We start from the raw sequence: 57671 nt of genomic DNA on the forward strand, positions 1-57671 counted from the left end.
AGGCTTGAAATTAATTCATGTGCAATTTTCAGAGAACACTCTGAAATCTGGTGATGATGGCGTAGAGGAAACACTCCTTTCCATTCCGAACAGGAAAGTTAAGCTCTACAGCGTCGATGGTACTGCATGGGAGACTGTGTGGGAGAGTAGAACATTGCCAGGTTATTTTTTTATGGGGGTATAGCTCAGTTGGGAGAGCACTTGCCTTGCACGCAAGGGGTCAAGGGTTCGAATCCCTTTACCTCCACCAAAGCTACGAATTATTTCGTAGCTTTTTTTGTTTATAATAAAATTATATATAATTGATAATAAAAATATATAATGTTATTATTTCTATATAGAGTAAAGTTTATAAAAATGGCAAGGTGATTAAAATGGCTTTGTATAGAATAAAACAATTTGTATGGGGATTTACTTCATTATTTAAGGAAGTAGATTATGATTATATAAATAAATTCTTAAATGAGGATGAGATAAAAATATTTAATAAATTAAAGCATAGTGATAAGCATCATTGTATAAGAGTTTGTAAGGATTCAATAAAAATGCAAAAAGATCTAGACCTGGATTTAGATATAGATAAGTTAGGTAAAGCAGCACTTTTACATGATGTTGGTAAAAGTAAAAAGCATTTAAGTTTGATTGAGAAATCTTTAGTTGTATTATTAGATAAAGCAACTAAGGGAAAAATAAAAAGGTATAATAGCATAAAGCAAATAGATATATATTATAATCATCCTAAAATAGGATTAGAAATGCTTAAAAAGTTTGATTATGATAAAGAATTTTTGCAGGTTGTTAGGTATCATCATAATAAAGATAAAATCAAAGATAATGAAATACTTAATATAATAAGTAAATGTGATGATAAAAATTAGTAAAGAGGTGGATTTATGGGGTCTATAGAAAGAAGAGAAGAAATTATGAGAATGCTAGTGGAAAGTAGTAGAGCAATTAAGGGAACTGAGCTTGCTTCTTTATTTAGTGTTACTAGACAGATAATAGTTAAAGACATTGCTATATTAAGGGCTGCTGGTAAGAATATTATAGCTACTCCTGATGGATATATTTATAATAAAGATATTAATAAAGCAAAAGCTATTATTGCTGTTAATCATGATAGTAGTAAGACTATTGAGGAATTAGAAATAGTAGTTAAATATGGTGGAATAATAGAAGATGTTATTATTGATCATCCTCTTTATGGTGAGATAAGGGGTAATTTAATGATAAGAAATTTAAATGATTTATATAATTTTCAAAATGAGTTCAATAGAAAAAATGCAAAACCACTTTCAAATTTAACGAATGGAATTCATCTTCATACAATCGCTGCAGATAGTGATGAAGAAATTGAGGCTATAAAGAGAGAATTATTAGAAAAAGGATTTTTATTGTAGACTATGGGAGGATATGATTTATGGATTATGATATTCTTATATTAGGCGGAGGAATAATAGGTTGCTCAGTTGCTTATGAGCTATCAAAATATAATTTTAATATAGCTCTAATAGAAAGAGATTATGATATAGCAGATGATATATCATTTGTAAATACATCAATAGTATATGATGGATCTGAAACATCAGATGATGTGATGGCAGGACTTGAGTATATAGGAAACTCAATTATGCTTGATACTTGTGAGAAATTTAAGGTTCCATTTAAGAAAATTGGAGCTTTAAGAGTAGTTAGCGATGAAAATGGAGTTAAAAAGCTGGAGGAAATGTATGAGAGGGCAAAAAGAAGAGGTATAGATGGTGTATATTTAATAGATGATAAAGATGTATATGATATTGAACCTAATATAAACCCTAATATAAAAAAAGGCTTATATTCAGAAAACATAGGAATAGTTGCACCTTATGACTTAGCAATTGCCTATGCTGAAGTGGCAGCAGATAATGGTGTTATTTTTAGGTTAGAAGAAGAAGTTTTAAATATACAAAACTTAGCTAAGGGGTTTAGAGTAACAACTAATAAAAATAAGTTTACCTGCAAAGTTGTAATAAATACAATTCCTCATGAGATATATATAAGGAAAAATGGAAAGGTAGAGGATAAAGAATTAGAACGTGAAGAAGAACACTTCAAGAACATGAGTTATTTATTAGTCGATGATAATTATAAAAGTAAATTAAATAAAATCGTAATAGAAACTTTCGATAAAAATACATTCGTGCTAAGCACACCAACAACTACAACAGGTTCATTAATAGGTATAAAGAGCACCGAAAAAACTAGCTTAGAGGACAACTTAATATATGCTAATAGTTTATTGAATAATTTAGAAAAAAATAATATAAATAATTTGTTTAGAGAAAGTTATAATAAGGATTCTATGTTAATAGATGATAGCGAAATAGATAAGGGATATATAAGAGTTACAGGTACTCATTATGGAAAGATTACAATAGCACCAGCAATTGCTAAAATGCTTTGTGATACAATTGCTAATAATTTAAATTGCACATTAAAAAAGAACTTCATAGATAAAAGAAGGGAAGTTTATAAGTTTAGAGAGCTTGGTAAAAAAGAAGCTAATGAAATTATTTCACTAGATAATAGATATGGGAAGATTATATGTATATGCAATAATATATCAGAAGGTGAAATAGTAGATTGTATAAGAAGGCCATTAGGTGCAAGAACTGTAGAAGGTGTTAAAAGAAGAACTGGATCAGGATTTGGAAGTTGTCATGGGTCTTATTGCTATGAAAAGATTGTAAATATACTTGCAAGGGAATTAGATAAAAAAATTACTGATATAGTTGATGATTCTAAAGATTCTAAGGTAATTTCAAGTAGAATAAAGGAGTTTGGAGATGTCTAGCTTAGAAAATAAAAGTGATAATAAAGATATATTTACATCAATAGTTAGAGTAAAGGGAAATGATAAGTATAGAGTTGTTCCAGTTAAATCTAATAAAGAAGTAGATAAGGAAATTTGGATTGAGCTATCCAAGGTGTTAGCCAGAATATATGTTAGTGTTCCAATTGAATCAGGAGATTTAATATGTAAAAATATACTTAATACTGGAATTGATATTGTTTGTACAAGAGACATATGTGATGAATAATTAGAATATAAAGGTAGAATAATATATATAAATAACTTAGTAAAATATTGACATATATATTTTTTTATAATATATTAAAAATAATGAAATAAAACTGTTGAAAAGGCTAGTAATAACAATATTTATTTTAAGAGAGTCGATGGATGGTGTAAATCGATAGTAAAATGTTATGAATCCACCTTGGAGGGACTGTGATGAGCAGTACGGATTAAACCGTTAAATTTATTTAAGAGAGTAGCATATTTTTGCTATTAATTAGGGTGGCAACGCGGAACCTTTCGTCCCTTATTTGGGGGAAAGGTTCTTTTTTATTGAAAAAAATTAATAGATATAAATTATTAGGAGGTATACATAATGTTAGATTTAAAATTTGTAAGAGAAAATCCAGAGGTAGTTAAGAAAAATATAAAAAATAAGTTTCAAGATAGTAAACTTCCACTAGTAGATGAGGTAATAGAATTAGATAAAAAGCTTAGAGAAGCTAAACAACAAGCTGAGTCTTTAAGAGCTGATAGAAATAAATTCTCAAAGCAAATTGGTGCTTTAATGGCTCAAGGTAAAAGAGAAGAAGCAGAAGAAATGAAAAAGAAGGTAACTGAAAATTCAGAGCGTCTATCTGAGTTAGAAGTTAAGGAAGCTGAATTATCTGATAGAGTTAATAATATAATGATGACTCTACCAAATATAATTCATCCAAGTGTTCCAATTGGAAAAGATGATAGCGAAAATGTAGAAGTTGAACGTTTTGGAGAACCAAGAGTTCCAGAATTTGAAGTTCCATATCATACAGATATAATGGAAAAGTTAAGTGGATTAGATTTAGATAGCGCTAGAAAGGTAGCAGGAAGTGGATTCTATTATTTAATGGGTAATATTGCAAGGCTTCACTCAGCAATAATTTCATATGCTAGAGATTTTATGATAGATCGTGGATTTACTTATTGTATTCCTCCATACATGATTCGTAGTGAAGTTGTAACAGGTGTTATGAGCTTTGCTGAAATGGATGCTATGATGTATAAAATTGAAGGTGAGGATTTATATCTAATTGGAACAAGTGAACATTCTATGATAGGTAAGTATATCGATACTATACTACCTGAAGATTCATTACCACATACTTTAACAAGTTATTCTCCTTGCTTTAGAAAAGAAAAGGGAGCTCATGGAATAGAAGAAAGAGGAGTATATAGAATTCATCAATTTGAAAAACAAGAGATGATAGTTGTATGTAAACCGGAGGAAAGTATGGATTGGTATGAAAAATTATGGGTAAATACTGTAGATTTATTCCGTTCTTTAGATATACCAGTTAGAACTTTAGAATGTTGTTCAGGAGATTTAGCAGATCTTAAAGTTAAGTCAGTAGACGTTGAAGCTTGGTCACCAAGACAAAAGAAATATTTTGAAGTAGGAAGTTGTTCAAATTTAGGAGATGCACAAGCTCGTCGTTTAAAGATTCGTGTAAATTCTAAAGATGGAAAATATTTTGCTCATACATTGAACAATACAGTTGTTGCACCACCAAGAATGTTAATAGCATTTTTAGAAAACAACTTAAATGAGGATGGTTCAGTAAATATTCCAACTGCGCTTCAACCTTACATGGGAAATATGAAAGTAATTAAGTAGTTTTAATTTTAAAGACTAAATCTGCACTGTTAGATTTAGTCTTCATTTATTATTATAAAGACTAAATTAAGTTATAATAGAATATATTATCTTTTTATAATATATTTAAGCTTTATAAATTTAGAGAATAAATAAATTGCTATTAGGCTATTTATAGTGATTTTAGTAGATAATTAAGGGATAAAAGTTTATTTTTTATTAGATTTATTATTTAGTTTAAAAATATATAAATTTATAATTGACAACAAGGAAAGTCATTGCTATAATAATATTTGTCGTCAGACGAAGTATGGAGAGATGGTCGAGCTGGCTTAAGGCACCGGTCTTGAAAACCGGCGTACCTTTGCGGGTACCGTGGGTTCAAATCCCACTCTCTCCGCCAAAAATGCATCTAAGTTTTCTTAGATGCATTTTAAAATTTAATATATGCAACATTCAAATATGATATTGTTTTATAATTATTTACTATAAATAAAAATAATAAAAAATTTAAAATAATAATTGACAATATGTAGAGTGGTTGTTATAATAATACTTGTCGCAAGACGGAATATGGAGAGATGGTCGAGCTGGCTTAAGGCACCGGTCTTGAAAACCGGCGTACCTTTGCGGGTACCGTGGGTTCAAATCCCACTCTCTCCGCCATAAAACTTCAATAGAAGGCACATGGAGAAATACTCAAGTGGCTGAAGAGGCGCCCCTGCTAAGGGCGTAGGTCGGGCAACTGGCGCCCGGGTTCAAATCCCGGTTTCTCCGCCAAAGCATCTAACAAAGGTTAGGTGCTTTTTTTATTTCTATAAAAATGTAAAGTTATTAAACTTTAAAAAAGGATTTGCATAATATTTTTAGTTAAATAATAATTGGAACTCAGATTTATTTTATAATATATTTTATATGTAAAATATATTATAATTTTGTTAAGTACTTTTTAGGGGAATATAAGATGAAAGTTACAATTAAAGATGTAAATAGGGAAGCAAATGTTGCAACATCAACAGTTTCTAGGGTATTGTCTAATATCCATAAAATAAGTAATAAAACAAAAGAAAAAGTAAATTAGGCAATAAAGAAGTTAAATTATACTCCAAATATAATTGTAAGGGGACTTGCGAATAATAGAACAAGAATTCTAGCAGTAATACTTCAAAAGGAAGCTTAGGATATACTTTCAAGTGCATTTTTTCTTCAGGCGATGAAGGGATAGATTAAAAGGTTATAAGCAAGCATTAATTGATAATGGAATAGAAATAAAAGGTAGTTTAACATATGAAGTAGAAGAATTTACACAGATTAATGGAATTTATGCAACGAAACTAATTATAAATAAATTAGAGGAAAAAAATAATAATAAGAATTCATATATAATAGAGACTAAGCTAATAGAAAGAGAGTCAATAAGAAAGGTTTAATTTGAAAAGTATGTGCAATCTATTGCTCATACTTTAAGTAACAAATGAAAATAAACATAATTTTAAATAATTAGAAATTTTGAAAAAAATCAGCAATCAAATTATTGTAAACAATTTCCGAAGGTGATATACTATGTCTATCATAATAAGGAAATAAAATTGAATTTATATCTAGGGGGATTGAAATGGAAAAGAAATATGTAGTTGGTGTTGATTTAGGTGGAACTAAGATATATACTGCTCTAGTTGACTTAGAAGGTTCAATAGTAAGAGAAATTACTGTAAAAACAGAGGCTCACAAGGGTGAAAGTATAGTTTTAGAAAAATTATTAAAAACAATAGATGACGTATTAGAGGGAATCAATATAAATGAAGTTAAAGCAATAGGGATAGGGTCTCCAGGACCATTAGATGTAGAAAAAGGATTAATAGTATATACTCCTAATTTACCATTTAAGAATTTTAATATAGTTCAACCTATTAAAGATAGATATAAATTAGATACTTACTTAGATAATGATGCAAATGTAGCAACATTAAGTGAATTTATGTTTGGAGCAGGTAAAGGAAGCAAGAATATGGTTTTCATTACTGTAAGCACAGGAATAGGTGGAGGAGCCATAATAAATGGAGGGCTATTCAGAGGTAGTACATCAAATGCACTAGAAGTTGGACATACTACTGTTATGAAAGGTGGTCCCTAGATGCGGATGTGGTAACACAGGGTGTGCAGAGGCTGTTGCATCAGGAACTGCCATAATGAAAAGAGCAAAAGAGGCAGTGGAAAGCAAGGTAGAAACTGCATTAAAGAGCTATAATCAAGTAACAGCTAAGGAAGTATTTTTAGAGGCGGAAAAAGGAGATAAGGTTTCACAAGATATATTAAATGATGCGTTATCTTACTTAGGAATAACTGTTGCGAATCTAGCAAATACATTTGATCCTGATAAGATTGTTATTGGTGGTGGCGTAAGTGAAGCTGGAAGAATTGTATTTGATAAAATAGAAAATGAAATGGAAAGAAGATGTCTAAAGACAATTTATAATAACTGCAAAGTTGAAAAAGCTGTATTAGGCGGTAAAGCTGGAGTTTTAGGTGCGGCAGCATTAGCTATTTTAGAAGGCCAATAGAATGATGTGTATAAAAGTATCTGTGTACGTATTTTAAAATCTCTAAGGCAAGCAATTGCGAAATTAAAATAGCAATCACATAAATTATATAACTATTGAATAAATTGGATTTATTATATAAAGGTTATATAAATTACATTTAGTTAAGTTGAATAAAATATTTAGCAGAAGTAATAAAAGAAAGTCAATATGACGTTATAGAACTTCAAGAGGTAAGTGGAATTATAGAAAAAAGCATAGTTAGAGAAAAGACTTTTGTAAAAGTATAAAAATAATTAAAGCTGCTATAACTATAGATAATAAAAAGATTAGATATAATATTTACTAATACAAATGTTAATGTAAAAAAATCAAATGTAATATTTAATGATATATTTAAAAGTATTATTTCTGATCATTATGGAGTAGAAGTAGATATAGATATTATGGATTAGAAGAAAAGAGCTCAATATTAAAAATTGAGTTCTTTTTTAATTGTTCTCTTTTTTGCTTTTATAAATAGTTTTATAATTAAAGTGTACAAAAACTAAAAATATGGTATAAACTTTACTTAGGGAGATGGCAGTATGATATATGGAGAAAATATATATTTAAGAGATCCAGTAAGAGAAGATATAGATATTTTATATGACACTTGTGCAGATAAGGATGTACTTAAGTATAATGGTTTATCTACAGGGATTATGACTAAGGAATATATAAGAAGTCAGTTTCATCACTTTACAAAGCCAAATAAAAAGGAATTAGTTATAGTAACAAAAGACAGTAATCTAATAGGATATGTTTATTATAAAGAAAATAGTTATACAAGAGATGTATATTCAATCGGTATAACTATTGGCAAAGGATACTGGGGGAACGGCTATGGTAAAGATTCAATAAGAACATTATGTAACTATTTGTTTAATAATAGAAAGGCTCATAAGGTAGAATTAGAAGTTGTAAAGGAAAATGTTAGAGCTATAAATTGTTATAAGAAATGTGGTTTTAAAGAAGAAGGAATAAGAAGAAGTAAATATTATATTTGTGGTAAATATTTAGATACTATAGTTATGGGGGTACTTAGAGAAGAATTTATTTAATACAAAGGGGAATAATTTAAGATAAAGTACTTTTAGGAGTGTGTTTATGGGAATAAGATTTATATTTGGAAGGGCAGGTACAGGAAAAAGTAGATTTTGCCTTGAACAAATAAAAAGAAAAATAGAAAATTATGATAATCAAAATAAACTAGTTTTAATAGTTCCTGAGCAATATACTTTTGATACAGAAAAGAAATTTCTTGATATAGTAACAGAAAAGGGGTTATTAAGAGGAGAAGTATTAAGCTTTAAGAGAATGGCTCATAAAGTATCAGAAGAATGTGGTGGACGAACAGAACTTAGAATAAGTGATTCAGGAAGAAATATGCTTATTTATAAGCTATTAAAAGATAAAGGCGAAGAATTACAATACTTTAATAGAATGGCTAAACAACAAGGATTCTCATCAATAGTATCCAAAATAATAACAGAATTTAAAAAATATAATATTTCCGGGGAAATATTAAGTTCAAAGGAAGAAGAAATAAATGATGAAGAACTTAAGAAAAAAATGAGTGACTTAAAATTGATTTTTAATAACTTTAATGATGTTCTTCATAAAAAATTTATTGACTCTGATGATGAGTTAACCTTTTTAGCTAAAAGATTAAAAGATTGCAATATTTATGATGATGCAGAAATATGGATAGATGAATTTACTACTTTTACACCTCAACAATTAGAGGTTATAAAAGTGCTTGCCAAGAAAGCAAAGGTTGTAAATATAACTTTATGTAGTGATTCTTTAAGTAGAGGCGCTGATATAGATTATACAGATATATTTGATGCTATAAAAAATACTGAGAACTCCATATTAAGAATTATGAAAGAAGGAAATATATCATACTTAGAACCAATTGATTTAAATAAGAGACATTCATATAGGTTTTTAAATAGTGAAGATTTACAGCATTTAGAACGCCATTTCTTTACATATCCATTTAAAGAGTATAAAGGAAAAGCTAATAATGTAAGAATATATAAGGCAAATAATAGTTATGATGAAGTTGAAGTTGTAGCCAAAGATATCTTAAGAATGGTCAGAGATAATGATTATAGATTTAAGGATATAGCTGTAGTATGTAGAAATATAGGTGAGTATGAGAAAATATCTACAGTTATTTTTAACGAATATAATATTCCATTTTTCATAGATAAAAAAAGAGAGATACTTAATAATCCATTAGTTGTAGTTATCATTTCATCTTTAGAAATATTAGCAAACAATTGGTCTTATGAAAGCGTATTTAAATACTTAAAGAGCGGATTAGTAAATGTTGAGAGAGATTATATTGATATATTAGAAAATTATATATTAGCTAATGGAATAAAGGGATATAAGTGGACTAAAGATCTTTATGATAAGGATAATATTCCTGAAGAGGAAAATAAAATTATTGAGATTATGGAAGAAATACGATCTCCTTTAATGAAGCTACATAATAAAATAAAGGGAAAGAATAAAGTAAGAGATTTTGCAACAAATCTATATGAATTTTTAAATGAACTAAATGTATTTAAAACGCTAGAAGTATGGTTAGAAGAGTTTAATTCATTAGGACTTCAGGATAAGATAAAGGAATATATACAAGTTCCTGAGATGGTAATAGAAATTTTAGATCAAGTTGTAGAAGTTTTAGGAGATGAAGTTTTAGATATAAAGGAATTTACTAAAATACTTATATCAGGATTTGAGGAAAAAGAGATAGGTGTAATTCCCATGTCCTTGGATCAAGTAAATATAGGAGATATATCAAGAGTTAAAGGTAGAGAAGTAAAAGCTTTATATTTAATAGGAGTAAATGATGGTGTGTTACCAGCTGCAAATAAAGAAGAAGGAATTATAAGTGATAGAGAAAGAGAGTTGTTAAGAAATATAGGAATAAGATTAGCTTCAGATACTAAAAGCAGAGCTTTTGAAGAACAATTTATTGTTTATACAGCATTAACTATTCCTTCAGAATATTTAATGGTAACTTTCCCCATGGCAGATTTTGAAGGTAAGTCACTAAGACCATCTATAATTATTCCAAGGCTTAAAAAGGTTTTGCCAAATGTAGTAGAGGAAAGTGAAATTTATAATATAAGAGATAGAAGAGATAAGTTTAATAAAATAACAGCTCCAACGCCAACATTTAATGAACTTATTTCAGCACTAAGAATGGAATTTGAAAAGGAAAAGGTAGATGAATACTGGGCACAAGCCTTTAAATGGTTTGAAAATAATGATGAGTTTAAAAATAAATCAAATAGAATGTTTAAGGGATTAACATATACTAATTTGGTTGAAAAAATTCCTAGAGAAAAGATAAAGAGATTATATCAATCAGAAAATAAAAAACTTATATTTAATGTATCTAGAATAGAAAAGTATGCTCAATGTCCTTTTTCTTATTATGTGCAATATGGGTTAAAGGCAAGGGATAGAAAAATATATGAATTTTCTGCTCCAGATCTAGGATCATTTATGCACAATGTACTAGATGATTTTACAAATACAGTTAAAAATGAAAAAATAGCATGGTCTGATTTAAATAGAGAAAGATGTAAGGTAATAGTTAATGAACTAGTTGATAAGAGATTAGAGAATGATTCTAACTCAATATTAAATAGTACGAAGAAGTATAAGTACTTTGCAGATAGATTCAAAAGAACTATAACTAAATCTGTTATGGTAATATCAGAACAAATGAGAAAAGGTAAGTTTGAGGTATTTAAGAATGAGTTTGCTTTTGGAGGATTTAGTGATGGGGAGCCAATAAAGATAGATTTACCATCAAATGAAACAGTATATTTAGTTGGAAGAGTAGATAGAATTGATACTTTGGATCTAGATGGAAACACATATATAAAGATAGTTGACTATAAATCAGGAGCTAAAAAGTTCAACTTAACAGAGGTTTATTATGGGCTTCAAATACAATTGTTGGTTTATTTAGATGCTCTTATAAAAAACTCAAAATATATATTGCAAAAGCAAGCAATACCAGGTGCTATATTATATTTTAGAATTGATGATCCAATAATAAAGTCTAAAAAGCAACTTACTGAAGAAGAAATAAAAGATAATATATTAAAAGAATTAAAAATGAGTGGATTGCTTCTTAAAGATATAAATGTTGTTAAGGCTATGGATAACGATATGGATTCATACTCATTAATAATACCAGCCGCAATAAAGAAGGATGGTAATTTTACATCAAGTAGCTCAGTAATAACAGAGGAACAATTTGACACATTAAGAAAGTATGTTAATGATAAGATGTCTGAAATATGTGAGGAAATGTTAAGTGGAGAAATAAAAATAGAGCCTTGTAAAAATAATAACACTGCATATTGTAGTTACTGTGATTACTCATCAATATGTCAGTTTGATACATCAATAGAAAATAATAAGTATAGAGTGGTTTTAAAGAAGAGTAATGATGAAGCGTGGAAATTAATAAAAAATGAAGTAGAGAAGGGAGGTAACAACTAATTATGAGTAATACAAAATGGACAGAGGATCAGCTTAAAGCAATAACTACTAGGGGATGTAACTTACTTGTAGCTGCTGCAGCTGGTTCAGGAAAGACGGCAGTATTAGTAGAAAGAATTATAAGAATAATAACTAATGAAAATAATCCAGTAGATATAGATAGATTATTAGTTGTTACATTCACATCTGCAGCTGCTGCTGAGATGAGAGAAAGAATAGCGGCTGCAATATCAAAGGCTTTAGAAGTAAATCCTAATTCAAAAGTACTTCAAAGGCAATTAACACTTTTAAGTAGAGCTAATATAACTACCATGCACTCATTTTGCTTAGATGTTATAAAAAATTATTATCATGTTATAGATTTAGATCCTACATTTAGAATTTCTGATGAAACAGAAAATACATTATTAAAATTAGAAGTTATAAATGATATGTTTGAAGATTACTATGAAAATGAAGATATATATTTTAGAAATCTAATAGAAGCATATAGTGGATCAAGGGATGATCAAAGGTTAAAAGATATAATACTTGATTTATATAGATTTTCAATGAGCGGACCTTGGCCTGAAAAATGGTTAATTAATAATGCAGAAAGATTTAATATAGAAAGTTTAGATGAATTAAATGAAACTATATGGATAGATATATTAAAGCAAACTATAGGGATTGAAGTAGCTGGATATATTAAAATGTTAAAAAAGGCTATATGTATAATAAAAGATACTGAAGGCTTGGAGCCATATGAAGCAACATTCCTAGATGATTTAGATATGTTTATAAAGGTTGAAGAATCATTAAATTTAGGAATAGAGGAACTATATGCTTCTATTAATAATATAAGCTTTTCTAGGCTGAAATCAGTTAAAAAGGATAAAGTTTCAGATGAAGAAAGCTTAGAAATTGTTAAGAGTATAAGAGATAGTATTAAAAAGAAAACATCAAAATTAATTGAAGATAGTTTTTCAATGACAGTAGAAGATGCTTTAAATGGAATCAAAAATTCATATCCATATATGAAAATGATAAGTCAGTTGACATTAGAGTTTATAAACAGATTTAAAGAGAAGAAGAGAGAAAGAAATCTTCTAGATTTTAATGATTTAGAGCATTTATGTTTAAAAATACTTATAGAAAATGATGAAGAAGACAATATACAACCATCTAGTGTTGCAAAAAGCTTTAGAGAGTATTTTGATGAAGTTTTAGTAGATGAATATCAAGATTCTAATAATGTTCAAGAAGCAATAATAGATTTAGTTTCTAGAAAAAAATTAGAAAATCCAAATGTTTTTATGGTTGGAGATGTTAAGCAAAGTATTTATAGATTTAGGCAAGCAAAGCCTGAGTTATTTTTAGATAAATATAATAAGTATCCACTAGAAGATGGTGATATAAATAGGAAGATACAACTATATAAAAACTTTAGAAGTAGAGAAGAAGTAATTAGTGGAGTAAATTATATATTTAAAGAAGTAATGTCTAAGACAGTAGGTGAGCTTGAATATAATGATGATGAAGCTCTTAATCTTGGAGCTAACTACAAAGAAAATAATGATGAAAACACAATGATAGCAGGACCAATAGAACTTCATATTCTTGATAAGTCAGGAGAGTATATTACTGAAGTAGAAGAATATGATGGTGATGGTTTAGTAGAAGAGGAAGAAGATATTGATTCGATAGGACTAGAAGCAAGAATAGTTGCTAGGAGAATAAAGGAATTATTAAATCCAGATCCTAAAACAGGTAAAGTATTTAAAGTATTAGATAAGGAAACTGGAGAATATAGACCTTTAAAATATAAGGATATAGTTATATTATTAAGAGCAACTAGAAACTGGTCTGAGGTATTTTTAGAAGAGATTGGCTCAGAAGGGATACCTGTTTATGCTGATACAGGAACAGGATATTTTGAAACTATAGAAATAAGAACAACGATGTCTTTATTAAAGGTTATAGATAACCCAATGCAAGATGTTCCTATGATTTCTGTATTAAGATCACCTTTAGTAAGCTTTAGTGCAGAAGAGCTTGGAGATATTAGATTATTAGATAAGGAAAAATATTTCTATGAAATAATAAAAGGTGTTTCTGATGACATATATGAAGTAAATGAAGAACTTAAAAATAAATGTAAAATATTTATAAATAATTTAGGAAAGTGGAGAAATAAATCTATTTACACTCCAATAGATGAATTCATTTGGTATCTTTATATGGATACAGCTTATTATGGTTATGTTGGAGCTATGCCAAATGGTAAGCTAAGACAGGCCAATTTAAAGATATTATTCCAAAGAGCAAAGCAGTTTGAGCAAACTAGTTTTAAGGGGTTATTTAACTTTATTAATTTTATTAATAAGCTTAGAAATTCATCAGGGGATATGGGAAGTGCAAAAATACTTGGTGAAAATGAAGATGTTGTTAGAATAATGAGTATTCATAAAAGTAAGGGGTTAGAGTTTCCGGTAGTATTTACATGTGGTTTTGGTAAGCAATTTAACTTAATGGATTTAAATAAATCTATTTTATATCATGATGACCTTGGATTAGGACCAGATTATGTTGATTTAGAAAGAAGAAACTCTTATAGTACATTAGCTAAAGAAGCAATAAAGAAAAAAATATTATTTGAGACTCTTTCAGAAGAAATGAGAATACTATATGTTGCATTTACAAGGGCAAAAGAAAAACTGATTATTACAGGGGCAACAAGAAACTTAGAAAAATCAATATCAAGATGGGTTTCAGCAGCAGCTTTAGATTATGATATTGTTCCCGAATCAGAAGTATTAAAGGGAAAGAGTTATTTAGATTGGATTGGAATGGCTATATGTAAGCATAGGGATGGAGAAGAGCTCAGAAGATATGTTGGAGCAAATAATAGCTCAATAATTAATGACTTCTCAACATGGAAGACAAAAATGTGGACTAAAAGTTTATTGTCTGTGGAAAAAAATGAAGTAGCTGTGGATGAAAATGAAGAAACAGATTTGTTTATTAATTCAGATGTGAATCATATAGATAAAGAAATTGAAAGAAGATTAAATTATAAATATAAATATGATTTAGCAGGTAAATTGCCTAGTAATGTTTCGGTTTCTGATTTGAAAAGATCTCTTTATAATAACGAAAATGATGATGTTATTACAGTAAATATTTTTAGTGATAAAGAAGTATTAAAACCAAAGTTTTTACAAGAGAAAAAGGGATTATCGGCATCAGAAAGAGGCACTATAGCACACTTTATAATGCAAAAATTAGACTTAAATAAAGTTAATACAAAAGAAGAAATAGAGACTCAAATATACTCTATGAAAGATAAAAATTTACTTACTGAAGAAGAAATAAAAGCTGTACAAAAGATTAGTTTTATAAGTTTCTTTAAGAGTAATTTGGGAAAAAGGCTTTTAGGTGCATTTAATACAGGGAAATTAGTTAAACGAGAATTACCTTTTTATACCGAAATAAGTAGCTTAAATATTGATAGCACTTTAGCAGAAGATGTATATGGAAATGAAAAGGTAAGATTACAAGGGATAATAGACTGTATATTTGAAGAGGAAGATAAAATTGTCTTATTAGACTATAAAACTGATTACGTTGAGCATGGAAAAGAAAATGAAGTTTTAGATAAATATAGAATACAAATTAAATATTATAAAGATGCGGTAGAAAAAATCACAGGGAAAGAAGTGAAGGAATGTTATCTTTATTTATTTGGGTTAAATAAAGAAGAAAAAATGAATTTATAGATTAATTCTCTAAGGAATATAAAAAGTGGATTTAAAATAAATCCACTTTTTATATTATAAGATATATTTTATATGTTTTTAAGTATTTATATTTAGAGTTTAATTTTATTAAAAATTATGTGTTAGTTCAGTAGTTAGCCTTATGAAAAATAAGACTAACTACTATATTAAATATAGAGAGAGTAGTAATCAAGATTAAAAAAAGAGAAAGGTAGCTTTATAAGTTACTTATAAAATCCTTAGATAATGTTAATAATGATTCTTTATTATTTAAATCAGGATTTTCTAAGACCTTATCCAATAAAAAGTTTAAGATATCTCCTATTAGTTTTCCAGGCTTCAAATTAAATGATTTTATTAATGTCTCACCACTTATATTAAGATTCTTAATTTCAAGTGGTTCATTATTATTTATTATTTCTGATACTAGATTATCCATATAATCAACTTTAGCTAAAAATATTTTAGGGTTATCTAGTGAATTAATATCAGCTCTTTGTAAATCAAATAAAAGATGTATATTTTTTTGTCCAATAGTATTTAATAATTTTTTTACTTCAAATTTAGTTGGAAGATGGTTAACATTCAAAACTAAATGATGTTCTATTAATTTACAAACTATATTTATAGTATTATTATCAAATCTTAATTTAGATAATATTTTTCTAGTCATTAATGACCCTTCAATATTATGATTAGGAAAGTAATAGAATCCATTTTCATTACTAGTAAGAGTATTTAATTTCCCCACATCATGGAATAATGCAGATAACCTTAGTAATAAGTTATTATGCGTATTATCAATTACATTAAGAGTATGCTTAAATACATTGTTATTATGATTATTACATTTTGGAGTGAAGTTAACTAAGTTATTTATTTCAGGAAGTATTATACCTAATAGACCAGTGTCCATTAATAAACTCAATCCCTTAGATGGATTATCAGAAATTAATATCTTACAAAGCTCATCTCGTATTCTTTCAAAACTTATATTAGTAATTAATTTATGATTATTCAATATTGCATTACAAGTTTCTTCCTCTATATCGAAGTTTAATTGACAACTAAATCTAACGGCACGGAGCATTCTAAGCGCATCTTCTTTAAATCTTTTATCAGCATCTCCAACACAACGAATAACCTTATTTTTAATATCAGAAAGTCCATTAAAGTAATCAATAATTCCGATTGATTTGTTATAAGCTAAGGCATTTATAGTGAAGTCTCTTCTAGAAAGATCTTCTTTTATATCAGTAACAAAATTGACTGATGATGGGCGTCTATTATCTAAATAGTTTCCTTCAGTTCTATAAGTTGTAACTTCATATGAATTATTGTTGATAAGCACAGTCACTGTACCGTGTTTTATACCAGTTGGAATTGTCTTTTCAAAAAGAGATAATGTATCTTCTGGTTTTGCAGAGGTAGTAATATCATAGTCTTTAGGTAAATTATTTAGAATAGAATCTCTAACGCAACCGCCAACCATAAATGCTTCAAAATTATTTTTATAAAAAGTATCTATAATAAATTTAACTTCATTTGGAATATATATATTCATTAGTATCCTACCTTTAAAATCAATAATCTTATTATAAATATAATATCATATAATTAATAAATAAATTCATTATATAAATAATAAAGAGGATCTGTATCAAAATTGTAATTGCTACTTTATTTTTAGATTTCCTAAGCAAAAGGCACCAAATAAGATGAACTATTCTTATTTGATGCTCTTGTTTGTTATTATATAATATTTAATTTGGGGGTAGAACAATCTAATATTTTTAGGGGAAGCTATTTAGAGACAGTTACATTTTTGATATATATTAATTTATTATAATCTTAGTATCATTTGCAATATTATCGTATAACCATTTAGCATCTTCTACTTTTAATCTTATACAGCCATGAGATGCAGGAGTACCAAGAGTATCATCTAAAACAACAGTTTGAGTTTCATCAAATGGAATAGAGTGAAATAAGTAATCACCCATAAATTGAACCCAGTACTTACCTCCTTGACCAAACTCATCTGAGAAGAACCACTCACCCCTATTAGTAACTGAAAATATTCCTTTAGGGGTTTCTTTACCAGGAAGACCGGTAGAAGAAGGAAATTCTTTAACTAAGTTCCAATTATTAGTTGATCCTTCATAAACATAAGTTTTTTGTTCTTCTAAATTTAAGTAAACAAAATAATTTGTTTTACTATTGATAGATAGAGTGTTTACATTATCAAGTGTTATTGCTTGAAGAATTGCATTAGAAGTATATTCAGAATCGTCTCCTTGGTACTCTTCACGAAACATCTCTATAGAGCTAATTTTATTGTTTATTTCAGTTATATCAGTTTTAGTTAATAATTTTGAATCATATTCAGATAAAAAATTTATTGCTTTAGTATAATATTTATTTGCAACTAATTCATCAGCTGATTCAAGTAAGTAATCTTTGTAATTTGTCTTACATTTCTCTATGTATTCTTGAGCTAGTTCATAATCATTAGCTAAAGAACTAGGAATTAGACTAAAATATTTCATTGCTCTTGAATAATCTTTTGAGTTAAAGGCTGAAATACCTAAGTTTAAGTAATTATCAGTATCTGCTGAAATATCATTAGAATCATCATTTGAATCATCAGTTGTAGAAGACATTTCATTAGTAGAATTACCTTCAGTAGTTGAAACTATACTATTACTATCTTTATAGTCTAATGCAGAAATCAATTTATCTAAAGATGAATTTAATACATTATAGCTTTTAATTTCATTTAGTACACTTAATGCTTGATTGGTGGTAATCTCATTTTTAGATAAAGAAATACATATTTTATCAACTATATCTGTAAAGTAATCATTTAAATCAGAATTAAGTTGTTTTTCCTTTAAAGATAAAATTTTATTACTTAAAGTAGTTTTTGCATCTGAAAACTCACAATTATTAAAGGCTTTATAAAAGCTAGAAGTCACCTTACTATATTGAGAGCTCAAGTAAATATTTGCTCCAAATCCTAATAAAATAAATAGAATCATAGAAGACAGAATCATAAAGATTGAAATTTTATTTTGGGGTTTGGATTTATTATTATACATTTTTATACCTCCTTACAACTTATACTATTAATCATTAACAAAAAGCCTAAAATCTAATCTTAAAAATTAATCTTTATAAAAATAAGAGTTGTTTATAAAAGTGAATACATATGATAGAATATTTATTAAGCATTAAATTCCATATAATTGGAGGTAATTATGAAGGATAATATAGGCTTTATGGATAAAGTCAAAATTAGTATTTATGAGGTAGGAAGATACAAAGAATTATTAAAGTTACGATTTTCTCATGCATTAGTATATTCTATATTATTAAGCGTATTAGTTGGATGTATATCGGGAATTATGAAGTTTGCTAGTATAACTACAATGCAAAATTCTATAAAACAAATAATGGCGAGTGATGAATTTGAGTTCGAAATGAAGGATGGAATATTAGATTTTAAAAATTCTCCTATTAAAAGAGAAGCAGGGAAGTTTCTTGTTTTAATTAATACGGATATATCACTTGAAGAAGTTGATACTATAAGAAAGATAGTAATTCATAAGGAGGTTTCTTTATCTATACTAAAAGATGGAATATCGTATAGGGCTAATGATGAAGTGCGTTCATTTAAATATAGTGATTTACCAGTGTTATTTAGCGATATGGATAATGAAACTATTTTAAGAGCAACCAATATTATGGGAATATTTAAATACAGTATATTTATATTTAATATTTTATATACTTATTTAGTTCTTTTATTCAATTCATTTATGCTATCCTTAGTAGGAGTAATTCTAAGTAAAATGAATAATATTAACATAAATTATGAAGGGGTTTTTAAATTATGTATATATGCAATGACACTACCAACATTAATTAATTTAATTTATCCACTAGGATCAATTAGTATATTAATTTCAGGTGTTTATTTAATACTTGCAATGAATAAAATAAGAAGTAATACGATTTAATTTTAAAATAATAAAATCTTATCAAATAAATTTAATCTATTTGTTAGGATTTTTATTAAATATAAGTAATTTTTTTATAGATAATAATAGTTGTAGAATATCAATTCTACTTATAGTTTAGAATAATTATGATTGTGTATAAATTATCTAAGATAATGTTTTATCCAATATTTTGGAAAATAAAATCAAAAGACCTTGTTGGAAAAATATGCATATGGTAAACTATTTATATAACATTCAAACAAAGTCTAAGACTGTTATGAAAGGAATTATTATCATGATTAATAATGAATTTATAGGGAAATTAGATAATAAAATGGATATCAGTGAAATTATATTAAATGGAAATTTTAATTTTACAAATGAAGAGTCAATAAATATCATAACAGGATTAATAGATAAAAATAGTAAACAAGAAAATTTTTTGCTTAATATTTCTCATGATTTAAGAGGACATTTAAATGTAATATTAAGTATTATGCAATGTATAGATTATGGGAGCATATCTATTAATGATAAAAAAGCAATAGAATATATGAAAATAGTAAAAAGAAATAGTCTAAAGATGTTAAAGTTAGTAAATAATTTAATTGATACAACAAAGCTAGAAAACAACTATTATATTTTACATAAAAAAAATATAGATATTATATCTATGATAGAAGGAACTATAAGTTGTATAGATAAATATGCAAAGCAAAAGAATATACAGCTTATATTTGATACAAATGAAGAGGAATGCATAATGGCAGTAGATCCAGATGTTATTGATAGAATTATAATGAATTTAATATCAAATTCTATTAAATTTTCATATACTAATACAAATGTGTATATAAATATAATGGTTGTGGGAGATAAAATTACTATATCTATAAGGGATGAGGGGCCAGGAATATCAAGGAAATATCAAGAAAAGGTTTTTAATAGGTTCTATCAAGTATCTAATAAAAAAGATAGAGAAAATTCAGGAAGTGGAATAGGATTGGATTTAGTAAATTATTTAGTGAAATCTATGGATGGAAGTATTGAATTGAAAAGTGAAGAGGGAAATGGGTGTGAGTTTATAATAACGCTACCAATAACAATTGTAGAGGAACAAGATGATTTTTGCATAAGAGATGAAAGTAATAAAATACAAATGCTAGAAGTAGAATTTTCAGATATATATAATAATTGATAATGCATAATATTTTATAAAAATTAGTTGCTTGATTTATTTAAGTAGTTATGATAATATAAATATTGTTAAAATTTATATGCGGTGGTAGCTCAGTTGGATAGAGTAGCTGGCTACGAACCAGTTGGTCGGGGGTTCGAATCCTCTCCGCCGTACCATAAAAGCCTTGTAAGCACTAAGTTTACAGGGTTTTTTATTTTGAAAAAATGAGTCGTTTTTAACATTTTGCCCCTCTTTTTGCCCCTTATAGGTTTTTAAAATAGAAATTATTTAGTTTATTTAATACCAACTTTACTATATAAATCATTTAATTTACTTATAGCATTTCCTTTTAAAGAATCTAATACATGAGTATATGTGTCTAAAGTTATAGATATATTACTATGGCCTAATAACTCCTGGACAGTTTTAGGTTCTTCACCTAATTCAAAAAGTCTAGTAGCATATGTATGCCTCAAGTCATGGAACTTTCTTGTTGGTATATTATTATCTTTTAATATCTTCTTAAATTTCTTTAATACATTACCACTATCTAAATACTTACCAAAATTATTAGAAAAGACTAGATTATTATCCTCATATAGATTAGAAACTTTTAATTTTAAAGCCTTTTGGTTTAATCTATGACGATTTAGTTTATCTATTAAGTGATAAGGGATAGGAACAACTCTAATACCTTTTTTAGTTTTAGGTGATTGAATTATATTTTCATATTCTCCAGTATCAGTATTTTTAACTCTTTTAAATGTTTTATTAACATATATAACCTTATTTTTTAAATCTATATCATTCCATGTAAGGGCAAATAATTCTCCTTGTCTTAATCCAGTATCCAAAGCAGTTATAAATAACATTTCTAAATCATTGCCTTTTATAGCCTCTATAAACTTTAGTTGTTCATCTAGGGTAAAAGGTATTACATCATTAGATTTGCCTATATTTTGAGGTGTTTTAGGCAATACAATAGCCTTAGAGAAGTCTTTTAATATTCTATTGCTAATATTAGCGTATCTAATACATGGAGCTATAAGCTTATTAAGATTAGTTATAACAGAGATACTTTTACCATTAGAAACTAAATCATTATAATAGTTTTGTATATGAGAGGGTTCAAGATCCTTAAGTTTTATATTATATATAGGGCTATTTTCTATATAATTTCTGTATATACCGTCATATCTTTCTTTAGTTGCTGCTTTCTTATCAGCCATATGAGTATTATAAAGCCAGTCTTTAAAGAAAGCTCCAAATAAAGCTCTATTATCAGTAATATTATTATTAAGCTCATTCTTTAAATCTTTGATTTTTTCCTCAAGTTCTTTTACTGTACTTCCATATATATCTTTTGGATTCTTTAAGTTCTTATGTCTTAGTCTATAAAAGTAATATTCTTTACCATTTTTAATTTTCTTTTTATAGATAGTTTTAGCCATTAAACACAGCTCCTTTCTATATACTATTTATAAAGATTCAGTTAGAGTTATCGTCAAAAATGACAAAAACCTAAAATCAAGATTTTCGTTGTTTAGAACTAATATAGTTATCATAAAAATAAACATAGTAACTACATTTAGATGTCATTTAAGGTAATATCTAAAACGGTGAATATTAACTACCTAAATTTTAAGGTAGTTAATCCTAATGTAGTTACCTTTGAATTTTAAATAGTATCTACATAGCCACGTCAATTTTGGCTTCGCTCCTAAAGTCAGTCGATTTAATTGACTGAGATTTTAGGTATTATAAAAAAGTAATGAAATAACTATAATTGGTATCAATATAATTAATAGAAATTAATAATAATTACCCGAAGGAAAATTTCCCTTGGGGTAATATATATTTAGCAATGCTATATAAGTTATTTAGCAAGTAATCGGTCATCCCATGTAAAAGAGCAATTAAATGGGGAGCATACCTCTTTATCTAAATTACTAATTATTTCATCTGTTATCCTGTCTTCAAGATCATTTAAGAAAGAAACAGGCAAAGAATTGAATGTATTAATTAATAACGAATTTTCTCTTATTAAATCTTCATCATTATCATTAGATTCTTCATCAAAAAGAGTAACATAAATTTCTAAATCAGATATTTTTTCATCTAAAAAATAAACATAACAATCCCCTGTTAACTCGCATCTAAAAGTTCTAGAGTTTTTGGTTATTTCAATATCAATAAATAACATATCATCATAATCAATTCTAGCACTAACTATTTTAATATCTATAGGGATGTGTGAAATTAGTAGTTCAGGACCTACTTTCAGATAATTACATAGAGTATTTATTGTATCAAATTGAATCCCTTGAGCTTTATTGCTACTTAGTGATGTCAAAGTAGTTCTTGATATTCCGGTATCCTTAGATACTTTTGTTATTCTAAGATTTCTTTCTGCTAAAAGGATAGATAAATTGCATCTAATCATAAAATCACCTCTTGTACAAATTGTACAATTGATTGAACAAAATTGCAATTATTTTTAAAAAAAGTATTGCAAAATATATTTTTTTAAAATATAATGCAAATATAAATGTTCAATATATTGGACAAAATATTAAAAAACAGAACGAAAAATGTTGTTTAAGGGCAAAATGAATATATTATTATTCAAACTAAACTAATTCTGATTTTAATATTAAAATCAACTTAATAGGGAGGTGATAAGATGTTAGCATTAAAAATTGCTAGAGTAAAAAAGGGGTGGACACAAGAGCAACTTGCTAAAGAATCAGGTGTTGGAAGAGTTACTATTTCAAATATAGAAAGAAAAGGAATAGAAAATATTCCGGTATATACTCTGAGAAAAATTGCAAAGGCACTTGATACAACAGTACAAGAGTTATTCTTTAGTGAAGAAGAATAAGAAAAAGCAAATTTGAATTTTAAAAACATATCTAAAACTCTTTGGAAAAATATTTACGAAAAATAAATCATATCTAAATTGACATTACAGAGTAAGACATAAGTAAAGTGCAACACTTTAAATTAATAAATAATGGAGGATAGGAAAATGGAAAACTTAGAACAATTAACACTTAATCAAATAGTAGGAGTGTTAAAGGAACTTACAGGAAGGTTAGAGGAAATAAAAGAAGCTCCAAAAGATGAAAAGTTAGTATTATTACCTAATGAAGCTATGAAGCTTTTAGGAGTAGGACGTAACACAATGTATGAGGATTTATTAAAGCGAGATGACTTCCCTAAATTTAGGATAAATTCGAAGTTCTTTATTCCTAAAAAAGAATTAGAAATATGGGTAAACTCTCAATGTAAGAAAAGTTAATGAGAAATTTATGAGTTCATTATTAGAAAGATTTAAGAAGATCTATGAAGAATGTACAAGCTATAAAGTATCTTGGAGTAAAATAGATGAAAATAATAATTTAACTGTAGGAATAGTTAATGCAGCAGGAGAAGAACAGTTTTATTTAAAGGTTAGGGAATACCCTAATGGAGAAATTTATTGGTTTTAGGAGGATTAATATGGATATAAAGATATTTAGAGCATATGTGAAGTTATGTAAAGAATGGGATAAAGAAATTTCTTGGCAAGGTTTAAATAATTTTAGACTAGCTTTTAAGTAGGTGATATGAATGGCAAGACCAATAAAAGAAGGAATGGACTATTTTCCACATGATACAGATGCATCAAGTGATGAAAAGATAGAGTTATTAACGGGAATCTATGGAAATGACGGATATGCATTTTATTTTATAATGTTAGAGCGAATTTATAGGAATAAGGATTTTTGTATAGATGTTTCTGACGCAGAAACTAAAGAAGAAATGTTCCAAATATTAAGTAAAAAAACAAGATTATCATTAGAAGAATTTAATAAGATTTTAAAAACATCATTTAAGTATGGATTATTTGATAAAAAATTGTATGAGGAAAAAGGAATTATAACAAGTGATGGTATTCAAAAAAGAGCTGGTACAGTAGTTGCAAAAAGAATTGCAATGCAGAATAGGTATAAAAAGAAGATTTCTGACGCAGAAACTAAGGAAGGAATTAAGACAGAAACACAACAAAGTAAAGAAAAGGAAAGTAAAGAAAAGGAAAGTAAAGTAAAGAAAATAAAAGAAGAGAAAATAATAGATGAATTGGGTGGTAGTTGTAGTAGTGATTTTAATATTTATCAATATATGCAACAAAGAGGGTTTATAGTTATAAGTCCTATAATGGCAGAACAGGTAAAAACTGATATAGAACTTTATTCATTAGAGGAAGTAAAACAGGCTATTGATATAGCTGACAATAATGGAAAGCATACATATAGTTATGTTAAAGGAATATTGGAGAAAAGAAGAGCAGGGGTTAAAGCTGAAAATGATGAACTTTTAGAAATAAAACGAAGAATGGAAAGAGGAGAAGATCCTTTTTAAAGGGGTGATATTTTAAATGACTAAGCATGAATTTATGGAGTATCTTGATTACTTAAAAAAGGTGTTTCCTAGAGCACCGGTACCTAAAGATAAAGATGTTATAGCAGTTTGGTATAAGGGATTTGAAAATACAAGAATAGAAATAGCAAGAGAAATGGCAATGATGTATTTACAAGAAGAACAAGGAGGATTCAACTATTCGAAGTTATTACAGTATAAAAGTAAGGCTATGGCTGGGAAGGCTCAAATAGAAGAGAACAGACCAATATATGATTGTAAACTGTGTAATGGTAGTGGAGTTGTAATAGTAGAAAACTTTAAAAAAGAACATATATATCAATATGCTTATAGATGTAGATGTAGGAATGCACAGTATTATATGAGTTATCCAGAGATTACAGAGGAAGTGGTTAAAGATAAAAGATTAATAGATGGAGTATTCAAAATCGTAAAAGCCAGCTAATAAATAATGTGTAGATGGAAGGAGATAGATTTATGTTAAAAAGTGAATTGGAAACTGTAGAGAGTAACTTTAATGAATTAAGACTCTTAGTTGGAAAGTTATTTTTAGATGATAAGTTCATGGATCTAGTTGATTTACTTAAATTAATTTCTAAAAATAAATTAATACTTGATAATTTACAATTAATTTGTGACGGGGTTAAGAATGGTAATATTAACAAAGTCCTTGACTTAACATATGAATTATTAAATGCTGCAGGGAAAGAAGAATTTAAGGATATAGCTGAAAAATATGGATTATAAAAAATATACTAGGAGGGGTTTAAAAATGAATAAAGATAATTTAAGAAAAGTAAAGTGGGTTGTAGACATTGAGTATCATTATGGCAATAAAAAGCTAACAAAAGAACAAGGTAATATTTATACTGGTACAGTATTTTTAATTGATGATGATTATGAGGAAACTTCAATTAAAGAAATTGGAAAAGATAATTTCAACAAAATAAAGCCAGTAGAAATATATGAATATGGGTATTTTCATCAATGGATTGTTGAGAATTATGGTAATTCCTATGAAGGATTTTCAACATATGTATATGCATTAATTGAAACAGAGAAGGGGGATGTTTGTAAACTTAGTTATGATGGATTCACTTTTATTGATTAAAAGAAAGAAAAGTAAAAAGAAAAAAGCTTATAGATACTACCAATACCTATAAGCAAGGAGCTATCCATAGGATAACACACAGTCTAGCAACTTAAGTGTATCCTATAAGCTCCTAAAAATCAATGGAATTAGGAGGAATTTAGAAATGATTAGGTTATCAGAAAAAAGAAAAAGTGAAGTAACAAATACAAGAATATTTAAATATAAAGGTGTAGTTCATATAGTAACAGAGATGAAAGAAGATATTAAAGGCTTTACTGGTTGCTATCAGAAGAAATATGGGGTTAAGTGTTGTCTTATAAATTCTAATTTAGATCCAATAGAAAAGAGAAGAACATTACATAATTTAATAAAAGAAAAGCATTTAACTAGGTGGTAGGCTATGGTAAAGATACAAATTAGATATGAGAATGAAATAGAAAAGCTTAAGATATTAGAGGTTTTATCTAAAGGAATTAAGATAAATAAGATAAGTAAACCTAGTAAGACAGGTAGATATTATAGGGTTTATGTAGATATAGAGTAGGTACTAGAGAATAAATCAAAGCAACTACAAAGAAGGTGATATAAAATGTATTGTGTGATACAAGAAGTAGAACTTAAGAAAGAAAATACTCATGGTGAGTATAAAGAGTTAGAGGCATATTATACATCATGGGTAATAGATGGAGTTGAAGGTGGAACATATGGATATAGATATACTGGAGATAGATTTAAAAGACCTATTAAGAAGACTTATAAGATAAGTATTCATAAGAGCTATAGAGAAGATGGTAAAGTAAAAAAGAAACAGTGGGTTATATGTACTATGGGATATTACGATATCATTAGCTTTGGTTCATGGATAGGTGATTATTGCAATATAAATTCAAAATGTGAATCAATCGGATTAACGGAAGATGAACTTTGTGAACTTGTATATAAAAAGCTTGATCCATTAGTCAAGAAGATAGAAGAAGAGTATCAGCAGACGGAAGAATATAAAACTTATGAGAAACATAGAAAAATAATAGATAAATATTTAGAAGATAAAGCAGCATTTGAGAAAATATATGGTAGTAACTCTTATGATAAGTGCTATGATGTGTTTGGAACTCTTAGAAATAGTGAAATGTTAGAGAATATTAAAATACAATATGAAGCAGCTAAAGAATATCAGCGTAGTTATTATGAAAACTTTAGGAGTAACTACAGTAATTATAATTCATATAGTAGTTATCAGAGTAATAAAGGAAGTACCTACAATGAAGAAGATAAAAACAAGTATAAAAAACTATATAGAGCCTTAGCAAAAGAATTTCACCCAGATAGAGCTAAAGATGATGGGGAAATGATGAAGTTAGTTAATCAATTAAAAGATGAATGGGGTATTTAGTAGTTATCTAATAAATTTATTCGGTAACTACGCTTAAAGCCTTTGTATGACTGGATTTAGAACAGATTTTATGATAAAATAAATATAAAGAGAAACATAAAAAGAACAAGTAAATAATTTAGTACCACATTAAAAAATGTAAGGCCATGATGCCACGGGAAAATATATCAGTTTAAGAGCTGAATATTATCTCGTGGCTTTTTATTTTGCAATAAAGGAGTTGTTAGTATGGAAGCTAGTGCTAAATTAGCAAGGCGAGAGTATATGCGACAATGGAGAGCTAGAAATAAGGATAAAGTAAAAGCTAACCAAGAGAGATACTGGGAAAATAAAGCTAAAAAATTAAAGAGTGAAGGAGAAAGAAAATAATGAAGTTTTTAAAAGAATTGGATAATGAAATTGACAAGGCACAAAATACAAGTGAGGTTGTATCTAAACTAGAGAAATGTAAATCTGATATGGATAATTGTAATGATCAAATTCTAAAATTAGAAGAAGAATTTAAGAAGAGCTTAGACAGTACTATTCCAGAAAAGATAAATGAATTAAGACATAATATAGATAAGCTAGAAACAGAGGTTAAATTATTAAATCAAATGCTTAATACAGATGTAATTATATATCCCAAGATAGATATAATTAAGGGATTAGATGAAGAATATAAGAGCTCTTCATTAGATAAATTAAAAGAGGAAATTATTAATTCTCAAAGACAATATTTAGAAGGGCTTAAAGATTATACTATTAAAATTAGTGAAATGTTAAATATTAAAAAAGAAATAAATATGAGAAGTAATCATATAGATGAGGGGATATTATCAGAAGTTTTTGAATGGTTTGATAATAAAGGGAATGATTTGAAGTTAAATATAGAACCTATATCTTCACCAAATAATAATACAGGAAGAATAGAGAAAGAAGCTATACGAGAATTAGATATACAATTAGATAAACTAGGAAAATAGGGATTTTAATTAGGTTAGGAGGATAAGTGATATGAATTTATATCAACAAGTACAAGCTGAAATAAAGAGAGAAATGGAATTACGGGAAAGAGAAGAAAATTTAAAAAAGAAAGAGAAAGAAATAGAAGAGAAGATAAAGGCTGCAAGTGAAAATAATAAAAGTAATTATGTAAATTATAGTGAAATGAGTGACGCTGAATATTACGCAGCTACTTATAAAAAATAAAGTTTGCAACATAAGTAAATAGGTTTTATAGGTACTTAATATTTGTAAGTACCTTTTTTATAAATATATTTTATATAGAAATTAATAAATATAGTATTAAAAGGCTACTTTTTGCTTATTAAAAATATAGTTGAATCATTGATATTACAAGAGAAGAAAGGAGGGAGTACCCCATATGGAAAAAAAGATAAGATATAGATTAAATAATCCTAAAGAAATAAGAAAAGTTTTAGCCAAGGTTACCAATCAATTAGCAAATAATGAAATAGATCATAAAAGGGCGAATACGATAGCTTATTTATGTAATTGTATTTTGCAGAGTATAAGAACAGATGAATTAGAAAAGCAAATACAAGAACTGGAGGAGCTAGTAAATGATAAGTAATAAAAGAATATCAAAATTGAAAAAAGAAATTTATAAAATAAAAGGAGATCTTAAATATTCAAAGTTTCTAGTAAAAACTAGAGAGGGCCTATATTTATTTCAATTAAGAAAAAATACTGAAAATCATAAAGAATGTTATACACCAATAGATAATCCAAGAGATGGATTAGAAGTAGTTGAATGTAGTGATTATAGCATAGATGATATTTTAATTGTAGGGAATGGAGAGAGTGAGCCTACAGTATTAATAGATGACATTTTAGAAGATATTCCTAATGATGTGAAGGAAAGATTTAAAAATTCTTGTATTAAGAATCCGGATAATCCATACAAGGAATTAAGTACAGAAGATTTAAAAGCTTTAATAGATTTATAAACAAATAAACTTCGACTTAAAGAGGTGATTTAGAGTGAGTAATGAAGAATTAGTACAAATATATCAAAGTGGAGATAATAAAGCATTAGACGAGCTAATACAAGCAAATACTGGCATAATAAATAAAATATCAAATAAATATGATGGAATAAATAGAGAGTTAGAATTTGATGATTTATTTCAAAATGGAGTTTTAGGACTTATTGCAGCAGCTAAAAAGTATAAATTTGATATAGAGAATAAAGCTAAATTTATTACTTATTCAGTTTACTATATAGACAGGCATATACATAGGAGTGTAAATGGTGGTAGTAGTAAGGAGATAGGTAATAATAAGCTTTATAGCAGTTGTACAAGTCTTAATATTCCTATGGGGGAAGAAGGAGAAACAAGAGAATTAGGGGAGTTTATAGAAGATATAGACTATGGGTTTGAAAACATAGAAGAAAAGCTATTTCTAAAGAATTTAAGGAAAGAATTAGAGGAGCTTATGCAAACTCATAACACTTTAGAACAAAGAGAAATATTAAAGTTTAAATACGGTTGGAACACTACACCAATGAAATTAGACGATATAGGAGATATATTAGGCATTACAAGTAATAAAGTAAGGAATTTAGAGAGTGCAGCATTAAGAAAGCTAAGAAATAGTAGTTGGGCCATGAATCATATAAAAGAATTTGCAGAGCTTGGATATATAGATAAGTTTTATTTAGAGGTATTTAGAGATTGGGGAATAGAGGTATAGCATGGTTAAAGCTAAAGATATAATTAAAATAAAGAAAGAACATGAGAAGTATAAGAGGTTACAAGAAAATGAAACGGACTTTTTAAAGAAATTAAAGTATGGAATGATCTTTAGAGAATATGAAGATAAAATGATGGATATAGAGATTCAATTATTAAATATAGAGTTTGGAATATATAAAAGTCCTTAATTACATAAGAATGTATTCATAGATAAATACATCAATAAGATACCAGTTGAAAGGCTAGTTGATAAATATAGATTATCTAGGACAACTATATATAGAATTTCTAATAAAGCTAAGGAATTATTTGAGAGTAATAGATGGAAAATTTAAATATTAAAGAAGGTATTGATATACTATTTCGTAGTTTATATAGCGAAATAGTATTTTTATTTATTAAAGTTTAGCTAAAGTAAACCAAATCTTATATTTTTATTATTTATAAATGGCTTAAATAGGTGCTTTGAAACAATTTCGCTAAATAGTGATTATACGAAATATTATTGGAATAAGTTATCTAAAATAATATCATTTATATTTTATTAGTGGGTATTTATAGAGATATAGATGTATTTTATTGTATAATTATGGCATGGGAGGGGAGATAAAATGAATTATTCAGATTGGGTATTATCAATATATGATGAATATAGAAAAAAATTCCGAGAGAGTAAAGACAATAATTATAATTTTTTTTAAGAATTTAAGCATTTAGAAACAATATTAAAATTGAAATTAATATCTTTCATATTAGTAATGATTGTAGGGATAGCAATATATGTATGTGGAATGATATTAAAAAGGGTAGATATATATATATTAGGAATAATATTAGTAATAATTCCACCATCGATAGTGTATTATATGGATAAGTTATCTTTACAGTATTATAAGGAAAATAAAAATATTTTAGAGGAAATACTCGAAGTCGAAGGTTTAAATAATGAAATGGCTATTAAAGAGTTAATTAGAGAAACCGAAGGCTTTTTTTCTAGATTTAAGAGCTCTAGAATAGCTATGCTAATAAGAAGTATGTTATCTTTTATAACGGTTTTAGGACCAACATACATTTTAAGCAAGATAGATGATCAAACAATTATAAATATGCTTATAATAATGTTTATCATAATAATTTTTGGTAGTTTAATGTATTTTATAATAAGTAACATATCAGGTGGGAAAATAGCACGTAGAAGAGAATTTAATCAATTATTAAAAATAATTCTTTTTTATAAAAAAAATTCCACAAATGATATTGAATATGTGAAATCAGTTGAAGATATTGAGAAAATTAGTAAAAAAGAAATTAATTTAAAGTGATTTATATATTAGTAATATTTAATAAATATTTATAGTAGAATTATAATTGAAGGACGAGGGAATTTTTCACTCGTCTTTTAGTATTATATATACATACTATATAATAAGTCTAAGGAAGTATTTAAAAGTAATAAATCGAAAATTAAATTTATATTTTTTATTATCAAAAACAATAAAATTACATATATTATAATATAAATCTAAATTATTAAAAAATAACAAAATGATTTTGTTTACAAAATATAAAAATGTGCTAAAATAAAGATAAATAATAGTTTTCTATGTGACAAATGTATTTAATAGAGAGGTTGATGTATATGGCAACTAAGAGTATTTATAAAAATGTTAATCTAAAGAATAAAACACTTACAAGAGGATTAATATTAGCTTTAGAAAACGCCATGAATAAACAAGAAAAAGAAGTTCAAATAAGTAAATCAGTAAAAGAAATTAAGGGAAATGATTTAAAGAAAATATTTGGAGATAATTAATGACAGGGTTTAATATAATAGCTTTAAAAGAAATGATTGAACAATTAGGAGAGGAAAAAACTAAAGAAATTCTCTCCGATTTTTATTGTCCTAAAAATCCAGATGTTGAAAAATTTATTAGATATAAGGCTATTGAATTTGCAAAACAGAATATAGCTCCAACTCATTTAATTTTTTCATCATATAAAAACAAAGTGAGATTAATAGGATATTATACTCTAACAGTTAAAAGCTTTTATGTTTCAAAATCTAAGCTAAGTAAAAGCTTAGCAAAGAGAATATCAAAATTTGGAACATATGACGAGAATATTAAAGGATATCATATTTCAGCTCCTTTGATAGCTCAATTAGGAAAAAATTTTAATGATAATCTTAATGAATTAATTACTGGTGATGAATTATTAAAATTAGCTTGTGATAAAATAAAAAGTATTCAAGATGAAATAGGTGGGAAAGTTACATATTTAGAGTGTGAGGACAAGCCTAAACTTATAGAATTTTACGAATCAAATGGATTCGTCAATTTCGGTAAAAGAGAATTGGATAAAGATGAAAAAGACGATTTAAGTGGTCAATATCTTATTCAAATGCTTAAGTACTTAAGTTAATTTAATATATATAGATATTAAATTCTTTATAAAAATTTGCCCTTATTTTTGCCCCTTATAGTATAAAAATAAAAGGGGCAAATTAAAATAAATTAAAAAGAGAATATACGTAAAATAAGGAGTTTCAACGTATTTAAAATATATTAAAAATATATGAAACGACCCAGTTGGTCGGGGGTTCGAATCCTCTCCGCCGTACCATAAAAGCCTTGTAAATGCTAAGTTTACAAGGCTTTTTTATTTTGCAAAAGTGATTTTTTTTATATTTTTGACCATTATAAATTTTAAAAGGCAAAAATAAGTGAGATAATTAATATACAATTATTATATTACTAATTGTACATTAATATTAGAGAGTTATTTAAAGTAAAAGGTAAAATGAATAAGTTAAATTTAAAAAGCCAATAGAATATGCAAATAAAGTTCTACTCAAAGGCTGTTAAACTTAATAAAAATCTAGAAAAAATATAAAAGCAGAGATTTCCTAATGAAATTTCTCCTTTTATATTATAGGAATATAAGGTATATGAGTTTAGTTAGGATAAAAATGCTTCCTTTGGATAAATTAAAAACATATAAAGTAAAAAAAGAAGGATTAGAGATATGAATGTAGATATATTAATAAATCAATTAGATGAACATAATCAAGCTAATATATTAGCAACTAAAAAATTTAATCCAAAGGAAGTCTTGTTTATATATGATAAAGGTAACGAAACTCTAATGGATTCTGTAAAAAAATATTATCAAAATTATATTCCAAATGTGAAATTTAATAAGATTATTATTAATGAAGGCGAAATTTATAAATTAGTTAAAATAATAAATGAAAATAAAAATAGGAATATATTAGTTAACTTAACAGGTGGTAGTAGAATAAATTCATTGGCATTATTAAATGTAAGTAAAGATAATTTGTTGAATTCGATATATGTAGATATCAAAAATAAGTTTTTATATATTTTTGATAAGGATATTAAAGTTATTAAGGAAGAATATGAAGATATGCAATTAGATAATCTTATAAAAGCATCTGGAGGAGAACTTTTAAATGATGCAAGTGATCTTTGTGATAAGGATGATTTAATTTATTTAACTAAAAAGATATATGAAAATTTAGAATTATGGCATAAGTATAAGCAAAAGTTATATGATTCAAATATTTTCACACATGATTATCAGGATACTAAAAAGATTATTATAAAAACTGAATTTTTAGCGCAAGAGGAAAAGGATATATTAAACAAAATATTAAGTAAGTTAAAAGAAATTAATGGAATAGATTATAATAAGGATTCTAATAATAATATCTATGTTAATTTTAAAAATGAATATTTAAAATCATTTATATTTAAAAGTGGCACTTGGCTTGAGATGGCAACAAATATTATGATTAGTCAAATTAAAGAAATAGATGAAGTGAAAAGTGGAGTTATGTTCTTATGGAATGATAAGAGTAAGATAGTTAGAAATGAAGTTGATGTAGTTGCAGTAAAAGATTCAGTTCCTATTTGTATATCATGTAAAGATAGTGATAAATATAATGAAGATGCATTAAATGAATTAGATGTATATAGTAAGCAAATTGGAGGAGAAAAAGTATATAAAATTTTAGTTGCAACAAAAGAACCTGTGAAGGCAGCAGTTAAAGAAAGAGCAAAAGAAATGGGTATAAATCTTATAATTTTTAATGGCAATGAAGAAAAATTTAAATCTGAAATAAAAAATATAATTATAAAAAATTAAGTTTAAACTTAAAGTTCAATTAGATTTTCAAATTTTGAAATTGTTTTCTGAAAGATATAGCTATAATTAAGGTATAGAGATAATGAGTATTTAAAAGTTATGGAGGTTAAGTATATGGATAAAAAAGGTTTAAAGATAGTTACAATAGGTGGTGGATCAAGTTATACGCCTGAATTAGTAGAGGGATTAATTAAGAGATATGACGAAATGCCTGTAAGCGATTATTGGCTAGTAGATATTGAAGAAGGTAAAGAAAAATTAGAAATAGTTGGTGCATTAGCAAAAAGAATGGTAGAAAAAGCAGGAGTACCAATGAATATCCATTTAACTTTAGATAGAAGAGAAGCTTTAAAGGATGCAGATTTTGTAACAACACAACTAAGAGTAGGGTTATTACCTGCAAGAGTTAAAGATGAAAGAATTCCATTAAGCCATGGATTTTTAGGACAAGAAACTAATGGAGCTGGTGGATTATTTAAAGCACTAAGAACTGTACCAGTTATATTAGAAATAGCAAAGGATATAAGTGAATTATGTCCAGATGCATGGTTAATAAACTTTACAAATCCAGCTGGAATAGTTACTGAAGCTTTATTAAGATATGGAGTTCATAAAAAGGTAGTAGGAGTTTGTAATGTTCCTATTGGGTTACAATATTCATTTGCTGATATATTAGGTGTAAATAGTGATAGAGTAACAGTAGACTTTGCTGGATTAAACCATATGGTTTATGCAGAAAAAGTTTATTTAGATGGCAATGATGTTACAGCAGAAGTTATAAAAGAATTAACATCACCTGACTCAAAGACACAAACAATGGCAAATATAAAGGGATTCGATTGGGATGTTGCAACAATGAAGGCGTTTGGAATAATTCCTTGTCCTTATCATAGATATTATTATAAAACAAGAGATATGTTAAACAGTGAATTGGAAGAGTTCAAAAAAGGAAAAACTAGAGCAGAAGTAGTAATGGAAGTAGAAAAAAAATTATTTGAAATGTATAAAGATGTTAATCTAGAAGAAAAACCAGAAGAATTAGCTAAACGTGGTGGAGCTCACTATTCAGATGTTGCATGTAATGTTATAAATGGAATATATAATGATAAAAATACTATAATTGCTGTAAACACTAGAAATAATGGAACTTTAAAGCAGTTTGAAGATGATTCAGCTGTAGAAGTAAGTTGTTATGTAGGAAAGAATGGACCAGTTCCAGTAGAAACAGTTACTGACTTACCAGTATTTGCACAAGGTTTAGTTGGACAAATAAAATCATTTGAAAGACTAGCAGCAGAAGCAGCATACACAGGAGATTATAATATAGCATTATTAGCAATGGTAACTAATCCATTAATATCTGATGACATAAGAGGAAGAAAATTATTAAATGAAATGTTATTAGCTCATAAGAATTATCTACCTCAATTTAAAGATGTTATAGAAAAAATTGAAAGGGTAGAAAGAGCGGAATTTTAGAATAATTAAAAAATGAAAAAATGAAAAAGTGAAGTAACGAGAAATTAAGGAAATAACTCATCAATATGAGTTATGGAATAAAAAAGAACTCAATTTTTAAATTGAGTTCTTTTTGCTTACTGAAGCTAGCACAAAGTAGACTTTCCATAACTTTTTCCCTATTAATTATTTCTATACATGCTTCCGTATCTTACATAAATATATTCAATTAGATAACTCAAGTCATATCTATGGTTTTGAACATATTCATTTGAATCATTTCTAGGTGGTAGATAAATTATATAATCGCTTCTTTTTATATATTCAAGTTTATGTTGTTCGGTAATAACCACCACTGTAGCTGAGCTTTTCTCTATTTTTTCCCAAAGCCTTTCATGATATAGCGTAAATCTACCAGTAGGAGAAATAAGAATTGCTAAAGAGTTTTTATCCAAATCATCAGCTAGTCTTTCTTGTTCTTGAACATCATTTGCATGATAAATAAGTTTAGATATATTAGCTAGTTTACGTTGTAAGTCTTGAGCCATTAATTGTGAAAATTGTGTTCCGAATATGCATACATTATTGCTATTAAAAATAAGTTCTACTACTCTATCAATAACTTTTAGATCTATAAATGATTTAAGGGTTTCTATTTCATTTATGATTTCTAAAGACATATTACTTAATATATCTTCTCTTGAAAGATCATAATACATGGCTTTAGGTTTCATAAGACCTTCAGTATAATTCCCTATATTTATTTTTATGTTTTCTTTAAACTCTATAAAATTAGAATAGCCTAACTTATGACAGAATCTTGTTATTGCAGCTGGTGATGTAAAACAAATATCAGCTAGCTTGCTTATAGACATATTTGGAATAGATCGAATATTTCTAAGCATAGTTATTGCTATATTATAATTAATATCATTCTCTTTACTACTATTTAAAAATAATAGTAATCTATATATTAAATCCCCCATAAATTCTTACTCCTGTAATATATTCTAATTAAATAAAAAATTTTATATTAGTTAAGGTAATAATTTGTTTTATGTAGTTCTATAAATTATAAAAATTAATTAAGCAATTAATCTTACTAGATTTTTTTGCCTATTACTTCACCCATTAAGACTTTGCATTCAAATCCAAGTTCTGTTTGACTTATTATATCTTCATCAATTTTAATTGTATCCTTTTTAAATAAAAGAATTGTTGTTGAACCACCAAATTTAAAGTAGCCTTTTTCTTCTCCTTTTACAACCTTATTATCTGGAGTATATGTTTGTATAATTGTTCCAACACAAGTGGCACCAACTTCAATATGAATAATATCACCAAAGTTATCAGATTTAAATAAGCTCCATTCTCTTTTATTTTGACAATAAAGCTTAGGAATTCTTTCAAGGGCAACTGGATTAACAGAATAATAGTTACCATTTATGAAGTTACTTTGCATAGGAGTTCCATTATCAACAAAATGGAATCTATGATAGTCTGTAGGACAAAGCCTTAGAACTAAACATACTCCACCTTCATATTCCTTAGCTATATCATTATCAGCAATTAATTCAGATAAACTATAATGAATTCCTTTAACTTGAACTAATTTATCTACAGATATATTTTCATATGCAAATAACCTTCCATCTCCAGGAGAAATAAGAAGATTATTATCAACTGGAATTGGTCTAGCATCTTCTGTTAAAGCTCTAACAAAAAAATCGTTGAAGTTATTAAAGTCATCAATTGTGCTTGAACTTATATTCATATCTATATCAAAGTCTTTTATAAAGTTAGGTATTTTCTTCTTGCTTAATGAAGTATCGCAATAAGCTCCATAAAGTTTTGAAAATAATTTTTTCTTAACTAAAAGCTCAGTTAGGCTTTTTCCAACAGGTGAATCATAAGACCACCTTATATAATTTTCACCGGCAACTTTTTCTACTTCATAATTATTTGTTTTTCTATTATATACTTGTATCATATGGTACCTCATATAAATATATTTTATAGTATTATATTAACATAAAAACGCAATAAAAATTCTAAATTTGTTTAAATTCGCTTTACTTATTTTTTATTATAAAAGATAATTGTTGATAAGAACAAGTTTGGAGGGGATGGGTTTTGATAGAATATTTTGTTGAGTTGATAACTCCAGTTGCTATACACCTTTTGGAGTCAATGGGAATACTGATAATAATAGTTGGTGCAATTAAAGCCTTTTATAAGTTTATATTAAACATAATTACTAAAAATAATTATCCTATAAAAGTAGAATTCGCACAGTCATTAACACTTGCACTTGAATTTAAGTTAGGAGCAGAAATATTAAAAACAGTAATAGTAAGATCTTTAGATGAAATGTACATATTAGCAGCAATAATAATTTTAAGGGCTATACTAGCTTTTGTAATACATTGGGAAATGAAAGCAGATTCTCATGGAGAACAATAAATGTCGAAAAATTTACATTAAATAATATAAATTTAAAAAAAAATTTACAGTTTATTAAAAAGACATTTAAAGTAATGTCTTTTTATTTGCATTTTAACAAAAAGAGTTAAAAGAATACACTTTTAACTATAATTTTACATTGTTCATATGAATTTTTTGTCGTAAAATCATAAGTGGAGAAATAGAATAAAATAATAATGATTAAAAGATAGTAATTATTGTGAAAATGGTGTAAAATGAAATTGTTAATATTCTAACGAAATTAATTTAATTACCATTCGGTTATAGGGGGAGTTATAATGAAGAACATAACTATTAATGGAAATAAAATTCTAGTAAATGACAATAAGAACTTGATGAAAATAGCTAAAGAGAACGGAATAGATATTCCAGCTTTATGTTTTTTAGAGGATTGTAGCAATGTTGGACAATGTGGAGTATGTCTAGTTGAAGTTGAAGGTCAAGAAGACTTAGTGAAAGCATGTTGCCTTATTCCAGAGGATGGAATGGTTATTAATACTAATACAGAAAGAGTTCAAGAAGAAGTTAAAAGTACAGTTTCATCATTATTAGATAAACATGAATTCAAATGCGGACCATGTAAAAGAAGAGAAAACTGTGAATTTTTAAAGTTAGTAATAAAAACTAAAGCAAGAGCTTCTAAGCCTTTTGTTGTTGCAGATAAATCAGAATATTTAGATGATAGAAGTAAATCAATAGTTTTAGATAGAACAAAGTGTGTTACATGTGGAAGATGTGTAGCTGCATGTAAAACGAAAACAGGAACTGAATCAATAAAGTTTATAGAAGTGGATGGGCAAAAAATAGTTGGACCAGAAAACTTAAAATGTTTTGATGATACTAATTGTTTATTATGTGGACAATGTGTAGCTGCATGTCCAGTAGATGCATTATCAGAAAAATCGCATATGGATAGAGTAAAAGAAGCATTAGCAGATCAAGAGAAACATGTTATAGTAGCAATGGCACCATCAGTTAGAACTGCCATGGGAGAACTATTTAAGATGGGCTATGGGGTAGATGTTACAGGAAAAGTATATACAGCATTAAGAGAACTTGGCTTCGATAAGATTTTTGATATAAACTTTGGAGCTGACATGACAATTATGGAAGAAGCTACAGAATTAATTGAAAGAATTAAAACTGGTGGACCGTTCCCTATGTTTACATCTTGTTGTCCTGCATGGGTTAGACAAGTTGAAAATTACTATCCAAACTTTATAGAGCATTTATCAAGTGCTAAGTCACCACAACAAATATTTGGAACAGCTAGTAAAACTTATTACCCACAAGTTGCAGATGTAGATCCAAAGAATGTATTTACAGTAACAATAATGCCTTGTACTGCTAAGAAGTATGAAGCAGATAGACCAGAAATGGAAAATAACGGTATAAGAAATATAGATGCTGTAATAACAACTAGAGAATTAGCAAAAATGATTAAGGATGCAAAAATAGATTTTGCTAAACTTGAAGATAGTGAAGCAGATCCAGCAATGGGAGAATACACTGGGGCAGGTGCTATATTTGGAGCGACTGGTGGTGTTATGGAAGCTGCACTAAGAACAGCAAAAGATTTTGTTGAAGGTAAGGATTTAGAAAATATAGAGTATGAACAAGTAAGAGGTTTAGCTGGAATAAAAGAAGCTACAGTTGAAATAGGTGGAGAAAATTATAATGTTGCAGTTATAAACGGAGCTTCAAGTCTATTTGATTTTATGAAGAGTGGTAAAATTAACGATAAGAAATATCACTTTATAGAAGTAATGGCATGCCCAGGTGGATGTGTAAATGGAGGTGGACAACCTCACGTAAATGCATCAGATAGATTAAGTATGGATATTAGAAGCGTAAGAGCATCCGTATTATATAACCAAGATAAAAACTTAAAGAAGAGAAAATCACATGAAAATGGCGCTTTAAATAAGATGTATGAAACATTTATGGGGGAACCAGGACATGGAAAGGCTCATGAATTACTTCATATAAAATATAATAAATAAAGTAAGTTAAAATAAAAAAGCAAAATAACATTATATCAGTGTTATTTTGCTTTTTGTTTTTTCCTTGATATTCTTATATGTGTATATAATACTTTTATCATGCAACTATTTGGATATAATTTACATGTTGTATGAATGCATAGTTTAATTTTAAAATTTCATATCTTAAAAAATAAAGTTATATCTATATGTTATAATTTGAAAGGAGAAAGTATTAGGAGAGTGTATATAGATGAAATATTTAGCTTGTGATTTAGATGGAACTTTAGTACAGCATGATGAGATTATTAAAGAAGAAGATATAAATGCAATATTAAAACTTAAGGAAAAAGGACATAAATTTATAATATCAACAGGGAGAAGCTTAGAAGGGATATATAAAATATTTAATAAGTATCCAGAAATAAAGTATGATTATATAGTTGCATGCAATGGTTCCATAATAATTGATAATAACAGTAATGTAATTTATGATAATTATATAAGTAGTGAAGTTGCAGAAGAAGTATTTAGAGATTTTATGGATGAAGATGGCATTTGTGTTCATTTTGAATATGAAGGAAGTAACTATCTTATAGATCCAGAAGATTATAGTGGAATGGAACATTTAATGGAATATTTTAAAGGGGTAATATCAAAGGAAGATGTATTTTCAGAAAAAAGAAATTACTCAATTATAAGTTTATTTACAAAAAATATGGATATAGTTAGAGCTGAAGAAGCGAAAGAGTTATTAATAAAGAAGTATGGACATGCCTTGGAAGCCTTTAGAAATCAATATTTTGTTGATATAGCTCCTAAGGATTGCTCAAAAGGAAACGGACTAAAAAAATTATTAGAACTTAATAACTTAGATATAGAAAAGCTTTATGCAATTGGAGATTCATATAATGACTTATCTATGTTTAAATTAACTAACAATAGCTTCACATTTCATCATGCAGAAGAGCAACTAAAAGTTTATGCTAATAATCATGTTTCAAGTGTTAGTGAATGTATAGAAAGGATGATAAAGTAGTAACTACTTAATGTGATATTATAATATATCAAATTAAATTCAAAATTTTCAATATTGACAATAAGAGTAAATTATAATAGAATTATTTCAATTAAATAGTTTTGAGTAGTTATGTCGCCGGATATAATATTCGTATAACAAGCATTAGGAATTCATACCATTAGGCCTTTGGGTATGAACCACCTAATGTTTTTTTGTTTGTAGGAGGAGAGGTTTATAAAAATGGAATTAAGTAATAATATTCTAAAAAATTTTATAAAGTATGTATCTTTTAATGTTATTAGTATGATAGGGCTTTCATTCTATATATTAGCTGATACATTCTTTATAGCAAATGGAGTAGGAAGTATTGGACTAACAGCTCTTAATTTAGTTTTACCACTATGGAGTTTAATAAGTGGAATTGGGTTAATGATAGGTATTGGAGCTGGAATTAGTTATTCCATAAAAAGAGGGAATAATAATGAAAAAGGAGCAAATAGAGTATTTACCCATGCGATAGTAATTGGATTAATTGTAGGTATTATTATAACTATAATAGGATTATTATTTTCTTATGATATAGTAAGAGTTTTAGGAGCTGATGAAACTATAGCTCCTTTAGCTGGGGATTATTTAAAGACATTGTTATCATTTTCTACTGTATTTATTATAAATAATATTATGACAGCATTCATTAGAAATGATAATGAGCCTAATTTGGCTATGATTGCAATGATTTTAGGAAGCTTAAGTAATATAGTATTAGACTATATATTTATTTTTCCCTTTAAGCTTGGAATGTTTGGAGCTGCATTAGCTACAGGAACAACTCCTATATTAAGCTTATTTATATTATCATTACATTTTATTCGAAAGAAAAATAATTTTAAATTTATTAAATGTAAAATTAGTTTATCATATTTGAAAAATATAGTTTCATTGGGGATTCCATCGTTTATTACAGAGTTTTCTTCAGGAATAATTATATTATTATTTAACTTTACTATTTTAAGCATTTCAAACAATACAGGGGTAGCAGCATATGGAATAATAGCAAACCTAGCTTTAATAGTAATATCTATTTTTACTGGAATAGCACAAGGAATTCAACCTATTGTGAGTAAAAACTATGGAGAAGGAAAGATTGATAATATTAAGGCTATATTTAAATATGGATTAATTACATCAGTAGTATTAGGTGTTGGATGTTATCTTATTGGGTTTAACTTTTCAGAGGAAATAGTTAATTTATTTAATAGTGAAGGTGATAGTGCACTATTATCTATGGCTGTAGAAGGAGTTAAAATTTATTTTATAGCTTTTACAATAATGGGATTGAATATAGTAACAACATCATTTTTTGCATCAATTAATGAAGCAAAGGAATCTTTTATAATTTCTATTATGAGAGGCCTGATTGTAGTTATTCCATTGATACTATTATTACCTAGATTATTTGGAATGATAGGAGTTTGGATTACGATTCCCTTGGCTGAAGTTAGTACTTTATTAATTAGTATTGTGTTATATTTAAAATACTCACAAGGGTTTAAGGGAGAAAAATAAATATAGTATTAAGGGGGAGATTAGAGATGAATATAGAATTTAGAAAAATTGATAGAAGCAATTATAATGAATGTATAGAATTAAAAATTAGTGAAGAACAGAAAAAATTTGTTGCTTCCAATATATATTCTTTAGTACAAGCAGCCTATGAGCCTAATTTATATCCATTAGGTATTTATAAGGATAATAACATTGTGGGCTTTATTTTATATGATTTTGATGATGAACTTAATGGATGGTCAATGAGCAGATTTATGATAGATGTTAAGTATCAAAATAAAGGAATAGGAAAAGTAGCAGTACAGAAATTTTTAGAATTCTTTGTAGATAAATATGGTCATCAGAAGCTTTATACAAGTGCTGAGGTTGATAATATTATTGCAATAGATTTATATGAAAAAAATGGATTTGAGAAGAGAGAAGTATTTGAATATGAATTTTCAGGAGTAAAATACAGAGAAATTAGAATGATAAATAATCTATAAAAAATAAGGAGCTGTTTCAATCAGCCCCTTATTTTTATATAAATCTTTATTTAGTCTTACCTGAGAATTCTAAGTATTCATCATATGTCATAGCTCTATCTACTATTGATCCATCTTGTTTAATATCTATTATTCTATTTGCAATAGTTTGAATAAATTGATGGTCATGAGAAGCAAACATTATAACACTCTTATAATCTTTAAGTCCGTTATTAACAGCAGTTATTGATTCAAGGTCTAAGTGGTTTGTAGGTTGATCTAGCATTAATACATTAGCATTTGTAAGCATCATTCTAGATAACATACATCTAACCTTTTCTCCTCCTGATAATACGCTAGCCTTCTTTAATGCTTCTTCACCAGAGAATAACATTCTACCTAAGAATCCTCTTAAGTAAGATTCAGATTGTTCTTCAACAGTATTACCTGAGTATTGTCTTAACCAATCTACAAGGCTTAAATCACAGTCATCAAAGAATTCATTATTATCTTTAGGGAAGTAAGATTTTGTTATAGTTATTCCCCATTTAAATTCTCCACTGTCTGGTTCCATTTCACCGTTTATTATCTTAAATAAAGTTGTTATAGCAATATCATTGTCACCAATAAGTGCTATTTTATCATCTTTATTAATTCTAAAGCTAACATTATCTAAAACTTTAACTCCATCAATAGTCTTAGTTAATCCTTCAACTGTTAAAATTTCATTACCAACTTCTCTTTCAGGTTTGAATCCAACGAAAGGATATCTTCTGCTTGAAGGTTGAATATCATCTAAAGTTATTTTATCTAATAACTTCTTACGTGAAGTTGCTTGCTTAGATTTAGAAGCATTAGCACTAAATCTTGCAATAAAGTCTTGTAATTCTTTAATTTTTTCTTCCTTCTTCTTGTTTTGATCCTTAGACATTTGTAATGCTAATTGGCTTGATTCATACCAGAAGTCATAGTTACCAACATATAATTTGATTTTACCAAAGTCAACATCTGCCATTACAGTACATACTGTATTTAAGAAGTGTCTATCATGGGATACAACTATAACAGTTCCTTCGAATCTTAAAAGGAAGTCTTCTAACCAGTTAATTGATTGTATATCTAAGTGGTTTGTAGGCTCATCTAGAATTAAAATCCCAGGGTTACCGAATAAAGCTTGAGCTAAAAGAACTTTAACTTTTTCTCCACCTACAAGTTCTGACATTTTCTTATAGTGCATATCAGTTCCGATTCCTAAGCCTTGAAGTAATGAAGAAGCATCTGATTCAGCTTCCCAACCATTCATATCAGCAAATTCACCTTCTAATTCAGAAGCTCTTATACCATCTTCATCAGAAAAATCAGGCTTTGCATATAAAGCATCTTTTTCTTCCATTATTTCATATAATCTTTTATTACCCATTATTACTGTTTGTAAAACTTCGAATTCATCATACGCATAATGATCTTGTTTTAAAACAGACATTCTTGTATTTGGAGCAATAGAAACATCTCCTGTGTTTGGTTCAATTTCTCCAGACAGTATTTTTAAGAATGTACTTTTACCAGCACCGTTAGCACCGATAACACCATAACAGTTACCAGGAGTAAATTTTATATTTACATCTTCAAAAAGCTTACGGCCACCAAATCTTAAACTTACGTTTGATACAGTTATCACTAAAAACCGACCTCATTTCTAATTTTATTCATTTCGTTATTATATCATAAACTCAACATATTTTCATTTAAAGATAAAATAAATATTTAGAATATTTAATGGAAACATAGTAAATTATTTAAATTCCATGTCTAATAGGGGTTGACACCTAGAGATATTGGTGGTAGTATTTACTAAAATGTAGTTTGGGAGAATAAGAATGAGCAAAATAATTAACTTAGAAGAAATAAAAGTTAATATGAATTATTATTATAGCTATTATAGATAGGACTTGTATTTATGAAATAATTATAGATACAAGCCGTAAGCAAAAATTAGGTTTGTGTCTATGATGGTTATAAATATTAATTATGCTCAATATTATAGAGATAATTTAACCACATGGATAAATGCTATGTGGTATTTTTTATTCCTGTTTATTACCACATAGTAGAGACTATGTGGTTTTTTTATATATAAATTAAGGAGGAATGTAGGCTATGAAGAAAAGAGAACATTTTACAAGTAGGGCAGGATTTATAATATCTTGCATAGGAGCGGCTGTAGGGCTAGGTAACATTTGGATGTTTCCATATAGGCTAGGACAAAATGGAGGAGCGGTATTTTTAATACCATACTTTATATTTGTTTTACTACTTGGTTCTATTGGGCTTATTACAGAATTTACTTTTGGAAGATCGGCACAAGGAGGATCATTAACAGGAATAAAAGATGCATTTGATAAAAAAGACAAAAAGGGTGGAATATTAATAGGAGCAATACCAGCAGTAGGATTGGCAGGAGTTTTTATGTTTTATAACGTAGTTGTAGGCTGGATTATTAAATATTTTACTTTAAGTACAACAGGAGAAATAAATAAAATACAGATAGATAGCTTCTTCAATAATTTTGCAGGGAGTAAGGAAACTATATTATGGAATGCAATTGCTATAGTTATAGCTCTTATTATAGTAATTATAGGAATAACAAAGGGAATAGAGAAAGCAAATAAAATAATAATGCCATTACTTTTTATAATTTTTATATTATTAGCTTTTAGATCATTAACTTTACCAGGAGCTATGGAAGGAGTTAAATACTTATTAACACCTAAGTGGGAATACTTATTTAAAGTTAATACATGGGTAATGGCTCTTGGACAAGCATTTTTCACGGTATCATTAAATGGATGTGGTATGGTGGTGTATGGTAGTTATATAGAAAAGAATATGGATATACCAAGATCAGCAGTTAGTACAGCGATATTAGATACTATATCTGCATTATTAGCTTCATTTGTTATAATGCCAGCAGTATTTGCATTTGGATTAGATCCTATGTCAGGGCCACCATTGTTATTTATAACATTACCAACTATATTTAAATCAATGCCAGCAGGACAAATATTATCAATGCTATTTTTCTTAAGTGTAATATTTGCAGCGATAAGTTCATCAATAAATATGTTAGAGGGACCAGTAGAAGCTTTAATGTCTCAAACAAAATTAAGCAGAAAAAAAGCAACAATTTTAATATCAACTATATTATTTATACTTTCAATACCTCTAAATTTAGATATGAATTTATTTAATAAGTTTTCAGATTTTATAACAATAGTTATATCTCCACTTGGAGCTTTAATAGTACTTGTAGTTTTCTATTTTATGAGGGATAAAGAAGAAATTTTAACTGAAATAAATATGGGGGCAAGTAAGAAAGTTGGAAATAAATTTTTACTATTTGCTAAGTATGGGTTTACTACTATAACTGTATTAGTTATAGTACTTGGAATAGTTTATGGTGGTATATAGTGAATTATTAAATTATAAATCCTATAAATAAGATGATGTTTATTAAAATGGACCCTATATAGATTAGACACTTATAAAAGAGAGTCTATCTATATAGGGTCTTTTTTATTTCTAAATGTTGACAACAGATCTTAAAAGATATATAGTTAATTACATAAGTAATGAACCAATTAACTAAATCGACATATATTATATTAGAAAGTTAAAAGGAGGTAGCTATGAATTTAGATTTTTCTAGTGAAATACCTATATATATTCAAATAGCACAATCAATAGAAGATGGAATTTTAAATGGAATTTTTAATGAAGATGAAGTAATACCATCAACAACAGAAATATCTGTAAAGTTCAAAATTAATCCAGCAACTGTAGCTAAGGGCTTTAATTTATTAGTAGATGAAGGAATTATTTATAAAAGAAGAGGTGTTGGAATGTTTGTTTCAAGTGGTAGTAAGGAAAAGTTAATACAAAAGAGAAAAGATAAGTTTTATTCTAATTATATAGTTTCATTAATTGAAGAAGCTAAGAAGCTTAATATATCTACTGCAGATATTATAGAAATGATTAGAAAGGGGGAGTAGTTAATGTCATTAATAAAAATATCTAATTTAACCAAGTTATATGAAAAGAATAAAGTTCTAGATAATGTTTCATTAACAATAGAGGAAAATAAGATATATGGATTATTAGGAAGAAATGGGGCAGGGAAAACAACTTTGCTAAATATTATAACTAATAGAATATTCCCAACTGAAGGTAGAATTACAATAGATAATGAAGATGTTATAGAAAATAACAAGGCAACTGGTAAGGTTTATTTTATGACAGAACAAGATTTATATCCACCAAGTTTAAAAATTAAGGATTTATTTAAATGGACAAAAGAGTTTTATAAAAATTTTGATATGGACTATGCATTAAAATTAAGTAAAAAGTTTGGACTTAATGTTGATAAGAAGTTTAAAGAATTATCTACTGGATATTCATCAATATGTAAAATAATCATAACATTATCTTCAGGAGCTGAAATATTACTTTTTGATGAGCCAGTTTTAGGATTAGATGCAAATCATAGAGATATGTTTTATAAGGAGTTAGTTGCAAATTATATAGATAATCCAAAGACTATATTGCTTTCAACTCATATTATAGAAGAAGTTTCAGAGATTTTAGAAAAAGTAATAATAATTAAGGATGGAAAAGTTTTAGGGGATAGAGAAGTAGAAGGGCTACTAGAGGAGGCTTACTTGGTATCAGGAGCTGCTGATAAGGTTGATAATTATTTAGAAGGAAAGAAGTGTATTAATATAGAAATTATAGCTGGGTTTAAAGAAGCTACAATCATTGGAAAATTAACTGAAGTGAATAAAAAGGAAATAGGTGAATTAGGGCTAGAAATTTCAAAAGTTGAACTTCAAAAGTTATTTATTCATTTAACAGGAGAGGGGGAAGCTAAGTAATGAAATTAAGGTCTATAGTAAAATATAATATTAATAGCATAAAAAATTCGATAATAATTTATTATTCAATTTTTATTATTGTATGCGTGGCTTTGGGTTTACTTTCAAAAAATGGTAATGGATCTTCTTCAGGTCTAGAAATATCAACAGCAATATTTTTATTTATTGTAGGATTAAATTTATTTAAGGAGAATTTCTATTTTGCTAAAAGTAATAATGTACCTAGAAGAGATTTCTTATATGGAACAGTAATATCTATGATTCCAGTAGTTTTAGGTATGTCCATTATAGATATAATAATTAATCGCATTTACAATATTTTTATGAAATGCCCAACTATCTATGATATGCTTTATACTAATATAGGAAGTGGTGAATGGTATCATTCCATTGACTGGGTGCAAGGTAATAGCATTGGAATTTTATTGAACACATTAATATTTCAAGCTTCATTATATTTAGCAGTATTCTCTCTAGGATTTTTAATAACTATAATTTATTATAAATGTAATAAGTTTATGAAAGTAGTAGTATCAGTAGTTCCAGTGGCAATATTTACAGTATCAAATGTAATAGGAACAGCTTATCCTAATATTGTTAATAATATAAATAAATTTATGGAGATCATATTTGGATGGAATACTAAAAATTCATATGCTGCTGTATTAACATTTATAGTATCATTCATAATTTTTATAGGAATGTCTAGATTTCTAACTAGAAAAGCAATAATAAAACAAGAATAATATAAATAGGCTGCATCAGAAATAATATATTCAATCTGGTACAGCCTTAAATAATTTTAAAATACATAATTAGTCTATAATAAATATAAGAATACACATATGAAGTGACTTAAGCTTCCTAAGATAATAAATATATGGAATATTTCATGAAAACCAAACTTACCTAATTGAAGTTTTTTAGGCTTTATTCCATATATAACACCACCTACAGTGTAAAGAACACCTCCAAATACTAATAAAAACAAGCTTATAGGATTAAGTACTTGTGATAATGGTTTAATCATAAATATAGCAGCCCATCCTAGACCAATATAAAGAGATGTTTGTAACCATCTTGGGCAATTAAACCATAGCATTCTAAATAATATACCAGCTAAGGCTATAGAAGCTATAGTTGTAAAAAATACAGTTCCTTTTGAGCCACCAAGAGCAATTAAGCAAAATGGTGCATAAGAACCAGCTATCAAGATAAATATCATAGAATGATCTAACTTTCTAAGTCTAAATATTACTTTTTCACTTGTTATTACACCATGATAAGTTGCAGAAACACTATATAGTGAAATTAAGCTTATACCAAATATAACTACAGAAACAATTGCAACATTAGATGCATTATTAATTAATCCTTTTGCTAGCATTGCAATTAATGCAAATAGTGATAAAATTGCGCCAACCCAATGAGTTAAACTATTTATAGGTTCTCTTAAATATTTTTCCAAAAACAAACACCCCTTTACAAGTAGTTTTAAAAACTATGTACTGTTATTATTATATTAATGATATAGATTTAAAAAGTCAAAGTCTATAATATCTCAAATTTTTAGGAAAATTTATATATTTTATTAAAATCCTTGAAATATCTAAGTGATACTAGTATATTTAAATATAGATATATTAATAAGTAGTTTATAAAACTACATGGAGGTACATATGGATATTAATGAATTAAAAGAAAAATTTAGTGAGCTGAACTTAAAAAATCAACTAACATTAGATGAAATACCTGAAATAGATTTATATATGGATCAAGTAACTCAGCTTTTTGATAGTAAGTTTAATGAAACTAAAAGAAATGAAGATGATAAGGCATTAACTAAAACTATGGTTAATAACTATGCTAAGGGAAAACTTCTAATGTCTGTTAAAAATAAAAAATACAGTAAGGAACACTTACTTTTGATGAGTCTTATTTATAATTTAAAGGGAGCATTATCGATAAGTGATATAAAGAGTTCACTAAATAAAATAGTTATATCCCTAGAAAATGAAGAAGAGTATCCAATAAGAGACTTATATAAATTGTATTTAAAACAATATGGGGAAGATTTAAAAGATGTAGAAGACTCAATTGAAATAAAATATCATAACATTGAAAATATGATAGCTAAAGAAGAAAATTTAAGTTCTGATGAATTTGAAAAAAACTTTTTATTACTTAGTTCATTTATTAATATGAGTAATATGTATAGAAGAATGGGCGAAAAGTTAATAGATGATTATTTTAATAAATTATAAGAGGTAGTTTATGAGAGATTATAATATTTTAAAAGAAGAATTAAGGAAAATAGATGGTAAGGGATATAAAGCATATAAGGATTTGCAAGGAGAATATGATTTTAAGGATTATATTTTATGTATTGATTATGTTCAAGGAGATCCTTTTGCTTCTCCATCAAGAGTTAGAATTGTTATTGATAAGAAAATAGCTAATTTCCCGGAAAATTTATTAGATAAAAAGTATAAAAGAATTGCAGTTTCGGATTTTATAACTAGGCTATTTTATTCAAATATAAATAAATATAGTGAAAAGATATTTGGATCAGGAAAAAGTGGGTTAATTACAATAAGTAAGTGTCCTCAAGAAATATTGGAGCGAACTTCAATAATAATAAATAAAGATAACATAGAAGCAAGATTCTATGTTGGCTTTCCAGCTAGGGGTAGAAGTGTATTAGCTAAAGAACTAGAAAAGATATTATATAATATTGTTCCTAGTATAGTATAAAATACACTAGTATATAAAAATATTGATAAGAATAAACTTATTAATAGGGTAAAGCTAGTAGAAGATCAAGAGTACATTAGAGATAACCTTAAGAAAAATAATTTAATTGCTTTTGTAGCAAATGGATCTATGCTTCCAAGAGAAAGTGGAGTGTCGTCAAAACCACTAAAAGCTGCTAAAAAATTTGAGTCGCCTAAAAGCTTGGAGGTAGAATTTAATTTGCCTAATAGAGGCTCAATAAAAGGAATGGGAATAAAAGAAGGAGTAACTTTAATAGTAGGTGGTGGATATCATGGAAAATCTACTATTTTAAATTCATTAGAACTTGGAGTATATAACCACATCGAGGGTGATGGAAGAGAGTTTGTTATATCTGATAATACATCTGTGAAAGTTAGAGCAGAAGATGGAAGAAGTATTAAAAATACGGATATATCATTATTTATAGATAATTTGCCAAATGGAAAAGACACAATAAAGTTTACAACTGAAAATGCTAGTGGAAGTACATCTCAAGCAGCTAATATAATTGAAGCGATAGAAAGTGGTGCAAATTCGTTATTAATTGATGAAGATACATCTGCAACTAATTTTATGATTAGAGATGACTTAATGCAAAGATTAGTTTCAAAAGAAAAGGAGCCCATAACTCCATTTATAGAAATAGTTAAGCCGTTATATAATCAAAAAAATATTTCTACAATTTTAGTAATAGGAAGTTCTGGAGATTACTTTGATGTAGCAGATTGTGTTATCCAAATGGATAACTATGAAGCAAAAGACGTAACTAAAGAAGCAAAATCATTAATGAGAGGCGAAATAAATAAGAGAATTAAGAAAAAAGATATAAAGATAAATATAAATTTTGATAGAAAGGTACAAAAGGGAACCATAGAAAGCACCTATAAAGGTGTAAAAGTAAAAACTATGGGAGTAAGCTCAATTATTATAAATAAAGAAAATATAGATTTAAGATCTGTTGAACAAATAGTAGATAATGAGCAACTAAATTCAATTGGTGCTATTATGAAGTGGGCAGAAGACAATATGATGAAAAAGTCTTTACTATTTGAAGAAATGATTGATTATATATATGATGAAATAAATAAAAAAGGATTAATTTCTATAGACAAGATTTATGGTGGCTCCGGAAGTTTATCAATGCCAAGAAAGCAAGAAGTTATGGCTGCTTATAATAGATATAGAAAGCTTATATTATAAGAAAAATCATTAATATATAAATATTATTTATATATTCAGATAAGGATAAGCTATATAAAAATAAAATTTGATATTAGCATATAAAAAAGGGAGGTTTTAATTTAAAACTTCCCTTTTTATGCATATATAAATAATATATAAAAATTTATATTTAAGTTTAAAAACCACTTTAAGTAAGTAAAATCAATGGTTTAAAAGGAGCTCACGAAACGTGAGGTCCTTTATAAAAATAAGAGATTAACTTCTTCAAAATATTAAGACTTGCTTGAAATTGAATAAATTTTACAATTTCTTTAATAGTGACTTCATTTCTTCAACACCTTTACTTTGTGTAGTTACAATATTTTCAGCCAGCCTTCTAAGCTCAGGATCCTTTGTATACTTTAAAATATCTTTTGCCATACCAATAGCACCCTCATGGTGATATATCATTTCTTGAAGAAAATTAGCGTCAACATTATCAGTTATTTCAACACCTTGCATTTCCTTAAACATCTTATCCTTTATTTTATTATATTCTGCTAGATATTTTTCAGAGTCAGCTTTACTTGAAGGCTTCTCTTTTTCAAATTTGTCTTTTAGTTGTTGCATAATTGGAATTTGTGCTTCTTGAGAAGTAATAATATTTTCAGCAATTTTTTTTACTTCTGGGTTAGAACCATATTTAACGATTGCTTTTGCCATATTTATGCCACCTTCATGATGAGGTATCATTTCCAAAACAAAGTCTAAATTAACATTTCCAGTGTTAGGTGCAGCATTCATGGACTTCATCATATTATCAAATATAGTTGTATATTCTTCATTATATCCTTGCTTTTCTTTAAAAATAATAGAATTGTTAATATTAGCAGAGACATTTTGAAGTGGTGAAATAAAATTAATATTTGCAATTGATGTTGATATCAATAGCGATAAAAGTAATGTTTTCATATATACCCTCCTAAGATGTATTCATAGTTAGTATTTAATAAAAAAATGAATATATACTAACGAATAACATTAATAGTAAGGAGACTAAATAAATATTAAATTATCTATATGAAATTATTCCTTTAAAATTTCAATAATTTCTGTTAATCTAGAAATTTCGTAAGTAGGCTTAAATTTAGTTTTATTTTCAATTTTACATGTATTAAGCCAACATGTATCTATACCAAAATTTATTCCACCTTGAATATCTGATGTTAAGCTATCACCTACCATTAATATCTTACTTCTATCATTATAATTTAGATTATTTAAAGCAATTTGAAATATCTTAGGATTTGGTTTTGATACACTAACTTCTTCAGATATTATGATATCATCAAAATATTTAGCTATGCTAGATTTTCTTATTCTATTGCTTTGTACATCGGATAAACCATTAGTGATTATAGAAAGTCTATAATTTTTACTAAGTTTCTCTATAAGATTTAAGCTTTCCTTATATAAAATTGAAGAATGAGATAAGTGTTTTAAATATGATTTAGAGAACTCAAGTTCATCAAATTCTATATTTAATTCATGAGATAATCTTTTAAATCTTTCAACTTTTAATTTTTCTTGAGATATAAGACCGCATTCAAACTCTTTCCAAATAGCTGTATTTATATCAGAATAGATCTTTAAATGATAATCCTCTCTATAGTCTATATTAAATTCTAAGATTGCTTTTTCAAAAGCATATTTTTCAGATTTCCTAAAATCAAATAATGTTTCATCTGCATCAAATATTATAACGTCATATTTCATAAAGACCCCCCTAGTATATATATTTACATAATTATAAATATAGCATATAAATTTAATAAAGATTTAAAATATAAGTAATTAATGTAAATATATAATTTCAAAATTTACATTTCTTTATAATTAGATTACAATATTTATATTAATTAATACATGACATATGTCATGATAGGAGAAATTATGAGAAAAATATCAAATAGAAGACATTTAAAGTACTATATTGATAAGCATAATATAGAAGAAATATTAGATGAAGAGATTATAGAATATGCTCAGCTTCATTTTTATGAGAAGGAAGAATACATATTACAAGCAGAAAGTGATCTTGAATATTATTATTTACTTGTAGATGGCAAGATAAAGATATCTTATCTTTTTGAAAATGGAAAATCAATGTTTTTAAAGTTTTATAGTGATTTTGATACAATAGGAGATATAGAATTATTAAAGGATACTAAGATACTTTGTGATATTAATGCTATAGGTGATGCATATTTAATAGCAATACCCTCAGATATAATTAGAAAGAAGTTCCTAGGAAATATTAAATTTGTAAGGCATTTGGCAGATTCATTAAGTGAGAAGCTGTATGCAACTATTAATAATAGCTCATATAATTTTGTATATCCACTTATAAATAGATTAGCTACATATCTAGTTGAGCACTTAACAGATAAAAATTATATAATTTTAAATTCATCATTTCTTGAAATTTCACAGTTTTTAGGAACGACTTATAGGCATTTAAATAGAACATTTAAAGAGTTAGAAGCAAAATCAATTATAGAATGTGATAATAAGAAAATATTTATTTTAAATGAGAAAAATCTTAGAGATTTATCTAAAGGGATATTTATAAAATCACTATAATTATACAATACTTCAATGATTAATTAAGCCTTAATGAAATTATATTTAGATTAAAAATTTTGATATATAAATAGTTAATTGATATAATATCTTTAATTTGATTTATATGATATGAGAATTTTATATTTTAAATAAAAACCTAAAGCTAAAATGGATTAGGAGTGAAAATATGAAGGAATTAAAGGGGATAGAAGAAAAAATTTTAGATAGAGCATTATATCTCTTTGGAAAAAATGGATCAACCAATGTTTCAATTAGAGCAATAGTAAAAGAAGCTGAAGTAAATGTGAGTGCAATAAATTACTATTTTGGCAGCAAGGATAATATGCTGAGATATGTTAAGCAATTTTATATAGATAATATTACTCAAGCATATTTACCATTAGATAATGAAGAATTAAGCATTGAAGAGAGGCTTATTAGATGTGCTAATGAAATTATAGAATATTCATTAAGATATCCTGGTGTTCTTGTTATGAATAAAGAAGCTGCTGATTCAAAAGAGAAAGATGAGATGGATATAAAGATAATTGAAACTACAAGAGAAGCAAATAGAAAATTAGATAATATATTAAGAGAAGTTTTAAATTGTGAAGGTGAGGAAGTTAAATATAAAAGAGCTATATTTATTTCGTCTATTATATATCCATTTATGGGAGAAAATCATGAGTTTTTTGATAAAGAAATATCAAATAATATAGATTCAAGACTTAATTACATAAAATATATAATAAATATATTAAAAAGAAATAAGATATAAAAATATAGAAAGATATCTCATTAATAAAATGAGATATTTTTTTGTCAAAATTAAAACAAATTGTTTTAAATATATTGATTTAATTTTAACAAAATCATATAATGAAGGTGAGGGAAATGTTGAAAATTAAATTTTGGAGGTAGCGAAATGGCATTTAATAATCTTTTTAGTCCAATAAAAATTAGAGGTATGGAAATAAGAAATAGAATTGAATTTCCTGCAATGGGAACAAAGATGGTAAAGGATGAGAAGGTAGTTACTGACCAGCTTATAAATTACCATGCTGCAAGAGCTATAGGAGGAAATGGTTTAAACTTCACAGAAGTATGTTCTGTATATGATAAAGCTGCACCAAAAAACTTCTTATCAATATCGGATGATAAATATATTCCAGGTTTGAAAAAGCTTGCTGATGCAATACATGAAGGTGGAGCAATGGCAGGGATTCAATTATGGCTTGGTGGTTCAGCTGTATTATTTGGGGATCAAACTTCAATGGTAGTAGTTCCAAGTGATTTTAAAGTTGAAGGAACAGATTATGTTGTTAAAGGTGCAAGTAAGGAAGTAATAAATGAATGTATTAAGGCTTTTGGAGATGCAGCTAGACGTGCTGTAGAAGCAGGATATGATACTGTAGAGTTCCATGCTGGACATAATTATACACCACACTCATTCTTAAGTAAGGCTTTTAATAAAAGAAATGATGAATACGGTGGAAGTTTAGAAAATCGTGCTAGATTCTTATTAGAATGTATAAAATCTATTAGAGAAAACATACCAGAAGATATGCCTTTATTTATGAGAATAGATGCTCATGATGATTGTGTAGAAGATGGACTTACTATAGAAGAAGTTATTCAATTTTGTAAATGGGCTAAAGAGGCTGGAGTAGATGTACTTGATGTATCACGTGGAAATTTTTCAAGTGCAGCTGTAAAATATGAAGTGCCACCAGTTGACTTACCAAGAGGATTTAATGTTGAAAATGCAGCAAGAATTAAAAAAGAAACTGGAATGATTACTGTTGCTGTAGGAAGAATTAATGATCCAGAGCAAGCAGATGAAATAATTAGAAGTGGAAAAGCAGATATGGTTGTTGTGGGACGAGCTCAGTTAGCTGATCCAGAATTTTGTAATAAAGCAAAAAATGGAAATGTTGATGATATAATACGTTGTGTTGGATGCAATCAAGGTTGTTATGATGGATTTACAGATCCCAATGTACCATTTATTACTTGTATGAGAAACCCTGCGTTAGGTAGAGAAGCCGAATTTGTTATTAAGAAAACAGATAGTCCTAAAGATATACTAATAGTTGGTGGGGGCGTATCTGGATTAGAAGTTGCAATAGAGTTAAAGGATAGGGGACATAATCCAATTTTATGTGAAGCATCTGACTCGCTAGGAGGACAATTTGTTCTTGCTGGTGCAGCACCAAGAAAAGAAGAAATGAAGGAAGCTGCTATTGCAATGGGAGAAATGGCTAAGAGAAAGGGAGTTGAAATAAAATTATCAACACCTGTAACTACTGAAGTAATTAAGGATATAAATCCAGATGAAGTTATAATAGCAACTGGTGCAGAGCCAATAAAATTAAATGTATCAGGAGCAGATTTACCTCATGTAACTAACTCTCATGATATACTTTCAGGCAAAGCAAAAGTAAATGGAGATGTAGTTGTTATTGGGGGCGGTCTAGTTGGGCTAGAGGTTGCTGAATATTTATCAGGAAATGTTAATAAAATTACTGTAGTAGAAATGCTTAATGAAGTAGCAAAAGATTTAGGTCAATTAAGAAAGATTTGTGTTATGGAAAACCTATATCATGAGGGAATTAAAACTATAACAGAGGCAAAATGTGTTGAAATAAAGGAAAAATCAATAGTTATAGATAAAAA

55 protein-coding genes, 5 tRNA genes, 1 rRNA gene, 3 pseudogenes and 1 other annotated feature (1 of these 65 running past the window's edge) are annotated in these 57671 nt (G+C 27.2%); of the genes and pseudogenes, 54 read left to right on the forward strand and 10 right to left on the reverse strand.

Features of this window, described 5'->3' with window-relative positions:
* Positions 1-46: 46 nt before the first annotated feature.
* From rrf to addA, 15 genes and pseudogenes are all read left to right on the forward strand, one after another.
* Positions 47-163 (forward strand): 5S ribosomal RNA (rrf, locus tag J7M87_RS07160).
* Between the two features lie 11 nt (positions 164-174).
* Positions 175-250 (forward strand) — tRNA-Ala (locus J7M87_RS07165).
* A gap of 124 nt (positions 251-374) precedes the next feature.
* Positions 375-878 (forward strand): HDIG domain-containing metalloprotein, encoded by a 504-nt coding sequence (locus J7M87_RS07170; RefSeq protein WP_291650082.1) that lies wholly within the window; start codon positions 375-377, stop codon positions 876-878.
* 15 nt (positions 879-893) lie between these two features.
* Positions 894-1400, forward strand: a complete 507-nt coding sequence (locus tag J7M87_RS07175) for a transcription repressor NadR (protein ID WP_291650084.1) — start codon at positions 894-896, stop codon at positions 1398-1400.
* 20 nt (positions 1401-1420) lie between these two features.
* Complete coding sequence (locus J7M87_RS07180) at positions 1421-2833, forward strand: FAD-dependent oxidoreductase (protein ID WP_291650086.1); 1413 nt, start codon at positions 1421-1423, stop codon at positions 2831-2833.
* On the forward strand, positions 2826-3080 hold the full coding sequence (locus J7M87_RS07185) for a DUF1667 domain-containing protein (protein WP_291650088.1): 255 nt from the start codon (positions 2826-2828) through the stop codon (positions 3078-3080). The genes J7M87_RS07180 and J7M87_RS07185 overlap by 8 nt, the downstream gene beginning before the upstream one ends.
* An 88-nt stretch (positions 3081-3168) precedes the next feature.
* Positions 3169-3369, forward strand: a binding site (T-box leader).
* Positions 3370-3434: 65 nt separating this feature from the next.
* The gene (serS, locus tag J7M87_RS07190; RefSeq protein ID WP_291650090.1) at positions 3435-4712 is read left to right on the forward strand and encodes a serine--tRNA ligase; all 1278 of its coding nucleotides are present in this window, start codon (positions 3435-3437) and stop codon (positions 4710-4712) included.
* A gap of 291 nt (positions 4713-5003) precedes the next feature.
* A tRNA-Ser gene (locus J7M87_RS07195) sits at positions 5004-5094 on the forward strand.
* A 172-nt stretch (positions 5095-5266) separates the two neighbouring features.
* A tRNA-Ser gene (locus tag J7M87_RS07200) sits at positions 5267-5357 on the forward strand.
* Between the two features lie 23 nt (positions 5358-5380).
* Positions 5381-5471, forward strand: a tRNA-Ser gene (locus J7M87_RS07205).
* A 184-nt stretch (positions 5472-5655) separates the two neighbouring features.
* Positions 5656-5868, forward strand: a pseudogene (locus tag J7M87_RS07210) (LacI family DNA-binding transcriptional regulator); the annotation flags it as partial.
* 438 nt (positions 5869-6306) lie between these two features.
* Positions 6307-7252 (forward strand): annotated as a pseudogene (locus J7M87_RS07215) (ROK family protein).
* Between the two features lie 566 nt (positions 7253-7818).
* Complete coding sequence (locus J7M87_RS07220; protein WP_291650092.1) at positions 7819-8334, forward strand: GNAT family protein; 516 nt, start codon at positions 7819-7821, stop codon at positions 8332-8334.
* A 46-nt stretch (positions 8335-8380) separates the two neighbouring features.
* Entirely contained in the window at positions 8381-11812 is a 3432-nt protein-coding gene (addB, locus tag J7M87_RS07225) for a helicase-exonuclease AddAB subunit AddB (RefSeq protein ID WP_291650094.1), read from the forward strand.
* Between the two features lie 2 nt (positions 11813-11814).
* Complete coding sequence (gene addA, locus J7M87_RS07230) at positions 11815-15570, forward strand: helicase-exonuclease AddAB subunit AddA (protein ID WP_291650096.1); 3756 nt, start codon at positions 11815-11817, stop codon at positions 15568-15570.
* 217 nt (positions 15571-15787) lie between these two features.
* On the opposite strand, the gene J7M87_RS07235 is transcribed toward addA, so the two are convergent.
* Together J7M87_RS07235 and J7M87_RS07240 are read right to left on the reverse strand one after the other, a co-directional pair.
* Positions 15788-17134, reverse strand: a complete 1347-nt coding sequence (locus J7M87_RS07235) for a CCA tRNA nucleotidyltransferase (RefSeq protein WP_291650098.1) — start codon at positions 17132-17134, stop codon at positions 15788-15790.
* Between the two features lie 271 nt (positions 17135-17405).
* Positions 17406-18671 carry a L,D-transpeptidase gene (locus J7M87_RS07240; RefSeq protein WP_291650101.1) on the reverse strand — a complete coding sequence of 422 codons (1266 nt, stop codon included), beginning with the start codon at positions 18669-18671 and terminating at the stop codon, positions 17406-17408.
* Positions 18672-18830: 159 nt separating this feature from the next.
* Between J7M87_RS07240 and J7M87_RS07245 the strand changes: the two genes are divergently transcribed.
* The 3 genes from J7M87_RS07245 to J7M87_RS07255 all read left to right on the forward strand — a co-directional run bounded on the left by J7M87_RS07245 (position 18831) and on the right by J7M87_RS07255 (position 20930).
* A complete protein-coding gene (locus J7M87_RS07245; RefSeq protein WP_291650103.1) occupies positions 18831-19592 on the forward strand; it encodes a DUF1189 family protein in 762 nt (253 codons plus the stop codon).
* 277 nt (positions 19593-19869) lie between these two features.
* Positions 19870-20772 (forward strand): HAMP domain-containing sensor histidine kinase, encoded by a 903-nt coding sequence (locus tag J7M87_RS07250; protein ID WP_291650105.1) that lies wholly within the window; start codon positions 19870-19872, stop codon positions 20770-20772.
* 81 nt (positions 20773-20853) lie between these two features.
* A tRNA-Arg gene (locus J7M87_RS07255) sits at positions 20854-20930 on the forward strand.
* A gap of 117 nt (positions 20931-21047) precedes the next feature.
* Here J7M87_RS07255 and J7M87_RS07260 read toward each other — a convergent pair.
* Both J7M87_RS07260 and J7M87_RS07265 read right to left on the reverse strand, forming a co-directional pair.
* Complete coding sequence (locus J7M87_RS07260) at positions 21048-22205, reverse strand: site-specific integrase (RefSeq protein WP_291650108.1); 1158 nt, start codon at positions 22203-22205, stop codon at positions 21048-21050.
* Between the two features lie 425 nt (positions 22206-22630).
* Complete coding sequence (locus J7M87_RS07265; RefSeq protein ID WP_291650110.1) at positions 22631-23197, reverse strand: helix-turn-helix transcriptional regulator; 567 nt, start codon at positions 23195-23197, stop codon at positions 22631-22633.
* Between the two features lie 240 nt (positions 23198-23437).
* Here J7M87_RS07265 and J7M87_RS07270 point away from each other — a divergent pair, with 240 nt between their 5' ends.
* The 22 genes from J7M87_RS07270 to J7M87_RS07375 all read left to right on the forward strand — a co-directional run bounded on the left by J7M87_RS07270 (position 23438) and on the right by J7M87_RS07375 (position 36010).
* The gene (locus J7M87_RS07270) at positions 23438-23635 is read left to right on the forward strand and encodes a helix-turn-helix transcriptional regulator (protein ID WP_291650113.1); all 198 of its coding nucleotides are present in this window, start codon (positions 23438-23440) and stop codon (positions 23633-23635) included.
* 147 nt (positions 23636-23782) lie between these two features.
* The gene (locus tag J7M87_RS07275) at positions 23783-24055 is read left to right on the forward strand and encodes a helix-turn-helix domain-containing protein (RefSeq protein WP_291650115.1); all 273 of its coding nucleotides are present in this window, start codon (positions 23783-23785) and stop codon (positions 24053-24055) included.
* 10 nt (positions 24056-24065) lie between these two features.
* The gene (locus J7M87_RS07280; RefSeq protein WP_291650117.1) at positions 24066-24245 is read left to right on the forward strand and encodes a hypothetical protein; all 180 of its coding nucleotides are present in this window, start codon (positions 24066-24068) and stop codon (positions 24243-24245) included.
* Positions 24246-24366: 121 nt separating this feature from the next.
* Positions 24367-25158: a Lin1244/Lin1753 domain-containing protein gene (locus J7M87_RS07285; RefSeq protein ID WP_291650119.1), complete on the forward strand. Its 792-nt coding sequence runs from the start codon at positions 24367-24369 to the stop codon at positions 25156-25158.
* Positions 25159-25174: 16 nt separating this feature from the next.
* Complete coding sequence (locus tag J7M87_RS07290) at positions 25175-25621, forward strand: hypothetical protein (protein WP_291650120.1); 447 nt, start codon at positions 25175-25177, stop codon at positions 25619-25621.
* A 32-nt stretch (positions 25622-25653) separates the two neighbouring features.
* Entirely contained in the window at positions 25654-25923 is a 270-nt protein-coding gene (locus J7M87_RS07295; RefSeq protein WP_291650122.1) for a hypothetical protein, read from the forward strand.
* A 25-nt stretch (positions 25924-25948) separates the two neighbouring features.
* Positions 25949-26287 (forward strand): hypothetical protein, encoded by a 339-nt coding sequence (locus J7M87_RS07300; RefSeq protein ID WP_291650124.1) that lies wholly within the window; start codon positions 25949-25951, stop codon positions 26285-26287.
* A 145-nt stretch (positions 26288-26432) separates the two neighbouring features.
* Entirely contained in the window at positions 26433-26666 is a 234-nt protein-coding gene (locus J7M87_RS07305) for a hypothetical protein (protein ID WP_291650126.1), read from the forward strand.
* 3 nt (positions 26667-26669) lie between these two features.
* A complete protein-coding gene (locus J7M87_RS07310; RefSeq protein WP_291650128.1) occupies positions 26670-26813 on the forward strand; it encodes a hypothetical protein in 144 nt (47 codons plus the stop codon).
* A gap of 45 nt (positions 26814-26858) precedes the next feature.
* Positions 26859-27662 carry a hypothetical protein gene (locus J7M87_RS07315; RefSeq protein WP_291650130.1) on the forward strand — a complete coding sequence of 268 codons (804 nt, stop codon included), beginning with the start codon at positions 26859-26861 and terminating at the stop codon, positions 27660-27662.
* Between the two features lie 228 nt (positions 27663-27890).
* Positions 27891-28031 carry a hypothetical protein gene (locus tag J7M87_RS07320; protein ID WP_291650133.1) on the forward strand — a complete coding sequence of 47 codons (141 nt, stop codon included), beginning with the start codon at positions 27891-27893 and terminating at the stop codon, positions 28029-28031.
* The gene (locus J7M87_RS07325) at positions 28031-28627 is read left to right on the forward strand and encodes a hypothetical protein (RefSeq protein WP_291650135.1); all 597 of its coding nucleotides are present in this window, start codon (positions 28031-28033) and stop codon (positions 28625-28627) included. The genes J7M87_RS07320 and J7M87_RS07325 overlap by 1 nt, the downstream gene beginning before the upstream one ends.
* Before the next feature lie 31 nt (positions 28628-28658).
* The gene (locus tag J7M87_RS07330; protein WP_291650137.1) at positions 28659-28853 is read left to right on the forward strand and encodes a hypothetical protein; all 195 of its coding nucleotides are present in this window, start codon (positions 28659-28661) and stop codon (positions 28851-28853) included.
* Positions 28854-29028: 175 nt separating this feature from the next.
* On the forward strand, positions 29029-29238 hold the full coding sequence (locus tag J7M87_RS07335; protein WP_288236290.1) for a hypothetical protein: 210 nt from the start codon (positions 29029-29031) through the stop codon (positions 29236-29238).
* Complete coding sequence (locus tag J7M87_RS07340; protein ID WP_291650140.1) at positions 29228-29614, forward strand: hypothetical protein; 387 nt, start codon at positions 29228-29230, stop codon at positions 29612-29614. The genes J7M87_RS07335 and J7M87_RS07340 overlap by 11 nt, the downstream gene beginning before the upstream one ends.
* 34 nt (positions 29615-29648) lie before the next feature.
* Positions 29649-30362: a sigma-70 family RNA polymerase sigma factor gene (locus J7M87_RS07345; protein ID WP_291650142.1), complete on the forward strand. Its 714-nt coding sequence runs from the start codon at positions 29649-29651 to the stop codon at positions 30360-30362.
* 1 nt (position 30363) lies between these two features.
* Positions 30364-30552 (forward strand): hypothetical protein, encoded by a 189-nt coding sequence (locus tag J7M87_RS07350; protein WP_291650144.1) that lies wholly within the window; start codon positions 30364-30366, stop codon positions 30550-30552.
* Between the two features lie 603 nt (positions 30553-31155).
* On the forward strand, positions 31156-31686 hold the full coding sequence (locus J7M87_RS07355; protein WP_291650146.1) for a hypothetical protein: 531 nt from the start codon (positions 31156-31158) through the stop codon (positions 31684-31686).
* A gap of 317 nt (positions 31687-32003) precedes the next feature.
* Positions 32004-32177: a hypothetical protein gene (locus tag J7M87_RS07360; protein ID WP_291650149.1), complete on the forward strand. Its 174-nt coding sequence runs from the start codon at positions 32004-32006 to the stop codon at positions 32175-32177.
* Entirely contained in the window at positions 32177-32785 is a 609-nt protein-coding gene (locus tag J7M87_RS07365; RefSeq protein ID WP_291650151.1) for an N-acetyltransferase, read from the forward strand. Before J7M87_RS07360 ends, J7M87_RS07365 begins: the two co-directional genes overlap by 1 nt.
* Positions 32786-33388: 603 nt before the next feature.
* Entirely contained in the window at positions 33389-34531 is a 1143-nt protein-coding gene (locus J7M87_RS07370) for a DUF1887 family CARF protein (protein WP_291650152.1), read from the forward strand.
* A 114-nt stretch (positions 34532-34645) separates the two neighbouring features.
* A complete protein-coding gene (locus tag J7M87_RS07375) occupies positions 34646-36010 on the forward strand; it encodes a 6-phospho-beta-glucosidase (protein ID WP_291650155.1) in 1365 nt (454 codons plus the stop codon).
* A gap of 161 nt (positions 36011-36171) precedes the next feature.
* Here the strand turns inward: J7M87_RS07375 and J7M87_RS07380 are convergent, their stop codons facing one another.
* Together J7M87_RS07380 and J7M87_RS07385 are read right to left on the reverse strand one after the other, a co-directional pair.
* Positions 36172-36975 (reverse strand): MurR/RpiR family transcriptional regulator, encoded by an 804-nt coding sequence (locus tag J7M87_RS07380; protein ID WP_291650157.1) that lies wholly within the window; start codon positions 36973-36975, stop codon positions 36172-36174.
* Between the two features lie 116 nt (positions 36976-37091).
* Positions 37092-37979 (reverse strand): phosphatidylserine decarboxylase, encoded by an 888-nt coding sequence (locus J7M87_RS07385; protein ID WP_291650159.1) that lies wholly within the window; start codon positions 37977-37979, stop codon positions 37092-37094.
* A 143-nt stretch (positions 37980-38122) separates the two neighbouring features.
* Here J7M87_RS07385 and J7M87_RS07390 point away from each other — a divergent pair, with 143 nt between their 5' ends.
* The 5 genes from J7M87_RS07390 to J7M87_RS07410 all read left to right on the forward strand — a co-directional run bounded on the left by J7M87_RS07390 (position 38123) and on the right by J7M87_RS07410 (position 43527).
* Positions 38123-38452, forward strand: coding sequence for a DUF1622 domain-containing protein (locus J7M87_RS07390; RefSeq protein ID WP_291650161.1), 330 nt, complete (start codon positions 38123-38125; stop codon positions 38450-38452).
* 299 nt (positions 38453-38751) lie between these two features.
* Positions 38752-40476 (forward strand): ferredoxin hydrogenase, encoded by a 1725-nt coding sequence (locus tag J7M87_RS07395; protein ID WP_291650162.1) that lies wholly within the window; start codon positions 38752-38754, stop codon positions 40474-40476.
* A gap of 232 nt (positions 40477-40708) precedes the next feature.
* A complete protein-coding gene (locus J7M87_RS07400) occupies positions 40709-41494 on the forward strand; it encodes a Cof-type HAD-IIB family hydrolase (protein WP_291650164.1) in 786 nt (261 codons plus the stop codon).
* Positions 41495-41716: 222 nt separating this feature from the next.
* Complete coding sequence (locus J7M87_RS07405) at positions 41717-43042, forward strand: MATE family efflux transporter (RefSeq protein WP_291650166.1); 1326 nt, start codon at positions 41717-41719, stop codon at positions 43040-43042.
* 26 nt (positions 43043-43068) lie between these two features.
* Entirely contained in the window at positions 43069-43527 is a 459-nt protein-coding gene (locus tag J7M87_RS07410) for a GNAT family N-acetyltransferase (RefSeq protein ID WP_291650168.1), read from the forward strand.
* Positions 43528-43573: 46 nt separating this feature from the next.
* Here the strand turns inward: J7M87_RS07410 and J7M87_RS07415 are convergent, their stop codons facing one another.
* Positions 43574-45184 (reverse strand): ATP-binding cassette domain-containing protein, encoded by a 1611-nt coding sequence (locus J7M87_RS07415; protein WP_291650170.1) that lies wholly within the window; start codon positions 45182-45184, stop codon positions 43574-43576.
* Between the two features lie 479 nt (positions 45185-45663).
* On the opposite strand from J7M87_RS07415, the gene J7M87_RS07420 reads away from it, so the two are divergent.
* From J7M87_RS07420 to J7M87_RS07435, 4 genes are all read left to right on the forward strand, one after another.
* A complete protein-coding gene (locus J7M87_RS07420) occupies positions 45664-46974 on the forward strand; it encodes a sodium-dependent transporter (RefSeq protein ID WP_291650172.1) in 1311 nt (436 codons plus the stop codon).
* 218 nt (positions 46975-47192) lie between these two features.
* Positions 47193-47555, forward strand: a complete 363-nt coding sequence (locus J7M87_RS07425; RefSeq protein ID WP_278599881.1) for a GntR family transcriptional regulator — start codon at positions 47193-47195, stop codon at positions 47553-47555.
* A 3-nt stretch (positions 47556-47558) separates the two neighbouring features.
* Positions 47559-48434, forward strand: coding sequence for an ABC transporter ATP-binding protein (locus J7M87_RS07430; protein WP_291650176.1), 876 nt, complete (start codon positions 47559-47561; stop codon positions 48432-48434).
* Positions 48434-49180 (forward strand): hypothetical protein, encoded by a 747-nt coding sequence (locus J7M87_RS07435; RefSeq protein ID WP_291650177.1) that lies wholly within the window; start codon positions 48434-48436, stop codon positions 49178-49180. The genes J7M87_RS07430 and J7M87_RS07435 overlap by 1 nt, the downstream gene beginning before the upstream one ends.
* A gap of 74 nt (positions 49181-49254) precedes the next feature.
* On the opposite strand, the gene J7M87_RS07440 is transcribed toward J7M87_RS07435, so the two are convergent.
* Entirely contained in the window at positions 49255-49902 is a 648-nt protein-coding gene (locus J7M87_RS07440) for a hemolysin III family protein (protein ID WP_291650179.1), read from the reverse strand.
* A 211-nt stretch (positions 49903-50113) separates the two neighbouring features.
* Here J7M87_RS07440 and J7M87_RS07445 point away from each other — a divergent pair, with 211 nt between their 5' ends.
* Positions 50114-50698, forward strand: a complete 585-nt coding sequence (locus J7M87_RS07445) for a DUF1836 domain-containing protein (protein WP_291650181.1) — start codon at positions 50114-50116, stop codon at positions 50696-50698.
* A gap of 10 nt (positions 50699-50708) precedes the next feature.
* Positions 50709-52409, forward strand: a pseudogene (locus tag J7M87_RS07450) (ABC-ATPase domain-containing protein).
* A 282-nt stretch (positions 52410-52691) separates the two neighbouring features.
* Here J7M87_RS07450 and J7M87_RS07455 read toward each other — a convergent pair.
* The gene (locus J7M87_RS07455; protein ID WP_291650183.1) at positions 52692-53342 is read right to left on the reverse strand and encodes a DUF305 domain-containing protein; all 651 of its coding nucleotides are present in this window, start codon (positions 53340-53342) and stop codon (positions 52692-52694) included.
* A 114-nt stretch (positions 53343-53456) separates the two neighbouring features.
* Positions 53457-54146 (reverse strand): YjjG family noncanonical pyrimidine nucleotidase, encoded by a 690-nt coding sequence (locus tag J7M87_RS07460; RefSeq protein WP_291650186.1) that lies wholly within the window; start codon positions 54144-54146, stop codon positions 53457-53459.
* A 177-nt stretch (positions 54147-54323) separates the two neighbouring features.
* Here J7M87_RS07460 and J7M87_RS07465 point away from each other — a divergent pair, with 177 nt between their 5' ends.
* From J7M87_RS07465 to J7M87_RS07475, 3 genes are all read left to right on the forward strand, one after another.
* Positions 54324-55013: a helix-turn-helix domain-containing protein gene (locus tag J7M87_RS07465; protein WP_291650188.1), complete on the forward strand. Its 690-nt coding sequence runs from the start codon at positions 54324-54326 to the stop codon at positions 55011-55013.
* A 169-nt stretch (positions 55014-55182) separates the two neighbouring features.
* Positions 55183-55773, forward strand: coding sequence for a TetR family transcriptional regulator (locus J7M87_RS07470; RefSeq protein WP_291650190.1), 591 nt, complete (start codon positions 55183-55185; stop codon positions 55771-55773).
* A gap of 147 nt (positions 55774-55920) precedes the next feature.
* Positions 55921-57671 carry the 5' portion of an FAD-dependent oxidoreductase gene (locus tag J7M87_RS07475; RefSeq protein ID WP_291650192.1) on the forward strand. Its footprint extends 190 nt past the window's final position, so only the first 1751 of its 1941 coding nucleotides appear in the window; its start codon is at positions 55921-55923; its stop codon lies off the right edge, out of view.

The sequence above is a fragment of the Clostridium sp. genome (assembly GCF_017888565.1).
Taxonomy (GTDB): domain Bacteria; phylum Bacillota; class Clostridia; order Clostridiales; family Clostridiaceae; genus Clostridium.

Excerpts from the sequence above, each read along its gene's own strand:
- J7M87_RS07170 (WP_291650082.1), top strand. The coding sequence starts at position 375 with ATGGCTTTGTATAGAATAAAACAATTTGTATGGGGATTTACTTCATTA.
- J7M87_RS07175 (WP_291650084.1), top strand. The coding sequence starts at position 894 with ATGGGGTCTATAGAAAGAAGAGAAGAAATTATGAGAATGCTAGTGGAA.
- J7M87_RS07180 (WP_291650086.1), top strand. The coding sequence starts at position 1,421 with ATGGATTATGATATTCTTATATTAGGCGGAGGAATAATAGGTTGCTCA.
- J7M87_RS07185 (WP_291650088.1), top strand. The coding sequence starts at position 2,826 with ATGTCTAGCTTAGAAAATAAAAGTGATAATAAAGATATATTTACATCA.
- serS (WP_291650090.1), top strand. The coding sequence starts at position 3,435 with ATGTTAGATTTAAAATTTGTAAGAGAAAATCCAGAGGTAGTTAAGAAA.
- J7M87_RS07220 (WP_291650092.1), top strand. The coding sequence starts at position 7,819 with ATGATATATGGAGAAAATATATATTTAAGAGATCCAGTAAGAGAAGAT.
- addB (WP_291650094.1), top strand. The coding sequence starts at position 8,381 with ATGGGAATAAGATTTATATTTGGAAGGGCAGGTACAGGAAAAAGTAGA.
- addA (WP_291650096.1), top strand. The coding sequence starts at position 11,815 with ATGAGTAATACAAAATGGACAGAGGATCAGCTTAAAGCAATAACTACT.
- J7M87_RS07235 (WP_291650098.1), bottom strand. The coding sequence starts at position 17,134 with ATGAATATATATATTCCAAATGAAGTTAAATTTATTATAGATACTTTT.
- J7M87_RS07240 (WP_291650101.1), bottom strand. The coding sequence starts at position 18,671 with ATGTATAATAATAAATCCAAACCCCAAAATAAAATTTCAATCTTTATG.
- J7M87_RS07245 (WP_291650103.1), top strand. The coding sequence starts at position 18,831 with ATGAAGGATAATATAGGCTTTATGGATAAAGTCAAAATTAGTATTTAT.
- J7M87_RS07250 (WP_291650105.1), top strand. The coding sequence starts at position 19,870 with ATGATTAATAATGAATTTATAGGGAAATTAGATAATAAAATGGATATC.
- J7M87_RS07260 (WP_291650108.1), bottom strand. The coding sequence starts at position 22,205 with ATGGCTAAAACTATCTATAAAAAGAAAATTAAAAATGGTAAAGAATAT.
- J7M87_RS07265 (WP_291650110.1), bottom strand. The coding sequence starts at position 23,197 with ATGATTAGATGCAATTTATCTATCCTTTTAGCAGAAAGAAATCTTAGA.
- J7M87_RS07270 (WP_291650113.1), top strand. The coding sequence starts at position 23,438 with ATGTTAGCATTAAAAATTGCTAGAGTAAAAAAGGGGTGGACACAAGAG.
- J7M87_RS07275 (WP_291650115.1), top strand. The coding sequence starts at position 23,783 with ATGGAAAACTTAGAACAATTAACACTTAATCAAATAGTAGGAGTGTTA.
- J7M87_RS07280 (WP_291650117.1), top strand. The coding sequence starts at position 24,066 with ATGAGTTCATTATTAGAAAGATTTAAGAAGATCTATGAAGAATGTACA.
- J7M87_RS07285 (WP_291650119.1), top strand. The coding sequence starts at position 24,367 with ATGGCAAGACCAATAAAAGAAGGAATGGACTATTTTCCACATGATACA.
- J7M87_RS07290 (WP_291650120.1), top strand. The coding sequence starts at position 25,175 with ATGACTAAGCATGAATTTATGGAGTATCTTGATTACTTAAAAAAGGTG.
- J7M87_RS07295 (WP_291650122.1), top strand. The coding sequence starts at position 25,654 with ATGTTAAAAAGTGAATTGGAAACTGTAGAGAGTAACTTTAATGAATTA.
- J7M87_RS07300 (WP_291650124.1), top strand. The coding sequence starts at position 25,949 with ATGAATAAAGATAATTTAAGAAAAGTAAAGTGGGTTGTAGACATTGAG.
- J7M87_RS07305 (WP_291650126.1), top strand. The coding sequence starts at position 26,433 with ATGATTAGGTTATCAGAAAAAAGAAAAAGTGAAGTAACAAATACAAGA.
- J7M87_RS07310 (WP_291650128.1), top strand. The coding sequence starts at position 26,670 with ATGGTAAAGATACAAATTAGATATGAGAATGAAATAGAAAAGCTTAAG.
- J7M87_RS07315 (WP_291650130.1), top strand. The coding sequence starts at position 26,859 with ATGTATTGTGTGATACAAGAAGTAGAACTTAAGAAAGAAAATACTCAT.
- J7M87_RS07320 (WP_291650133.1), top strand. The coding sequence starts at position 27,891 with ATGGAAGCTAGTGCTAAATTAGCAAGGCGAGAGTATATGCGACAATGG.
- J7M87_RS07325 (WP_291650135.1), top strand. The coding sequence starts at position 28,031 with ATGAAGTTTTTAAAAGAATTGGATAATGAAATTGACAAGGCACAAAAT.
- J7M87_RS07330 (WP_291650137.1), top strand. The coding sequence starts at position 28,659 with ATGAATTTATATCAACAAGTACAAGCTGAAATAAAGAGAGAAATGGAA.
- J7M87_RS07335 (WP_288236290.1), top strand. The coding sequence starts at position 29,029 with ATGGAAAAAAAGATAAGATATAGATTAAATAATCCTAAAGAAATAAGA.
- J7M87_RS07340 (WP_291650140.1), top strand. The coding sequence starts at position 29,228 with ATGATAAGTAATAAAAGAATATCAAAATTGAAAAAAGAAATTTATAAA.
- J7M87_RS07350 (WP_291650144.1), top strand. The coding sequence starts at position 30,364 with ATGGTTAAAGCTAAAGATATAATTAAAATAAAGAAAGAACATGAGAAG.
- J7M87_RS07355 (WP_291650146.1), top strand. The coding sequence starts at position 31,156 with ATGATATTAAAAAGGGTAGATATATATATATTAGGAATAATATTAGTA.
- J7M87_RS07360 (WP_291650149.1), top strand. The coding sequence starts at position 32,004 with ATGGCAACTAAGAGTATTTATAAAAATGTTAATCTAAAGAATAAAACA.
- J7M87_RS07365 (WP_291650151.1), top strand. The coding sequence starts at position 32,177 with ATGACAGGGTTTAATATAATAGCTTTAAAAGAAATGATTGAACAATTA.
- J7M87_RS07370 (WP_291650152.1), top strand. The coding sequence starts at position 33,389 with ATGAATGTAGATATATTAATAAATCAATTAGATGAACATAATCAAGCT.
- J7M87_RS07375 (WP_291650155.1), top strand. The coding sequence starts at position 34,646 with ATGGATAAAAAAGGTTTAAAGATAGTTACAATAGGTGGTGGATCAAGT.
- J7M87_RS07380 (WP_291650157.1), bottom strand. The coding sequence starts at position 36,975 with ATGGGGGATTTAATATATAGATTACTATTATTTTTAAATAGTAGTAAA.
- J7M87_RS07385 (WP_291650159.1), bottom strand. The coding sequence starts at position 37,979 with ATGATACAAGTATATAATAGAAAAACAAATAATTATGAAGTAGAAAAA.
- J7M87_RS07395 (WP_291650162.1), top strand. The coding sequence starts at position 38,752 with ATGAAGAACATAACTATTAATGGAAATAAAATTCTAGTAAATGACAAT.
- J7M87_RS07400 (WP_291650164.1), top strand. The coding sequence starts at position 40,709 with ATGAAATATTTAGCTTGTGATTTAGATGGAACTTTAGTACAGCATGAT.
- J7M87_RS07405 (WP_291650166.1), top strand. The coding sequence starts at position 41,717 with ATGGAATTAAGTAATAATATTCTAAAAAATTTTATAAAGTATGTATCT.
- J7M87_RS07410 (WP_291650168.1), top strand. The coding sequence starts at position 43,069 with ATGAATATAGAATTTAGAAAAATTGATAGAAGCAATTATAATGAATGT.
- J7M87_RS07420 (WP_291650172.1), top strand. The coding sequence starts at position 45,664 with ATGAAGAAAAGAGAACATTTTACAAGTAGGGCAGGATTTATAATATCT.
- J7M87_RS07425 (WP_278599881.1), top strand. The coding sequence starts at position 47,193 with ATGAATTTAGATTTTTCTAGTGAAATACCTATATATATTCAAATAGCA.
- J7M87_RS07430 (WP_291650176.1), top strand. The coding sequence starts at position 47,559 with ATGTCATTAATAAAAATATCTAATTTAACCAAGTTATATGAAAAGAAT.
- J7M87_RS07435 (WP_291650177.1), top strand. The coding sequence starts at position 48,434 with ATGAAATTAAGGTCTATAGTAAAATATAATATTAATAGCATAAAAAAT.
- J7M87_RS07445 (WP_291650181.1), top strand. The coding sequence starts at position 50,114 with ATGGATATTAATGAATTAAAAGAAAAATTTAGTGAGCTGAACTTAAAA.
- J7M87_RS07455 (WP_291650183.1), bottom strand. The coding sequence starts at position 53,342 with ATGAAAACATTACTTTTATCGCTATTGATATCAACATCAATTGCAAAT.
- J7M87_RS07460 (WP_291650186.1), bottom strand. The coding sequence starts at position 54,146 with ATGAAATATGACGTTATAATATTTGATGCAGATGAAACATTATTTGAT.
- J7M87_RS07465 (WP_291650188.1), top strand. The coding sequence starts at position 54,324 with ATGAGAAAAATATCAAATAGAAGACATTTAAAGTACTATATTGATAAG.
- J7M87_RS07470 (WP_291650190.1), top strand. The coding sequence starts at position 55,183 with ATGAAGGAATTAAAGGGGATAGAAGAAAAAATTTTAGATAGAGCATTA.